52 protein-coding genes and 1 pseudogene (2 of these 53 cut by a window edge) are annotated in these 57,277 nt (G+C 72.8%); 35 read left to right on the forward strand and 18 right to left on the reverse strand.

Annotated elements, in window-relative coordinates; all coding sequences use genetic code 11:
• From BT341_RS20280 to BT341_RS20290, 3 genes are all read left to right on the forward strand, one after another.
• On the forward strand, nt 1-923 hold the 3' portion of the coding sequence (locus BT341_RS20280; RefSeq protein WP_072477793.1) for a serine/threonine-protein kinase. The gene continues 550 nt to the left of window position 1, outside the view; 923 of the gene's 1,473 nt are visible here — the last part of the coding sequence; its start codon lies off the left edge, out of view; the stop codon is at nt 921-923.
• Between the two features lie 101 nt (nt 924-1,024).
• Nucleotides 1,025-2,038, forward strand: a complete 1,014-nt coding sequence (gene dapA, locus BT341_RS20285; RefSeq protein ID WP_072477794.1) for a 4-hydroxy-tetrahydrodipicolinate synthase — start codon at nt 1,025-1,027, stop codon at nt 2,036-2,038.
• On the forward strand, nt 2,035-3,732 hold the full coding sequence (locus BT341_RS20290; protein ID WP_072477795.1) for a ribonuclease J: 1,698 nt from the start codon (nt 2,035-2,037) through the stop codon (nt 3,730-3,732). The genes dapA and BT341_RS20290 overlap by 4 nt, the downstream gene beginning before the upstream one ends.
• Here the strand turns inward: BT341_RS20290 and BT341_RS20295 are convergent.
• Nucleotides 3,729-3,899: a hypothetical protein gene (locus BT341_RS20295; protein ID WP_177328863.1), complete on the reverse strand. Its 171-nt coding sequence runs from the start codon at nt 3,897-3,899 to the stop codon at nt 3,729-3,731. The two genes, BT341_RS20290 and BT341_RS20295, sit on opposite strands and share 4 nt — an antisense overlap.
• A 174-nt stretch (nt 3,900-4,073) precedes the next feature.
• Here BT341_RS20295 and BT341_RS20300 point away from each other — a divergent pair, with 174 nt between their 5' ends.
• Nucleotides 4,074-5,717, forward strand: coding sequence for a substrate-binding domain-containing protein (locus tag BT341_RS20300; protein ID WP_177328864.1), 1,644 nt, complete (start codon nt 4,074-4,076; stop codon nt 5,715-5,717).
• Here the strand turns inward: BT341_RS20300 and BT341_RS20305 are convergent.
• The 3 genes and pseudogenes from BT341_RS20305 to wrbA form a co-directional block, all read right to left on the reverse strand.
• A pseudogene (locus BT341_RS20305) lies at nt 5,671-6,785 on the reverse strand (amino acid permease). The gene BT341_RS20300 and the pseudogene BT341_RS20305 sit on opposite strands and share 47 nt — an antisense overlap.
• The gene (locus BT341_RS20310; protein WP_072477798.1) at nt 6,782-7,729 is read right to left on the reverse strand and encodes an EamA family transporter; all 948 of its coding nucleotides are present in this window, start codon (nt 7,727-7,729) and stop codon (nt 6,782-6,784) included. Before BT341_RS20310 ends, BT341_RS20305 begins: the two are co-directional and overlap by 4 nt.
• 50 nt (nt 7,730-7,779) lie before the next feature.
• Entirely contained in the window at nt 7,780-8,394 is a 615-nt protein-coding gene (wrbA, locus tag BT341_RS20315) for an NAD(P)H:quinone oxidoreductase (RefSeq protein ID WP_072477799.1), read from the reverse strand.
• Nucleotides 8,395-8,479: 85 nt separating this feature from the next.
• On the opposite strand from wrbA, the gene BT341_RS20320 reads away from it, so the two are divergent.
• Nucleotides 8,480-9,757, forward strand: coding sequence for a phospholipase D-like domain-containing protein (locus BT341_RS20320; protein ID WP_072477800.1), 1,278 nt, complete (start codon nt 8,480-8,482; stop codon nt 9,755-9,757).
• Here BT341_RS20320 and BT341_RS20325 read toward each other — a convergent pair.
• Nucleotides 9,729-10,541, reverse strand: a complete 813-nt coding sequence (locus BT341_RS20325; RefSeq protein WP_072482069.1) for a lysophospholipid acyltransferase family protein — start codon at nt 10,539-10,541, stop codon at nt 9,729-9,731. The genes BT341_RS20320 and BT341_RS20325 overlap by 29 nt on opposite strands.
• Before the next feature lie 255 nt (nt 10,542-10,796).
• Between BT341_RS20325 and BT341_RS20330 the strand changes: the two genes are divergently transcribed.
• Complete coding sequence (locus tag BT341_RS20330) at nt 10,797-13,274, forward strand: DNA translocase FtsK (protein WP_072477801.1); 2,478 nt, start codon at nt 10,797-10,799, stop codon at nt 13,272-13,274.
• Nucleotides 13,275-13,315: 41 nt separating this feature from the next.
• Complete coding sequence (locus BT341_RS20335) at nt 13,316-13,744, forward strand: hypothetical protein (protein ID WP_245805040.1); 429 nt, start codon at nt 13,316-13,318, stop codon at nt 13,742-13,744.
• Here BT341_RS20335 and BT341_RS20340 read toward each other — a convergent pair.
• From BT341_RS20340 to BT341_RS20350, 3 genes are all read right to left on the reverse strand, one after another.
• Entirely contained in the window at nt 13,737-14,348 is a 612-nt protein-coding gene (locus BT341_RS20340; RefSeq protein WP_072477802.1) for a nitroreductase family protein, read from the reverse strand. The genes BT341_RS20335 and BT341_RS20340 overlap by 8 nt on opposite strands.
• A gap of 51 nt (nt 14,349-14,399) precedes the next feature.
• Nucleotides 14,400-14,834: a phospholipase gene (locus BT341_RS20345; RefSeq protein WP_072477803.1), complete on the reverse strand. Its 435-nt coding sequence runs from the start codon at nt 14,832-14,834 to the stop codon at nt 14,400-14,402.
• A 122-nt stretch (nt 14,835-14,956) separates the two neighbouring features.
• Complete coding sequence (locus BT341_RS20350; protein WP_072482071.1) at nt 14,957-15,460, reverse strand: amino-acid N-acetyltransferase; 504 nt, start codon at nt 15,458-15,460, stop codon at nt 14,957-14,959.
• 96 nt (nt 15,461-15,556) lie between these two features.
• Here BT341_RS20350 and rimO point away from each other — a divergent pair, with 96 nt between their 5' ends.
• The 7 genes from rimO to BT341_RS20385 all read left to right on the forward strand — a co-directional run bounded on the left by rimO (nt 15,557) and on the right by BT341_RS20385 (nt 23,584).
• The gene (rimO, locus tag BT341_RS20355) at nt 15,557-16,984 is read left to right on the forward strand and encodes a 30S ribosomal protein S12 methylthiotransferase RimO (RefSeq protein ID WP_072477804.1); all 1,428 of its coding nucleotides are present in this window, start codon (nt 15,557-15,559) and stop codon (nt 16,982-16,984) included.
• On the forward strand, nt 16,981-17,610 hold the full coding sequence (gene pgsA / locus BT341_RS20360; protein WP_072477805.1) for a CDP-diacylglycerol--glycerol-3-phosphate 3-phosphatidyltransferase: 630 nt from the start codon (nt 16,981-16,983) through the stop codon (nt 17,608-17,610). Before rimO ends, pgsA begins: the two co-directional genes overlap by 4 nt.
• Nucleotides 17,611-17,647: 37 nt before the next feature.
• Nucleotides 17,648-18,142 carry a CinA family protein gene (locus tag BT341_RS20365; protein WP_072482072.1) on the forward strand — a complete coding sequence of 165 codons (495 nt, stop codon included), beginning with the start codon at nt 17,648-17,650 and terminating at the stop codon, nt 18,140-18,142.
• Between the two features lie 99 nt (nt 18,143-18,241).
• Complete coding sequence (locus tag BT341_RS20370; protein WP_072477806.1) at nt 18,242-18,709, forward strand: helix-turn-helix domain-containing protein; 468 nt, start codon at nt 18,242-18,244, stop codon at nt 18,707-18,709.
• 876 nt (nt 18,710-19,585) lie between these two features.
• On the forward strand, nt 19,586-20,425 hold the full coding sequence (locus tag BT341_RS20375; RefSeq protein ID WP_072477807.1) for a PspA/IM30 family protein: 840 nt from the start codon (nt 19,586-19,588) through the stop codon (nt 20,423-20,425).
• 31 nt (nt 20,426-20,456) lie between these two features.
• Nucleotides 20,457-21,449, forward strand: coding sequence for a phage shock envelope stress response protein PspM (pspM, locus tag BT341_RS20380; protein WP_072477808.1), 993 nt, complete (start codon nt 20,457-20,459; stop codon nt 21,447-21,449).
• Between the two features lie 692 nt (nt 21,450-22,141).
• Nucleotides 22,142-23,584, forward strand: a complete 1,443-nt coding sequence (locus BT341_RS20385) for an allophanate hydrolase-related protein (RefSeq protein ID WP_072477809.1) — start codon at nt 22,142-22,144, stop codon at nt 23,582-23,584.
• Here the strand turns inward: BT341_RS20385 and BT341_RS20390 are convergent.
• The 4 genes from BT341_RS20390 to BT341_RS20405 all read right to left on the reverse strand — a co-directional run bounded on the left by BT341_RS20390 (nt 23,556) and on the right by BT341_RS20405 (nt 27,400).
• Nucleotides 23,556-24,593: a quinone-dependent dihydroorotate dehydrogenase gene (locus BT341_RS20390; RefSeq protein WP_072477810.1), complete on the reverse strand. Its 1,038-nt coding sequence runs from the start codon at nt 24,591-24,593 to the stop codon at nt 23,556-23,558. The two genes, BT341_RS20385 and BT341_RS20390, sit on opposite strands and share 29 nt — an antisense overlap.
• 65 nt (nt 24,594-24,658) lie before the next feature.
• Nucleotides 24,659-25,219, reverse strand: coding sequence for a GNAT family N-acetyltransferase (locus BT341_RS20395; RefSeq protein WP_072477811.1), 561 nt, complete (start codon nt 25,217-25,219; stop codon nt 24,659-24,661).
• Between the two features lie 474 nt (nt 25,220-25,693).
• A complete protein-coding gene (locus tag BT341_RS20400; protein WP_072477812.1) occupies nt 25,694-26,503 on the reverse strand; it encodes a DNA-formamidopyrimidine glycosylase family protein in 810 nt (269 codons plus the stop codon).
• 3 nt (nt 26,504-26,506) lie between these two features.
• Nucleotides 26,507-27,400, reverse strand: a complete 894-nt coding sequence (locus BT341_RS20405) for a ParA family protein (RefSeq protein WP_072477813.1) — start codon at nt 27,398-27,400, stop codon at nt 26,507-26,509.
• 106 nt (nt 27,401-27,506) lie between these two features.
• Here BT341_RS20405 and BT341_RS20410 point away from each other — a divergent pair, with 106 nt between their 5' ends.
• The 3 genes from BT341_RS20410 (at nt 27,507) to BT341_RS20420 (ending at nt 30,598) form a co-directional block, all read left to right on the forward strand.
• A complete protein-coding gene (locus BT341_RS20410) occupies nt 27,507-28,229 on the forward strand; it encodes a methyltransferase domain-containing protein (protein WP_072477814.1) in 723 nt (240 codons plus the stop codon).
• Between the two features lie 210 nt (nt 28,230-28,439).
• Nucleotides 28,440-29,654 (forward strand): DNA polymerase IV, encoded by a 1,215-nt coding sequence (dinB, locus tag BT341_RS20415; protein ID WP_072477815.1) that lies wholly within the window; start codon nt 28,440-28,442, stop codon nt 29,652-29,654.
• A 539-nt stretch (nt 29,655-30,193) separates the two neighbouring features.
• Nucleotides 30,194-30,598: a DUF3040 domain-containing protein gene (locus BT341_RS20420; protein WP_072477816.1), complete on the forward strand. Its 405-nt coding sequence runs from the start codon at nt 30,194-30,196 to the stop codon at nt 30,596-30,598.
• A 155-nt stretch (nt 30,599-30,753) separates the two neighbouring features.
• Here BT341_RS20420 and BT341_RS20425 read toward each other — a convergent pair whose 3' ends face one another.
• From BT341_RS20425 to BT341_RS20435, 3 genes are all read right to left on the reverse strand, one after another.
• Nucleotides 30,754-33,252, reverse strand: a complete 2,499-nt coding sequence (locus BT341_RS20425) for a transglutaminase TgpA family protein (protein ID WP_072477817.1) — start codon at nt 33,250-33,252, stop codon at nt 30,754-30,756.
• Between the two features lie 163 nt (nt 33,253-33,415).
• Nucleotides 33,416-34,690: a DUF58 domain-containing protein gene (locus BT341_RS20430; RefSeq protein WP_072477818.1), complete on the reverse strand. Its 1,275-nt coding sequence runs from the start codon at nt 34,688-34,690 to the stop codon at nt 33,416-33,418.
• 29 nt (nt 34,691-34,719) lie between these two features.
• Nucleotides 34,720-35,787: an AAA family ATPase gene (locus tag BT341_RS20435; protein WP_177328865.1), complete on the reverse strand. Its 1,068-nt coding sequence runs from the start codon at nt 35,785-35,787 to the stop codon at nt 34,720-34,722.
• Between the two features lie 296 nt (nt 35,788-36,083).
• Here BT341_RS20435 and BT341_RS20440 point away from each other — a divergent pair, with 296 nt between their 5' ends.
• From BT341_RS20440 to BT341_RS20520, 17 genes are all read left to right on the forward strand, one after another.
• Nucleotides 36,084-36,410: a hypothetical protein gene (locus BT341_RS20440; RefSeq protein WP_072477820.1), complete on the forward strand. Its 327-nt coding sequence runs from the start codon at nt 36,084-36,086 to the stop codon at nt 36,408-36,410.
• Nucleotides 36,403-36,951, forward strand: a complete 549-nt coding sequence (locus BT341_RS20445) for a DUF3558 domain-containing protein (protein WP_245805041.1) — start codon at nt 36,403-36,405, stop codon at nt 36,949-36,951. Before BT341_RS20440 ends, BT341_RS20445 begins: the two co-directional genes overlap by 8 nt.
• Before the next feature lie 15 nt (nt 36,952-36,966).
• Nucleotides 36,967-37,524, forward strand: coding sequence for a PPE domain-containing protein (locus BT341_RS20450; RefSeq protein ID WP_072477821.1), 558 nt, complete (start codon nt 36,967-36,969; stop codon nt 37,522-37,524).
• A complete protein-coding gene (locus BT341_RS20455; RefSeq protein WP_072477822.1) occupies nt 37,521-38,246 on the forward strand; it encodes an ESX secretion-associated protein EspG in 726 nt (241 codons plus the stop codon). Before BT341_RS20450 ends, BT341_RS20455 begins: the two co-directional genes overlap by 4 nt.
• A 356-nt stretch (nt 38,247-38,602) precedes the next feature.
• Nucleotides 38,603-39,034, forward strand: a complete 432-nt coding sequence (gene mraZ / locus BT341_RS20460) for a division/cell wall cluster transcriptional repressor MraZ (RefSeq protein WP_072482074.1) — start codon at nt 38,603-38,605, stop codon at nt 39,032-39,034.
• Between the two features lie 215 nt (nt 39,035-39,249).
• Nucleotides 39,250-40,203: a 16S rRNA (cytosine(1402)-N(4))-methyltransferase RsmH gene (rsmH, locus tag BT341_RS20465; RefSeq protein WP_072477823.1), complete on the forward strand. Its 954-nt coding sequence runs from the start codon at nt 39,250-39,252 to the stop codon at nt 40,201-40,203.
• Nucleotides 40,200-40,931, forward strand: coding sequence for a cell division protein FtsL (gene ftsL / locus BT341_RS20470; protein ID WP_072477824.1), 732 nt, complete (start codon nt 40,200-40,202; stop codon nt 40,929-40,931). The genes rsmH and ftsL overlap by 4 nt, the downstream gene beginning before the upstream one ends.
• Complete coding sequence (locus tag BT341_RS20475; RefSeq protein ID WP_072477825.1) at nt 40,931-42,853, forward strand: peptidoglycan D,D-transpeptidase FtsI family protein; 1,923 nt, start codon at nt 40,931-40,933, stop codon at nt 42,851-42,853. The genes ftsL and BT341_RS20475 overlap by 1 nt, the downstream gene beginning before the upstream one ends.
• A 235-nt stretch (nt 42,854-43,088) precedes the next feature.
• Complete coding sequence (locus BT341_RS20480; protein WP_143168604.1) at nt 43,089-44,633, forward strand: UDP-N-acetylmuramoyl-L-alanyl-D-glutamate--2,6-diaminopimelate ligase; 1,545 nt, start codon at nt 43,089-43,091, stop codon at nt 44,631-44,633.
• Nucleotides 44,630-46,138: a UDP-N-acetylmuramoyl-tripeptide--D-alanyl-D-alanine ligase gene (locus BT341_RS20485; protein WP_072477826.1), complete on the forward strand. Its 1,509-nt coding sequence runs from the start codon at nt 44,630-44,632 to the stop codon at nt 46,136-46,138. The genes BT341_RS20480 and BT341_RS20485 overlap by 4 nt, the downstream gene beginning before the upstream one ends.
• Complete coding sequence (gene mraY, locus BT341_RS20490; RefSeq protein WP_072477827.1) at nt 46,135-47,217, forward strand: phospho-N-acetylmuramoyl-pentapeptide-transferase; 1,083 nt, start codon at nt 46,135-46,137, stop codon at nt 47,215-47,217. The genes BT341_RS20485 and mraY overlap by 4 nt, the downstream gene beginning before the upstream one ends.
• 2 nt (nt 47,218-47,219) lie before the next feature.
• Complete coding sequence (gene murD, locus BT341_RS20495) at nt 47,220-48,629, forward strand: UDP-N-acetylmuramoyl-L-alanine--D-glutamate ligase (protein ID WP_072477828.1); 1,410 nt, start codon at nt 47,220-47,222, stop codon at nt 48,627-48,629.
• Nucleotides 48,580-50,115, forward strand: a complete 1,536-nt coding sequence (gene ftsW, locus BT341_RS20500) for a putative lipid II flippase FtsW (protein WP_084742945.1) — start codon at nt 48,580-48,582, stop codon at nt 50,113-50,115. Before murD ends, ftsW begins: the two co-directional genes overlap by 50 nt.
• On the forward strand, nt 50,112-51,236 hold the full coding sequence (murG, locus tag BT341_RS20505; RefSeq protein ID WP_072477830.1) for an undecaprenyldiphospho-muramoylpentapeptide beta-N-acetylglucosaminyltransferase: 1,125 nt from the start codon (nt 50,112-50,114) through the stop codon (nt 51,234-51,236). The genes ftsW and murG overlap by 4 nt, the downstream gene beginning before the upstream one ends.
• On the forward strand, nt 51,229-52,641 hold the full coding sequence (gene murC / locus BT341_RS20510) for a UDP-N-acetylmuramate--L-alanine ligase (protein ID WP_072477831.1): 1,413 nt from the start codon (nt 51,229-51,231) through the stop codon (nt 52,639-52,641). Before murG ends, murC begins: the two co-directional genes overlap by 8 nt.
• Before the next feature lie 4 nt (nt 52,642-52,645).
• Nucleotides 52,646-53,479 (forward strand): cell division protein FtsQ/DivIB, encoded by an 834-nt coding sequence (locus tag BT341_RS20515; protein WP_072477832.1) that lies wholly within the window; start codon nt 52,646-52,648, stop codon nt 53,477-53,479.
• A gap of 223 nt (nt 53,480-53,702) precedes the next feature.
• Nucleotides 53,703-54,533, forward strand: coding sequence for an NAD(P)H-binding protein (locus BT341_RS20520; protein ID WP_072477833.1), 831 nt, complete (start codon nt 53,703-53,705; stop codon nt 54,531-54,533).
• Here the strand turns inward: BT341_RS20520 and BT341_RS20525 are convergent.
• Nucleotides 54,530-55,699 carry an MFS transporter gene (locus BT341_RS20525; protein WP_072477834.1) on the reverse strand — a complete coding sequence of 390 codons (1,170 nt, stop codon included), beginning with the start codon at nt 55,697-55,699 and terminating at the stop codon, nt 54,530-54,532. The genes BT341_RS20520 and BT341_RS20525 overlap by 4 nt on opposite strands.
• Before the next feature lie 79 nt (nt 55,700-55,778).
• On the opposite strand from BT341_RS20525, the gene BT341_RS20530 reads away from it, so the two are divergent.
• Nucleotides 55,779-56,318 carry a CGNR zinc finger domain-containing protein gene (locus BT341_RS20530; protein ID WP_072477835.1) on the forward strand — a complete coding sequence of 180 codons (540 nt, stop codon included), beginning with the start codon at nt 55,779-55,781 and terminating at the stop codon, nt 56,316-56,318.
• A gap of 119 nt (nt 56,319-56,437) precedes the next feature.
• Here BT341_RS20530 and BT341_RS20535 read toward each other — a convergent pair whose 3' ends face one another.
• A complete protein-coding gene (locus tag BT341_RS20535) occupies nt 56,438-56,872 on the reverse strand; it encodes an OsmC family peroxiredoxin (RefSeq protein ID WP_072477836.1) in 435 nt (144 codons plus the stop codon).
• On the reverse strand, nt 56,859-57,277 hold the 3' portion of the coding sequence (locus BT341_RS20540) for a MarR family winged helix-turn-helix transcriptional regulator (RefSeq protein ID WP_072477837.1). Its footprint extends 49 nt past the window's final position; 419 of the gene's 468 nt are visible here — the last part of the coding sequence; the start codon falls outside the window, past its right edge; the stop codon is at nt 56,859-56,861. The genes BT341_RS20535 and BT341_RS20540 overlap by 14 nt, the downstream gene beginning before the upstream one ends.

Here is a 57,277-nt window from a genome sequence, read left to right on the forward strand (position 1 = left end):
GCATGATCGTCGGCTCGCCCGCGTTCATGGCGCCCGAACGCGTCGAAGGCCGCGAAGCGCTGCCGGCGTCCGACCTGTGGTCGCTCGGGGCGACGCTGTTCTTCGCCGTCGAAGGCACGATCCCGTTCGAGCGCGCGACCACGCCCGCGACCCTGCACGCGATCATGACCGAGATCCCGTACCCGACCCGCGCCCAGGGCCCGATCGCCGCGGCGATCCTCGGCCTGCTCGTCGCCAACCCGGACGCCCGGCTCACCGCCGCGCAGGCGCAGAACCTCCTGGCCACCGCGCAGGGCATGCGGCCCACCCCGCCGCAGGGGACAGCGATGCTGAGCGCCCCGGCGCCCGAGCGGAAGAATCACCGCGCGTGGTGGCTTTCGGCCGCCGCGGTGCTCGTGATCGGCGCGCTCGTCGGCGGGTTCTTCGCCGGGAAGGCCTACGAGACGCCCGCGGCCGACAAGCAGAAGCAGCCGACCATGACCTACGGCGTGGGCGGGCAGCTGCGCACGGACATCGGCGGCTACTACCGGTGCTTCAACGCCCCGGTCCAGGACGGCTCGATCATCAGCGAAGACGACAACAAGATCGAGTGCGGCAAGAGCCACACGCTCGAGGTCTACGAGATCGGGAACCTCATCTCGGTCGAGAACTGGAACTCCGACGACGCCAAGGTGGCCGCCTACCCGGGGCTGCCGGCCGTGACGGCGAGCGCCGAGGCGGCGTGCGCGACCGCGTTCCGGTCCTCGATCGTCCCGGAGGCCAACCGCGCGGACCTCACCTACCGCGCGCTGGTGCCCACCCAGGCGGAGTGGGACCGCGTGCCGTCGAAGAGCAGTGAGGAGCCCACCCGCGAGTTCTACTGCGTCCTGGCCCGCGCCGACGGCGGCCCGCTCACCGCCCCGATCGTGACCAAGGTCAAGTAGAAGTTCCGCGACGAGCGGCGCGCGTGCGGAAATCCTCCGTACTTCCCCGGCGTGACCAGGTCGGCGCGGTTTTCGTCGGTCCGACGGGGTACCGTCTGGGCATGTCCAACCCACCTACCGCAGCGCCCGGGCGGCCCTTCGGGCGCGTGCTCACCGCGATGGCCACGCCCTTCGACGCCGACGGCGCGCTGGACCTGAAGCGGGCGCAGGAGCTCGCCGAGCACCTCGTGGAGCTGGGGAACGACGGTCTCGTCATCAACGGCACCACCGGCGAGAGCCCGACCACGAGCGACACGGAGAAGCAGGAGCTGATCCGCGCGGTGGTCGAGGCCGTCGGCGACCGCGCGACCGTCGTGGCCGGCGCGGGCACCAACAACACCGCGCACAGCATCGAGCAGGCGAAGCAGGCCGAAGCGGCCGGCGCGCACGGCCTCCTGGTCGTCACCCCGTACTACTCGCGGCCCAGCCAGGCCGGGCTGTACGCGCACTTCACGGCCGTCGCCGACAGCACCGGCCTGCCGGTGCTGCTCTACGACATCCCGCCGCGCTCGGTCGTGCCGATCGAGGTCGACACGCTGCTGCGGCTGGCCGAGCACCCGCGGATCGTCGCGGTCAAGGACGCCAAGGGCGACCTGATCGCCGGTTCCGAGGTCATCGCCAACACCCACCTGGCCTACTACTCGGGCGACGACGGCCTCAACCTGCCGTGGATCTCCGTCGGCGGCGTCGGCGTGGTCAGTGTGATCGGTCACGTCGTCGCGGGCCGGATCCGCGCGATGATCGACGCCTACGAAAACGGCGACACGTCGACCGCGCGCACCAACCACCGCGGCATGCTGCCGGTGCTGCGCGCGATGTCGCGGGTCGGCGGGGTCGCGTTCAGCAAGGCGGCGCTGCGGCTGCGCGGCTTCGACATCGGCGACCCGCGGCTGCCGATCGTGGCGCCGAGCGCCGAGCAGACGGCCGCGATCGCCGCCGATCTCGCCCAGGGCGGCGTGCCGCTGGGCGACACGGCGGCCCAGGACTGGCATGGTGAGCGGGTGGCACAAGCAGACTCGCGAGCGGCCTACGTCGCGCCGACCTCGCACACCAGCGTTGGGACCCTGCCTCGGTGAGCTCACTTCCCCCAGGTCCAGGCCCCACCAACGCCCCGCCCGAACTGCCCGAGGGAGCCCTGCGCGTCGTCGCGCTGGGCGGCATCGGCGAAGTCGGGCGCAACATGACCGTCTTCGAATTCGGCGGCCGGCTGCTCATCGTCGACTGCGGGGTGCTCTTCCCCGAGGACGACCAGCCGGGCGTCGATCTGATCCTGCCCGATTTCCGCGCCATCGAGGACCGCCTCGACGACATCGACGGCCTCGTGCTCACCCACGGGCACGAGGACCACATCGGCGCCGTCCCGTTCCTCCTGCGCCTGCGGCCCGACCTGCCGATCTACGGCTCGAAGTTCACCAACGCCCTGCTCGCGGCCAAGGCCAAGGAGCACCGGCAGCGGCCGAACCTCATCCAGGTCCGCGAAGGCGAGCGCCGCGACGTCGGCGCGTTCAACCTGGAGTTCTTCGCGGTCAACCACTCCATCCCGGACGCGCTCGCGGTCGCGATCCGCACCCCGGCGGGCGTGGTCCTGCACACCGGCGACATCAAGCTCGACCAGCTGCCGCTCGACGGGCGCCTCACCGACCTGGCCGGGTTCTCCCGGCTCGGCGACGAGGGTGTCGACCTGTTCTGCGTCGACTCGACCAACGCCGAGGTGCCCGGGTTCGTGATGCCCGAGCGCGACATCGGCCCGGTGCTCGACGACGTCATCCGCAAGGTCGACCAGCGCGTGATCGTGGCCTGCTTCGCCAGCCACGTGCACCGCGTCCAGCAGGTGCTCGACGCCGCGCAGCGGCACGGCCGCCGGATCGCGTTCGTGGGCCGGTCGATGGTCCGGAACATGGGCATCGCGGCCGAGCTGGGCCTGCTGAACGTGCCGGACGGCCTGCTCGTCGACCTCGACCAGGCGAGCACGCTGCCGGAGAGCAAGGTCCTGTTCGTCTCGACCGGTTCGCAGGGCGAGCCGCTGTCGGCGCTGTCGCGGATGGCGCGCGGCGAGCACCGGCAGATCTCGATCCGCGCGGGCGACACCGTCGTGCTGGCCAGCTCGATGATCCCGGGCAACGAGACCGCGGTGTTCGGCGTCGTCAACGGCCTGACCCGGCTGGGCGCGAACGTCGTCCACCAGGGCAACGCGAAGGTCCACGTGTCCGGCCACGCGTCGGCGGGCGAGCTGCTGTACCTGTACAACGCGGTGCGCCCGAGCAACGTGATGCCGGTCCACGGCGAGTGGAAGCACCTGCGCGCCAACGGCGAGCTGGCGATCCGCACGGGCGTCGCGCCGGAGAACGTGGTCATCGCCGAGGACGGCGTGGTCGTCGACCTGGTCGACGGCAAGGCGTCCCGCACCGGCCGCGTCGAGGTGGGGCACGTGTACGTCGACGGCCTGTCGGTCGGCGACGTCGGCGAGTCGACGTTGTCGGACAGGCTGGTCCTCGGCGAGGGCGGGTTCATCGCGATCAACGTCGCGGTGGACTCGAACACGGGCCGCGCGGTCAGCAGCCCGACGGTGGCCGGCCGCGGCTTCTCCGACGACCCGAAGGCACTCGACGCCGTCGTGCCGCTGGTCGAGATGGAGCTGGCGCGCACCGAAGCCGAGGGCATCACGGACACGCACCGCATCGCGCAGGCGGTCCGCCGGGTGGTCGGCCGCTGGGTGGCCGACACCTATCGCCGCCGCCCGATGATCGTCCCGACGGTCATCCCGGTCTAGCCGGTTCGCAACGCCGTGAAGGCCACCTCGACGGACGCAAGGTCCCTCGAGGTGGCCTTCACGGCTTTCCGGCGCCCCAGCGGCAGGAGCAGCGCGAAGGCCACGGTGGCGGTCTGGCGGAGCAGGGCCCGGCGGGCCCGGCGCTGTTCGGCTCGTGTCGGCTTCACGCGGTCCAGTCTTCCGCCGGGCGCGGCCGCGGACATCCCGCTCCGGGCCGGTCCGGGTCCTTCCCGGGGATGAGCCGGCCCCTTGCGGGCTGTTAGGCCATCCGGACCAAGACCGTCCGGTTTGCGGAGCGCTAACCTGGGTCCCACCCCGCCTCGGCAAGAGAGGCCGCGCCGATGGGACGTCACTCGGACGGCAGACGACGCCGGCTGCTCGTGCCCGCCCTGGCGACCGGTCTCGTCGTCGTCCTGGGGGCCGCGGCCTGGGTGACCGTCTCGGTCGTGACCGCGAAGCCCGCCTGCGAGCAGCCCGCTCACGTTCTCGTCACCGCGTCCCCGGACATCGCACCGGCGTTGTCGCTCGTCGCGCGCGGGCTCGGCATCGCGTGCGGCAGCGTCGAGGTTCAGACCAGGGAGGCGACGCAGGCCGCGGAGCGGCTCGCGCTCTCCGACGGCAGCCCGCGGCCGCAGGTGTGGGTGCCGGACTCGACGCTCGCGCTGCGTCGCGCCCACCAGCTCGGGGCCGCCGACGTCCCCGGAACCGGGTCGTCGGTGGCCAGTTCGCCGGTGGTGCTGGCGGTGGCCCAGGACGTCGCCAAGGGACTCGGCTGGCCCGGGCACACGCCGACGTGGGCCGACGTCCTGAACGCGCCCGGCGCCGTCCCGGGGATGCCCGACCCGGCCCGCGACCCCGTGGGTGCGCTGGCGTTGCTGGGCTTGAAGGACAGCGTCAAGGCGGCCGCCGAGCCGGCGGGTGCGTACGTCGCGCTGCTGCGGCGGTTCTCGGCCAACACGCTGGGCGCGGAGACGGACCTGATCGCGCGGCTGCCGGGATCGAGCGACGGCGGCGGCGCGGCCGCGGTGACGGCCTTCCCCGCGTCGGAGAACTCCTTGCTGCGCCACAACATCGAGGACACGACGTCGCCGCTGGTCGCCGTCTACTCGACCGCGGTGCCCACCTTGGACTATCCGTTCGCGGAGCTGGGCGGGATCACGCCGCGGCAGCGCCCGATCGTGGAGGCGCTGCGGGAAGCCGTCCTCGGCGACGCGGGTGCCGACGCGATCGAGAAAACCGGGCTGCGCGCCGCGGGCGGGCAGGCGCTGCGCGAGCACACGGACGACCCGAGGGTCTCACCGCCGAGCATCCGCGCGGCGAACGTGCCACCCGCGGCGGCGGTCGACGAACTGCTCAACCAGTGGGCGGGCATCAACCTGAGCGCGCGGGTGCAGGTGCTCGTCGACGTGTCGGGGTCGATGAACGCGCAGGTGCCGGGCACCGGGCTGAACCGCATGCAGGTGACGATGCAGGCGGCGGCGAAGGCGATGCACCTGTTCAAGCCGGCGACGCGGCTGCGGATGCTGGAGTTCTCGACGCGCCTCGACGGCGACAAGGATTATCGCGAGCTGCTGCCGATGGCCCCGGTGTCCCAGCACCTGGCGAGCGGCGCGCTGGACAAGCTGGCCCAGGTGAAGGCCACCCCGGACGGCGGAACGGCGCTGTACGACAGCGTGCTGGACACGTACCGGACCGCACGCCGCGAGTGGGAGCCGGGCCGGCTCAACCTGGTGATCGTGATGACCGACGGCCGCAACGAGGACCCGCACGGAATTTCCCGGGCGGACCTGCTGACGGAGCTGGCGAAGCTGCGGGACTCACGCCGCCCGATCCCGCTGATCGGAGTGGGCATCGGCCCGGACGCGGACAAGGCGGAGCTGGACGCACTGACCGCGGCGACGGGCGGCCAGGCGTTCCTGGCCCCGGACCCGGCGAAGATCACGGACGTGTTCTTCGGGGCGCTGAGCCGGATCGCCGGCGGATGACCGCGTACACGGCCAAGATCACCGCCAAGCTGAGCAGGCTCAAGGACAACTGCGCCCGCGCGTCGGCGTCCACGAACAGCATCGAGGCCACCACCGCCAGGGTCACCCAGCTCAGCCACGGATACCCCCACATCCGCAGCTGGGACGAACAGTGCCACCGCGCCCGCCGAATTGATGATGAAGGAGAAGATCTTGCCCGGGGACACGTAGCTCATCACCACCGCCACGTAACCGACCGAAGCGGACGCCAGGATCGCCTTCCACGGCGCGCCGCGCGAATTCGTGTCCGCTATCCAGCCCGGTGCCCATCGGTGGCGCCGCAGCGCGAACAGCATCCGGATGCCGTGTCCAGCCCGGAATTCAGCACCGACAACGCCGCTGTCAGCACCACCACGCTCACCAGCGTCGAGGCCGCCGGGATGCCGAACCGGGCGAACGCCGCCGCGAACGGGCTCGTCTCGCTCGGGATCTCGCGCCACGGCGTGATCATCACCAGCAGTGCCACCGAGCCGACGTAGAACACGATCACGCGCCAGACGATCGTCGACGTCGCCTTGCGGACCGCCGTCTCCGGCCGGTCCGACTCCGCCGCCGCGATCGTGACGATCTCCGCGCCGAAGTACGAGAAGGTGACGATCACCACGCCGTGCACCACCGAAACGGGCCGTTCGCGACGAACCCGTCCAGGCCGATGTTGCCCACCGAGAAGTGCGCGCCCGGCCAAAGCCCCGGCACGAACAGCACGCCCAGCACCAGGAACACCACGATCGTCGCGACCTTGACCGACGCCAGCCAGAACTCCGTCTCGCCGAACGAGCGCGCCGACGCCGGGTTCGTCGCCGTCAGCAGCAGCATCAGCGCCAGCGAGAACACCCATTGCGGCACGCCGGGGAGCCGGCCTGGGAAGATCTTCGCGCCCGCCGCCGCTTCGAACGCGACCACGCCGACCCAGAAGTACCAGTACAGCCAGCCGATCGTGAACAGGCTCGCGCCGATGATGCCGCCGAGGGCGATCATCCGGACGTGCCGCTGCAGCAGGTCGGGTCGCAGGCCGGACTCAGAACTCAGCTCGCCAGGATCTCCGACTTCCGCTGCACGAGGGAGGCGCCGGCCAGCAGGATCGCCGAGCCGAGCAGCTGGACCCAGGTCAGCTCCTCGCCGATCAGCGCCCACGCCGCCACGGTGGTGATCACCGGCTCGACCAGCCCGAGCACGCTCGCCACCGACGCCGGCAGGTGCCGCAGCGACGAGATCCCGCAGACGTAGGCCAGCACCGTCGCCACCAGCACGAGCAGGACCAGCAGCAGCCAGACCGGCGGGTGCCAGGCGCCGAACGCGACGACGGCACCCAGCTGCCGGACCGGCCACGTCCACGGCGGCGCGACGAAGCTGATCAGCACCGCGCCGATCACCATGCCCCAGGTGACCAGGCCCAGCGGGTCGATGCCGGCCACCGCGCGCTCGCCGAGCAGGAAGTACCCGGCCGAGCACAGGGCCGCGCCGAAGCCGGCGAGCAGCCCGGCGCCGTTCAGCGTGACGCCCTGCCAGACCTGGGCGACCAGCGCCAGCCCGGCCATCGCCAGCGCGATGCCGCCCCACACCGACCGCGGCAGCCGGTGCCGCCGCACGAACCGCACCCACAGGGCGATGAGCACCGGCGAGACGAACTCGAGCAGGATCGCGATGCCGACCGGGATCCGGCCGGCCGCGACGAAGTAGAGCAGTTGCACGCCGGCCACCCCGAGCAGGCCGTAGCCGCCGAGCACCGGCAGCTCGGCCCGGCGCACCCGCAGCTTCCGGGGCGCGGTGAGCGCCACCCCGGCGAGCAGCACGAACCCGGCGAGCCCGATCCGCATCGCGGCGACCTGCTCCGGGCTGAACCCGGCGGACATCGCGGACTTGCCGAGCGTGCCCGAGGTGCTGAAGAACAGCGCGGCGAGCAGCACGAGCGTGGTCCCGCGGGCGCGGTGGGCGGCCCGGGGCGGGGGCAGGACGGGCAGCTCGGTGGTCACGGGCGCGACTGTAGGGGCCCGGCGCGTCACTGCCAAAGCTCTTTTTCCGGTTACTCGGTCCGCTTCGACCCGGTCGCGACGTGCGTCGTGATCGTGGCCAGCCGCCGCCCCTGGACGCGCAGCGCGCCGAGGGCCAGCTCGTCCGGCTCCGCCGACTTGCGGGACACGAACGAGCCACCGTACGGGTTGCCCGATTCCATCAGGTGCGGGTCGGTGTAGCCGAGCGGGACGACGATCGCGCCCCAGTGGTAGAAGACGTTGTTGATCGCCAGCAGCGTCGACTCCAGGCCGCCGTGGCTGGTCGAGGCCGTCGTGAACGACGTCGCGACCTTGTCCGCCAGCTTCCCCTGCGCCCACAGCCCGCCGGTACTGTCCAAAAAGGACTTCAGCTGGGCGGCCGGGCCGCCGAAGCGGGTCGGGCTGCCGACGGCGAGCCCGTCGGCCCACTCGAGGTCGTCCAGGGTGGCGAGCTCGTGGTGCGGTCCCGAGTCCACCCACGCCTGCCAGCGCGGGTTCTTCGCGACGGCCTCGGCGGGCACGGTTTCCGGCACGGTCCGCACCCGCACGCCGGCGCCGGACTCCCGGGCGCCCGCGGCGAGCGACTCGGCCAGGGCGGCGGTGTTCCCGGTGGCGCTGTAGTAGACGACGAGGATCCGTGTGCTCACGTCCGCCGACTCTAGGGGTGCCCGGCGGCGTGTCCCATGATCCGGGATGTACGGCTCTTGTACGCCGGTCCGCTGTCCTGGGCCGATGAAGCTGCTGCCCCTCCTGGCCGCACTGGCCCTGCCGCTGGCCGGCCCGGTGCCGGCGGCCGCCGCCGCGGCCACGCCGGACCCGGTGATCGGCCACGCCGTGTTCAACGACCCGACCGGGACACCCGCCCGGCAGAACGCGATCGCCATCCAGCTGGCCGGCCTGATCGACCGGGTCCCGGCCGGGGAGGAGATCCGGCTGACCGTGTTCGGGTTCGACACCCCGGACACCGCCGACAGCCCGGACGCGCCCGACCTCGTCGACCACTTCGTCGCCGCCCACGACCGCGGCGTGCGCGTCAAGATCATCCTCGACCAGGGGCAGGCCGGCAACGGACCGCACACGCGGCTGAAGGCGGCCCTCGGCACCGACGACACCCAGCCGAGCTGGGTGGTGACCTGCGGCGACCAGTTCCCGTCGGGTCCGAAGCGCGGCTGCATCGGCACCCGCGTCAAGCAGTGGTCCGACAGCACCGCCTACGCCGACAACCACAACAAGTTCGCGTTGTTCTCCAAGGTCCGCCTCGACGACGGCAGCGTCCGGTCCGGCGTCGTGTACGTCGCCTCGGCCAACATCGGGGTCTGGGATGCGAACGAGTCGTACAACAACGCGTTCACCTACAGCGACCCCGGCACGTTCGGCGCCTACCGGGCGTACTTCGAGGACCTGCGCCGCTACCGCTACAGCAAGGACGGCAACAACGACTACTACCGCGACTCCGGTTCGGGCACGGACTACCGCGCGTTCTTCTTCCCGCGGCACGAAGGCGCCGGAAAGCCGTTCGAAGACCCGGGCACCGACACGATCGTCAGCACGCTGAACTCCGTGCACTGCAGCTACACCGAGACCGACGGCTCCCGGCACCAGACCGACGTCCGGATCGCGATGTGGGCCTTCACCCGGCCCGCCATCGCGCAGAAGCTGGCCGCGCTCAAGCAGGCCGGCTGCTGGGTCGACGTCGTCTACAGCAACGCGAGCCAGGCGGTCCTGGACGCGCTGAACGGCATCCAGGTGACCAAGTGCGACTACGCCGCCGGGCCGGGCATCGACGTCCGCGTGCACTCGAAGTACCTGCTCGTCGACGGGGGATTCGACGACGACATCGTGCCGCGCGTCTACACCGGCAGCCACAACTACGCGTGGTCGTCGCTGCGGCAGGAGGACGAGAACCTGCTGCGGATCATGGGCCGCGGCCCGCACACCGAGTACCTGGCGAACTTCCACCAGGTCCGGGACACCTGCCGGGCTAAGGCGTCGGCGGCCGCCACGGGCTGACGGTGTCGGTGGGCCGCGTCGGGTCGTGGAAGCGGGGCCGGTCGAGCTCGTCGCGGCGCAGCGGGACGAGCCCGTCGGTGATCGCCTGCATGATCTTCGCGTGCGCGCGGACGCCCGCGCCGGGCCGCTCCGGCTCGACGTCCGACAGGTCGACGGGGTCGCCGAAGTGCACCTTGAACCGCGGACGCCGCAGCGGGGCGCTCAGCCCGGAGCGGGCGAGCGGGACGAGGTCGGCCGGGCCGTTGACGGTCTCGGTGCCCCAGTAGACGGCCTCGTGCGCGCCCCACTGGCTGATCGGGATGACGGGCACGCCCGCCGCGAGCGCCAGCCGCGCGGCGCCGGTCTTGCCGCGCTCGGGCCACAGGCCCGGGTCGTGGCTGATCCGGCCCTCCGGGTAGACGATGATCGGCTCCCGCGTGGTCTTGAGCGCCTCGACGGCCTCGGCGAACTGCCCGACGGCGGTGGTCGCGTGCTTCCGGTCGACGCGCAGGTGGCCGCTCAGCTTGAGGGCGGGCCCGATGACCGGGGCGTCGAGGATGCCGCCCGCCAGCATGAACCGCGGGTTGATGCCGATCCGCTTGCACGCCGCCATGAGCACGAAGGCGTCGAACACACCGATGTGGTTCGCGGCCATCAGCAGCGGCCTCCCGCGCAGCCGGGCCGGGATCCGGCCGGTGACGGTCAGCCGTCCGACCAGGTTGACCAGCCCCCGGTCGATGGTGAGCATGGTCCGCCAGATGGCGGGCGCCCGGCGGGCGGTGTTGTCGGAGTGCAGCGCGACCATGGGGCAGAGCATGGCAGACGCCGATGTCACCCGAATGCGCACTCCGCCCCGAGCACCCCGATGTGGCCTCCGCTGAGGACGGCGGTGGGGACATGGGTGGCGCACCCAAGGCGGCCTTCGGTGCGTCTGACGCAACCAAGGCCGCCTTGGGGCGTTCACCCGGATGGCCGCTCGAGCGCCACTGTGAGACAGAAGTTCACCCTGGGCCGAGAGTGGCACATGGGACGAACGGCCACGGCCGGTTACCGTTGAACCATGGCTGGGTCGGCGACGAGGAAGCGAAGCACGGGAAGCGGCGCGAAGGGAGCAGCGGCGCGTAAGCCGCGTACACCCGCGAAGTCACGTCCGCCGGCTCGCAAGCCCACGCCCCGCCGCAAGACACCGGGGATCTTCGGCAAGGGCGTCCGGGGCACGTGGAACCTCCTGGCGAAAGGCATCGGGACGCTGGCGCGCACCGTCGGCCGCACCCGGGAGCTGGAGCCGGAGCACCGCCGCGACGGCCTCGCGCTCGGCCTCATCGCACTGGCCATCGTCGCGGCCGTCGGGGTCTGGTGGCGGGCCGCCGGGCCGATCGGGGCCGGGGTCGAGATCGCCACCCGGACCGTGCTCGGCGCCGGGGCCGTCACGCTGCCGCTGGTCCTCGTCGTCGTCGCCGTCGCGCTGATGCGGTCCGAGCCGCATCCCGAGACGCGGCCGCGGATGGTGATCGGCACGATCATGGTCGTCCTGTCCGTGCTCGGTATGCTGCACATCTTCACCGCGCTCCCGGCCACCAACGACGGCCGCATGTACGCCGGCGGCATCATCGGCGCCTTCTCCGGCGGCCTGCTGACCATGGGCGTCACCACCTGGGTCGCCGTGCCGCTGCTCATCCTCGCGCTGGTCTTCGGCGTGCTCGTGTTCACCGGCACCCCGGTCCGCGAGATCCCGCACCGGCTGCGCAACTGGGGCCTCGACGAGGACGAGATCGCCGAGGCGGAGCAGCGATCGGGCTTCGCCACCGACGAGGAGAAGGTCACCGAGGCCGACCCGAAGTCCGCTCGGCTGCGCAAGCCGTCCCGCCGCCGTCAGGCCGGCGAGACCCCGGAGCAGCTGGACCTCGACGCCGCGCTGGCCGAGGTGCCGACGCCGATCAAGCCGCCCAAGGCGCTGCCCAAGCCACCGGCCGAGGTGCCCGAGAAGAAGCCGAAGAAGCCCGCCGAACCGCCGCTCGCCGTCACCCGGACCGTCGAGGGCGACTACCAGCTCCCGCCGCCCGACCTGCTCAAGCTCGGCGACGCCCCGAAGTCCCGCAGCAAGGCCAACGACGCCATGATCGAGGCGATCACCGGCGTGCTGGAGCAGTTCAACGTCGACGCGCAGGTCACCGGCTTCACCCGCGGCCCGACGGTCACCCGCTACGAGGTCGAGCTCGGCCCGGGCGTGAAGGTCGAGAAGATCACCGCGCTGACCAAGAACATCGCCTACGCGGTGGCCACGGACAACGTCCGCCTGCTGGCGCCGATCCCGGGCAAGTCCGCGGTCGGCATCGAGGTGCCGAACTCCGACCGCGAGATGGTCCGCCTCGGCGACGTCCTGCGCGCGCCCGCGACCGTCAAGGACAACCACCCGATGGTGATCGGCCTCGGGAAGGACATCGAGGGCCACTTCGTCACCGCGAACCTGACGAAGATGCCGCACCTGCTGGTCGCGGGCTCCACCGGTTCCGGTAAGTCGAGCTTCGTCAACTCGATGCTCGTGTCGCTGCTCGCGCGCTCGACGCCGGACGAGTGCCGGATGATCCTGATCGACCCGAAGATGGTCGAGCTGACGCCGTACGAGGGCATCCCGCACCTGATCACGCCCATCATCACCCAGCCGAAGAAGGCCGCCGCCGCGCTGGCCTGGCTGGTGGAGGAGATGGAGCAGCGCTACCAGGACATGCAGGTCAACAAGGTCCGGCACATCGACGACTACAACAAGAAGGTCCGCTCCGGCGAGATCACCGCGCCGCCGGGGTCCGAGCGCGAGTACCGGCCCTACCCCTACATCATGGCGATCGTCGACGAGCTGGCCGACCTGATGATGACCGCGCCGCGCGACGTCGAGGACGCCATCGTCCGGATCACCCAGAAGGCCCGCGCGGCCGGCATCCACCTGGTCCTGGCCACGCAGCGGCCGTCGGTCGACGTCGTCACCGGCCTGATCAAGACCAACGTGCCTTCGCGGCTGGCCTTCGCGACGTCGTCGCTGACCGACTCGCGGGTCATCCTCGACCAGCCGGGCGCGGAGAAGCTGATCGGCATGGGCGACGCGCTCTACCTGCCGATGGGCGCCGGGAAGCCGGTCCGCATCCAGGGTGCCTTCGTCGGCGACGAAGAGATCGCCGCGGTCGTCAACTACGCCAAGGAGCAGGCGCAGCCGGACTACCAGGACGGCGTCACCGCGGCGAAGGCGGGCGAGAAGAAGGAGATCGACCCGGACATCGGCGATGACCTCGACGTGCTGCTCCAGGCGGCCGAGCTGATCGTGACGTCCCAGTTCGGCTCGACGTCGATGCTGCAGCGCAAGCTCCGGGTCGGCTTCGCCAAGGCCGGCCGGCTGATGGACCTGCTGGAAAGCCGCGGCGTGGTCGGCCCGTCGGAGGGCTCGAAGGCCCGTGACGTGCTGATCAAGCCGGAGGAGCTGGAGTCGGTGCTGTTCATGATCCGCGGCGGCGATCCGGGCCCGGCCCCCCAGGACGAAGACGAGTAGCCCGGTGCAACCCGCGGCCGCGGTCGCTCCGTCCTGAGCGCGTGGACTTCCAACGCATCGCAGCCGGAGTGTGCGCCTCGGCCGTCGTCGCGCTGGGCGCCGGGAGCTCGGTCGCCGCCGGGCAGCCGGTCCCGGCCCGGCCGGTGGCGCCCTCGACCGTCAGCGCCGCGCCGCGGGGCGACGTCGTCCTGCGCCTCGGCCAGGAAGCCGCGATCCAGGGCAAGGACCTCACGGTCCGCTACCTGCGGCTCGTCGAAGACTCGCGGTGCCGCCCGGGCATGACGTGCGTCTGGCAGGGCGAGGCGACGCTGGCCTTCCTGCTGAGCGAGCCCGGCCGCGGGGAAAGCACCACGGCCGAGCTGCACAGTGGTCCCCGGACCGGCCCGCAGGCGACCTCGTTCGCCGCCGGCCGCGTCGAGCTGGTGTCGGTGAGCGAAGACGGCCGGGAGGCCACGGTCCGGATCAGCTGAGCGGCGTGCCCCAGTGGTCCAGGAAGGCCACTTCGGACAGCGGCGTCCGCGCGGCGGGCTTGAAGTCCGGCACCGTCGTGTACGCCACCGGCAGCAGCCCGGCCTGCGTGTGCCCTTCGGGAATGCCGAGGATCGCCGCCGCTTCGGCCTCACGGGCCAGGTGGTACGTCGTCAGCGTCGAGCCCAGCCCGCGCGAGCGCAGCGCCAGCTGGAAGTTCCACACCGCCGGGAAGATGCCGCCGTAGAAGGCCGCGTCGGCCGCGTTGCCGCCGGTCGGACGCCCCGCCAGGACGGGGATGACCAACACCGGGACCCGCTCGATCACGTCGATCAGGTGCAGTCCGGACGCCAGCGCCCGCGAGCCGGCGTCTTTCGCCCGTTCCGCGAGGTAGGCCTCACCGACTTCGCGGAAGAGCACGCCGAGCCGGTCCTTGACGCCTTGGTCGCGCACGACCAGCCAGCGCCACGCCTGGACGTTGCCCGGTGTCGGGGCCTGCAGCGCCAGGTTCAGGCACTCTTCGAGGACTTCGGGCTCGACCGGGCGGTCGAGGTCCAGCTTGCGGCGCACCGCGCGGGTCGTGCTGAGCAGGTGGTCGATCTCCATTCCGCCATCCTGGCCCGGACCGGTGCCCGCCCGGGCCAGGGGGAGCCGGGCTCAGCCGCCGAACTTGCGGACGGCCTGGTAGTACGTCCAGGCCGCACCCTTGCAGGCCACGTTGGACCCGCAGACGCTCTTGAGGTCCGAGTACAGGTTGTCGTCGATCTTCAGGCGGTTCGCCTCGGTGAACCGGCCCTGCTTCTTGTAGTTGCGGTACCCGAAGTCGTGCCGGTGGCAGCCGGGGAGGAACTTCCAGCCGAACGGGTTGTCCGGCGCCCACGAGCAGCCGTCGGACGACCAGTCGAGCTGGCCGTTGTAGGGCGCCTGGTTCCGGATCGTCTCGAAGTTCGAGAGCGAGGTGTGGAAGAGGTACTGGTCGGTGACCGTCGGGATGTCGACGGCCGCCGCGGTGCCGGCGCCCAGGAGGGCGCCTCCGCCGACAGTCGCGGCCACCGCGACGGTGGCCCCCAGGTTCCGCAGTGTCGTGCGCATCTTGTGCGTTCCTTGCTGCTCAGGTGGAGAAATGACCTGATCATCCTGAGGCATCGGGGTGGCGCCGGTCACCGCCCGGACGCCAGGTCAGGGGTAAACCTCAGAATCCGGGCGGCAGGGGCTCACAGTTCGAGCAGCATCCGGGAGTTGCCGAGCGTGTTCGGCTTCACGTAGGGCAGGTCGAGGAACTCCGCGACGCCGGTGTCGTGGGAGCGCCGCATCTCCTCGTAGACCTCGTGCGACACCGGCGTGCCCTGGATCTCCACGAAACCGTGGCCGGCGAAGAAGCTGGTCTCGAAGGTCAGCACGAACAGCCGGCGCAGGCCGAGCTCGCGGGCCTCGTCGATCAGCCGCGCGACCAGCACCCGGCCGACGCCCTGGCCGCGGACGGCCTTGTCGACGACCACGGTCCGCAGCTCGGCGATGTCCTCCCAGAGCACGTGCAGCGCCGCCGCGCCGACGACCTCGTCACCCACCTCGGCGACCCAGAACTCCTGGACGGCTTCGTACAGCGTGACCAGGTCCTTTTCCAGCAGGACGCGGCCGGCGTCCGAGTCGACGAGGGCCTTGATCTTGCGGACGTCGGCGATCCGCGCGCGGCGGACGACGGGCGAGGCGGACGGCACGATCGTCAACACTGCCACATCGCCCGGCGCCGTCGCCGACACGACCGGGCTACGCCGTCGTCGGGCCGCCCGGGCCCGGCGGCTACCCTGAACGTCGTGCCTTCCCCTGCCACGGACTCCGCCGCCCCCCGCCGCGTCTCCCTGCTGACCCTCGGCTGCGCCCGCAACGAGGTCGACTCGGAGGAGCTGGCGGGCCGCCTGGCGGCCGGCGGCTGGGAGCTGGCGGCCGACCCCGAGGACTCCGACGTCGTGGTGGTGAACACCTGCGGCTTCGTCGAGTCGGCCAAAAAGGACTCCGTCGACACGCTGCTGGCGGCGTCCGACACGGGCAAGAAGGTCGTCGCCGTCGGCTGCATGGCCGAGCGCTACGGCCACGAGCTCGCCGACAGCCTCCCCGAGGCCGACGCCGTGCTGGGCTTCGACCACTACGCCGACCTCTCCGCGCGGCTCGACGACGTCGTCGCCGGCCGCAAGATCGCCTCGCACACGCCCGGCGACCGGCGCAAGCTGCTGCCGATCAGCCCGGTCGAGCGGCCCGCGGCCGCGGAGACGGTCGAGGTCCCCGGGCACGGCTGGGGGCCGCGGGTGCTGCGCACCCGCCTGGACGACTCGCCGGTGGCCGCGCTGAAGATCGCCTCCGGCTGCGACCGGCGCTGCTCGTTCTGCGCGATCCCGTCGTTCCGCGGCTCGTTCGTCTCGCGGCAGCCCGACGAGATCGTCGCCGAGGCGATGTGGCTGGCCGAGCACGGCGTCAAGGAGCTGTTCCTGGTCAGCGAGAACTCGACGTCCTACGGCAAGGACTTCGGCCGCGACGGCGCCACCGCGCTGGAGCGGCTGCTGCCGCGGCTGGCGGGGATCGACGGCATCGAGCGCGTCCGCGTCTCCTACCTGCAGCCGGCCGAGACGCGCCCGCAGCTGGTCAAGGCCATCGCGACCACGCCGGGGGTCGCCGAGTACTTCGACCTGTCGTTCCAGCACTCCAGCGAGCAGGTGCTGCGCCGGATGCGCCGGTTCGGCTCGACCGACTCGTTCCTGGCGCTGTGCGAGCAGATCCGCGAGTACGCGCCCGAGGCGGGCATCCGGACCAACGTCATCGTCGGCTTCCCGGGCGAGACCGAGCACGACCTGGCGGAGCTGGAGCGGTTCCTGACCGGCGCGCGCCTCGACGCGGTCGGCGTCTTCGGCTACTCGGACGAGGACGGCACCGAGGCCGAAACCTTCGACGGCAAGCTCGACCCCGAGGTGGTCGCCGAGCGCGTCACGCGGATCTCGGCGCTGGTCGAGGAGCTGACCGCGCAGCGCGCCGAGGACCGGATCGGCACGTTCGTCGACGTGCTGGTCGAGCAGGACGACGACGGCGAGCTGACCGGCCGCGCCGCGCACCAGGCCCCGGAGGTCGACGGCGAGTGCGTCATCCTCGACGCGCCGGAAAAGGTGCAGGTCGGCGACTTCCTGCGGTGCGAGGTCGTGGACTCGGCGGGCGTGGACCTGATCGTCCGCGCAGTCCCGGACGCCGACCGGTGAGTGCGCTCCCCGGCGAGGGCACGAGCCACGAAGGCCCCGCTCAGGTCCCGGTCGCCACGCCGGTGCCGACGCTCAACGTCGCGAACCTCCTGACGCTGTCGCGGCTGGTCCTGGTGCCGCTGTTCGTCGTCGCGCTGTTCGTCGACGGCGGCCACGACACGACGTGGCGGGCGCTGGCGACGGGCCTGTTCGCCGTCGCGTCGGCCACCGACCAGCTGGACGGCTGGGTGGCCCGCAAGTACGGCCTGATCACCGACTTCGGCAAGATCGCCGACCCGATCGCGGACAAGGCGCTCACCGGCGCGGCGCTGGTCGGGCTGAGCGTCCTCGGCGAGCTGGGCTGGTGGGTCACGATCGTCATCGCGGTCCGCGAGGTCGGCGTCACGCTGCTGCGGTTCTGGGTGATCCGGCACGGCGTGATCCCGGCCAGCCGCGGCGGCAAGGCCAAGACGATGGCGCAGATCGCCGCGATCGTGGCGTACCTGCTGCCGCTGCCGTCCGGCGCGGGCCCGGTCCGCTGGGCGCTGATGGGCCTGGCCCTGGTGCTGACGGTGGTGACGGGCGTCGACTACCTGGTCCGCGCGATCCGGCTGCGCGCGGCCGGGCGACGCGTGACGGGGAGCTGAAGTGGCCGATTCGCCCGCGGGCCGCGCCGACACCGACCTGGCCGGGAACGGGCCGGGTGCGACCGGCGACGAGCAGGCCGCCGCGCTCGTCGCGGCCCTCACCGGGCGCGGAGAGACCGTCGCCGCGGCCGAGTCGCTGACCGCCGGTCTGGTCTGCGCGACGCTGGCCCGCGTGCCCGGCGCGAGCGCGGCCCTGCGTGGCGGCCTCGTGGTGTACGCCACCGAGCTGAAGGCGGTCCTGGCCGGCGTCGACCCGCAGCTGCTGGCCGAGCACGGCGCCGTCCACCCCGAAGTCGCGGTTCAGCTGGCCGCGGGCGCGCGCGAAAAGTGCGGCGCTACCTGGGGGCTCGGGCTCACCGGCGTGGCCGGGCCGTCGCCGCAGGACGGGGTCGCCCCGGGCACGGTGCACGTCGGGCTGGCCGGCCCGGGAACACGCACAGTCCGGACCCTGACCTTGAGCGGCGATCGCGACTTGATCAGGACGTCCTCGGTCCGGGCGGCGTTTGCCCTGCTCGGGGAACATCTGGCGTGAAACACGCGTTCGCCCTTGGCGTACGGACACCCCAACTCATGCGCCCGGGGCGCCGCTCTGGGTAACGTAGGGGGTACTTGTACGGAAGGGAGGCGCGTGATGACCGTGCTGTTGCGTGAGGCGATCGGTGATCGGCTCCGTCATGCCCGCACCAACCAGCGTCGTACGCTGCGCGACATCTCCCGCGCCGCCAGGGTCAGCCTCGGCTACCTTTCGGAGGTGGAGCGGGGCCAGAAGGAGGCGTCGAGCGAGCTGCTCGCGTCCATCTGCCAGGCCCTGGACCTTCCGCTCGGCGAGCTGCTGCACAACGTGGCCGCGGACGTGTCGGCCCTCGACAACGTCGAGGTCCCCCCGGTCGACGAGCGGATCGGCGACGGCGCACCCCGGGAGAAGGTGCCGGAGCGCACCGCAGAGGCCTCGGCGGCCGGCATCGAAGGCGGCCGCCTGATGTCCGAGCTGATCGGCAACGACCTCGCGGACCTGCGGGTGTCCCCGGCACCGCGGATGAACACCACACTGCGGACGACCATCGGCCAGCCCAAGCTGGCCTCGACCATCGCGGCGTAGTTCCGGAGTTCGGGAGCTGGGTGTGCTCGCTCGCGCAGAGCGCTCGCCCGGCTCCCGAGCTGCGTTTCCGGGGTGCCGGGCCGCCTCCGGGAGGGTGAGCCGCCGGGAGGGTTGGGGCGCCGGGCCGCCGCCGGGGTGAGGCTGCCGGGAGGGTGGGCCGCCCGGAGGGTTGGGGCGCCGGGCCGCCGCCGGGGTGAGGCTGCCGGGAGGGTGAGCTGCCCGGAGGGTTGGGGCGCCGGGCCGCCGCCGAGGAGGTGTGCCGCAGCGCCGCCGCCGGGAAGGCGAGCCGCCTGGGTGCGGCTGCCCGAGGGGTGACCCTGAACCCCGGGCGGTGCAGGTTCCGGCATGTCCCCGCCGGAAGCGCGCCCGGGGCGAGCTCACGGACCGCCCGAGGCGGATTTCCGGACATTCCGCTGGAACCGAGCCTCCTGACCCCGCCGCCCGAAGCGGCCCGGACCTGCCCAGCGCAGCTTTCGGCACATCCCCGCCGGAAGCGACCCCCGGTGGCCGAGCCCCGGACCTCGCCCGAAACGACTCCCGGACCTGTCCAGTGCCGAGCCCAGGACCTGCCCGAGGCGGTTTCCGCACATTCCGGCCGAACCGAGCCCGGCCCGGCACCGAGGTCGCCAACCTGCTCCCGTTCCACCTCACATTTCCGCCCGCCGCGCGGGGCAACGCGCCCGGGGCCGTTCGCGTTACCTCCAGGGGTGATCAGGGGCGAACCCTGAAATCCCCCGGGGTCGCCTGGAACCGATGTGGCCGACCTGACACGATGGAACCCGACGCCGGGGTCGGAGCGTTGCATGAGCAGGGGAGCGACGCCCCACCCCGAGGATCACTCAAGGCCCGTGGGACGCAAGAAGGCAGGCGGAGGAGATGGCCAACCCGTTCGTGAAGTTCTGGAAGTACATGATGGCGGCGTTCTCGTCGAAGATCGACGAGCACGCCGACCCGAAGGTACAGATCCAGCAGGCCATCGAGGAGGCGCAGCGCAACCACCAGGCGCTGACGCAGCAGGCCGCCTCCGTGATCGGCAACCAGCGGCAGCTGGAAATGAAGCTCAACCGGCAGCTCGGCGAGGTCGAGAAGCTGCAGGCGTCCACCCGCCAGGCACTCGTCCTCGCGGACGAGGCGCGCGCGAAGGGTGACGAGCAGAAGGCCACCGAGTTCGAAAACGCCGCCGAGAGCTTCGCGACGCAGCTCGTCACGGCCGAGCAGAGCATCGAGGACCTCAAGACCCTGCACGACCAGTCGCTGCAGGCCGCGGCCCAGGCCAAGCAGGCCGTCGAGCGCAACTCGCAGATGCTGCAGCAGAAGCTCGCCGAGCGCACCAAGCTGCTCTCGCAGCTGGAGCAGGCGAAGATGCAGGAGCAGGTCTCCGCCTCGCTGAACCAGATGAGCCAGCTGGCCGCTCCGGGCAACACGCCGTCGCTGGAAGAGGTCCGCGACAAGATCGAGAAGCGCTACACCACGGCGCTGGGCCAGGCCGAGCTCGCCCAGAACTCCGTCCAGGGGCGCATGATGGAGGTCCAGGCCTCCACCACGCAGCTGGCCGGGCAGTCGCGGCTCCAGCAGATCCGCGCCTCCATGCGCGGCGACTCCGTCGCGCAGGTGACCGACGGCGGCGCCAAGGCGGCGCAGCCGGCGAGCCAGTCCGACATCCAGCGCGAGATCCAGGCGCGCGTGCAGGCCGAGCAGGGCAAGAACCCGGCCTGACCCGGGCCGACGGAGTTCGAAGGGGGCCGGCATGGGGCAGCAGGACAGGCGACGCGACTTCAGCGAGTTCAGCGCGAAGCTGGAGAAGCACATCGAGAAGCTGCCCGACTACGCCGTGCGCGCCCAGGAGAAACTCCAGAAGGTGCAGAAGTACTTCCCGCCGGCCGACCAGGCCGGCGGGAAGGCCGCACCCCCGCGTCCCCGGCCCAACCCGCTGCAGCGGCCGCCCGTCCGGCGGCCCGACATGGCCATGACGTTCTCGTCGATGGCCAGCCAGGTCCCCGCGTTCGCCGAGGCCCGCGCCAAGTGGGACCGCTGGAACCACCCCGCCGCGAAGCTGGAACGCCGCAAGCGCCGGACATCGCGCGCGCTGACGATGTGGATCCTGCTGACGATCCTGTGCGGCGTCCTCACCGTGGCGGCCGGCATGGGCTGGATCAGCGCGACCGGCGCGCCGATGATGCCGCAGGCGATCATGGCGTTCGCCGGAGCCGTCGTGTTCGGCACGTTCGGCGTCCGGTCCGGGCTCAAGCTGCGGGAACTGAAGCGGACCCCGATCCCGGCCGCCCCCGCCGGCCCGCCGCCGCTGCCGCCCGCGGGCTCCGCCGCCCGTGAACCGATGGAACGGCTCGCGGAATGCGAAGCCTCCCTGAGCGAGCTGCTGCGCCAGTTGTCGGTGCCGTCCTCGCTGGGCACGACGCCGGTGTCCGAAGTGTCCGTCGCCGACGCCCGGCAGACGGCCACCGACGCCGCGGCCGCGTTGCGTGGCCTGGCCGCCCGGATCCAGGCGATCGAGCGCGGCCGCAACTCCGCCCCGGCCCGCGAGCAAGCCGCCCTCGACGCGGCGGTCGCCAAGCTCCGCGAACAGCTCGAAGACGGTCTCGAGGGCTACCGCGGCCTGGTCGCCGCGGCGGGCCACACGGTCGCCGCCTCGAGCGACGGCCTGGTGACCTCCAAGCAGGCCCTCACCGACGCCACCGACCGCCTGGCCGGCCTCGCCATGGCCCTCCGCGAACTCTCCTGACCCGCTCCCAGGCGCCCCGAGGGGCAGCACGCGTGATTCACGGGGCAGGAGGGGCCGCACGGTGATCCGGCCCCGGCGCCGCGCGCCGCCGCTCGGGTCAGGTGGGGCGGCCCGGCACCGCGTGTCGACCGCGGTGCAGGTGTGACGGCCTGGGCGTCGCGTGTCGGCTCTCGGGGTAGGTGTGGCGGCCTGGGCGTCGCGTGTCGGCTCTCGGTGTAGGTGTGGCGGCCTGGGCGTCGCGTGTCGGCTCCCGGCCCAGGCGTGTCGGCCCGGCACTGCAGGGCGGCCCGCGGTCCAGGCGTGGCGTCCCCGGCACCGCGCGTCGGCCTCGATCCGCGCCTGTCGACCCGCCCCCTCACGCGTATCGCCCCGTCGATCACCGCAACCGGGGCCCGCATACCGCCATCCGGGCCTCGGGCTCCGCCGTTCGAGTGCTGCAGTCCGGCGGGGGCGCCCGGTGGTCACGGCGCGTGCGTGATCGTGCGTTGCACCCCGGCGTCGCGCCCTGTTCACCTCCCGGGGCCGAAACCCGCGCGTAATCGGAAACTGATCGCTACGGAAACGTCCGTCACCTAACGTTTCTGTCATGCATTCAGCGGTGTCACTCGCCGGAAGGCCCGCCGTGGACTGAGGTTCGCCGGCGCCGTTCCGTACACAGTGGACTTTCTCGACCGCCGAGGAAAGGACGCCCCGTGAACACGCTCCCGCCGGACCCGGAACCCGTCCCACCCATCCGTCCCACCGCTTCGCAGCGGGTCATCGCGGCCTTCGAGCGCATCACCGAAGCCGCCCGCCCCGAGCTCTGGTCGACCCTCCGCGCGGTCGAAGACGTCCTCGTCGACGCCAAGGCCGTCGACGAACGTGTCAAAGCCGGCGACAACCTGCCACTGGCCGGCACCGTCCTCGCCGTGCAGGACTCGGTCGACGTCGCAGGCCAGCCGTCCGGCCGCCAGGTCCCGGAAACCTCGGCCACCGTCGTCACCCGGCTCACCGCGGCCGGCGCCGTCGTGCTCGGCAAGACCGGGTCCGGCACCGTCGCGGCCGCCTGGGACCGCACCAAGACCGGCGGCTCCGGGGCCGCGGTCGCCGTCGCGCTCGGCATCGTCGACCTCGCGCTGAGCACCGCGGGCGCGGTCCCGGCCGCGCTGAACGCCGTCGTCGCCGTGCAACCCACCCGCGGCCTCCTGCCCACGACCGGTGTCCGTGCCGCCGAAGGCATCTCCGTCTACGCGACCGGCCTGGTCGCCGGCCGCCGTGCGCTCGCCCTGATGACCGGCCCGGACGACGCCGACCCCGCCACGCGCGTCTGGCCCGCCGAATTCCGCCTCGGCGCGGGCGAGCACCCCCGCGTCGCCTACCCGCACGACCTGCCCCTCGGCGCCGCCGCGGCCCTCGCCTTCGAGAGCGCCGTGAAACGGCTGACGGCGGCCGGCGCGGTGCTGGAACCGGTCTCCCTGGCCGATCCGGACTTCGGCGACGCGCTGCTCCTGCCCACCGTGCCGGACCACCCCGAGCTGACGGAGGCACTCGCCGACCCGTCCGGGGTGGCCCACCGCCTGGCCTCCGGCACGGCGTTCGCGAACCTCCTCGACGTCGCCGCGGTCACCGTCCCGATGCTGCCCGGTGACAAGCGCCCCTTCGGCGTGACGTTCCTGACCCGGGCGTTCGAGGACCAGATCGGCCTGGACCTCGCGGCCGTCTGCACGGACGAGCCGATGACCCCGTACCCGGAGCCGGGCGAGGAAGTCGTCGTGTTCGGCGCGCACCTGCGCGGCCAGCCCCTCAACACCCGGCTCACCGAGCTCGGCGCCCGGTTCACCCGGCCGGTCCGGACCACCGAGGCCTACCGGATGGTGCTGCTGAACACGGAACCGCCGCAACCCGGAGTCCTGGACGACGCCGCGGGCACCAGTCTCGACGGCGAGTGCTGGCGGCTGTCGCCTGCGGCGTTCGAGCGGTTCGCCGGCACGCTCGAGCCACCGTTCGTCCTCGACCGCGTCGAGCTGGAGGACGGCTCACGGCCACTGGCGGTGCGATGCGCGCCCACCGCGGACGGTCCTGACCTGGACCGCTACGAGTCCTGGCGCGGGTACGTCCGGTTCGCCTCTACCGCCGGGCCGCGAGACCCCGGCTGACGCGGCGCACCAGGCCCGGCCCGTGCAGCGCGAACCCCGTGTAGAGCTGCACGAGCGACGCCCCGGCGTCCACCAGCCGGATCGCGTCGTCCGGGCCCATGATCCCGCCGACGCCGATGATCGGCAGGCTCCCGCCGGTGTGGTCGTGCACGAACCGCACGACCTGCGCCGCGCGGGCGGTCAGCGGCCGGCCGGACAGTCCTCCCCCCTGTCCGGCCAGGCCGCTTTCCTCGGCGGCGATGCCCTCGCGGGAGAGCGTGGTGTTCGTGGCGATGATCCCGGCGACGCCGTGTCCGAGCGCGACCTCCAGCAGCTCGGCCAGCGCGTCGTCGGTCAGATCCGGAGCCACCTTCACCAGCAACGGCGTCGGGGTGCCGCCACCGGCCAGCTCGAGTGACGTCGCACGCAGCTCACCGAGCAGCTCGGCGAGCGCGGCGCGGTCCTGCAGCTGCCGCAGTCCCGGCGTGTTGGGGGAGCTGACGTTGACGGCGAAGTAGTCGGCGTACGGGTACAGCGCCCGCAGGGAGAACCGGTAGTCCTCGACGGCGTCTTCGAGCGGGGTGACCTTCGACTTGCCGATGCTGACCCCGAGCGGGATCCCCGGCTTGCCGTCCCGCGCGAGCTTCGCCGCGAGCGCGTCCGCGCCGTCGTTGTTGAAGCCCATGCGGTTGATCACCGCGTCGCTGACCGGCAGGGTGAACAGCCGTGGCTTCGGGTTGCCCGGCTGCGGGTGCCGGGTCACCGTGCCGACCTCGACGAACCCGAAGCCCAGCGCGGCCCACGCGGGCAGCGCGCGCCCGTTCTTGTCCATGCCGGCGGCCAGGCCGACGCGGTGGGGGAACCGCAGGCCCAGCACGGTCACCGGGTCGTCGACGCGGGTGAAGCGGCCCAGCGGCGCGGCGGCGCGGCCGAGCCGGGCCAGGACGCCGATCGTGCGCTCGTGCACCAGCTCGGGGTCGTGGTAGGAGAGCCGGTACAGCGCCGGGCGGACGATCTTGTCGAAGAACACGCCCCCATGCTGCCAAACCGGCCGGAACCCGCGACCGGAGCGTCACTCCCGCGTGAACGGGACCACTAGTCGCGGTCCTTCCATTCGTCTTCGAGCATCGCGTAGATGAGCTCGTCGGTCCACTCGCCCTTGACGATCTCGTTTTCCCGCAGGTGCGCTTCCCGGCGCATGCCGAGGCGTTCCATCAGCGCGGCGGACGCGGTGTTCCGGCCGTCGCAGCGGCCGATGATGCGGTGCAGCCCCAGATCCTCGAAGCCCAGCCGCAGCAGCTCCGTCGTCGCCTCCGCGGCCAGGCCCTTGCCGTGGTGGTCCGGGTGGAAGACGAACCCGATCTCGCCCTGCCGGTGCTCGCTGCTCAGCCACTCCAGGTTCAGGTCGCCGATCAGCTGCCCGGTCGCGGCCAGTTCGACCGCCACGGCGAGAAACTGCCCTTCCTTCGTCAGGGTCGAGCTGTGCACGCGCTTCGCGAGCGCGGCGGCCGATTCGGCGCGGCTGCGCGGACCCCAGTAGAGGTAGCGGGCGACGTCGGCACGGGACTGGAAGGAGTTCAGCGCGTCGAGGTCGTCGGGCCTGAACGGGCGCAGGAGCAGCCGGGCCGTGGTGATCGGGTAGTCGGGCCTGAGCATGCTCCCAGGCTAGCGACCTTCAGCCGTCCGGGGGACAGAACAGTGCCGGCCGATCGCCGAACCCCGGCGTCGGATCGCCGGACGGTCGTCCGGCGCCGCCGGACGGCGTGACCTGCGCGAACGAGCGGAAATAAGGAACCCCCGGGGCGGCTCTCGGGCGCCGTCAAACGCCTGAGCCCGAGCCGGACTGGTGCTCGGGAGCCCCGGGGGCACGGTGACTGCCTGGTATTCGCTATCAGGCACCACGTGAAGCAGGCGATGAGCCGAAGGTGGCTCAGTTGTATCGCTGCTCAAAGTCCTCCACGTGCCATCCGCTAGCGGACAGCCACCTCACGAGTCCTGTTGGAATACAACTTAGGACCACCTCCTTTCTCGTGTACTGCCACGCTAGGCGAAGTTCCGGGTGTCCGGCAACGTCATTTCCGGGATCTCACACCGCGGCCCCGCCCGGCGTTCGCGCAGCGCGAACACGCCCTACTGCGGCGGGTACGGGCCCTGCTGGTCCTTCGGGCAGAACCACGTCGGCCGCTGCTGCACGTCGTGGCCCTGGGTGCGGACCAGGACCTTGCCGCCGCAGCGGAAGCAACCCTGGCGGGTGCGCTCGTACACCCAGTTCTTGCGGTTCCGGTCGAGGTGGCCGGTGGTGCTCTGCTCGAAGCGCCCGGCCGTCGCGTTGCCCAGCAACAGCTTCCGGGCCAGTGCGACGGCGCGCCCGGCGTCCACTTCGGACACCGGGGTCCACGGCGTCACGCCGAGCAGGAACGCGATCTCGCACTTGTAGAGGTTCCCGACCCCGGCCAGCACGCGCTGGTCGAGCAGCGCGAGGCCCAGCTCGCGCCCGGGGTCGGCCGCGAGCGCCGCCGCCGCGCGGGCCGCGTGCTCGTCCGTCCAGTGTGGATCGAGCAGGTCCGGGCCGAGGTGGGCGACCAGGTCGTGTTCCTTCGGCGTGGCCACGAGCTTGAGGTCGTGGACGCGGAAGCCGATCACCTGGACGTCGTCCGCGGCCAGGACGACACGGGCGTGGTGGCCGGGCCGCCGCCACTTCGCGCCGGCCGGGTAGACGTCCCACATGCCGTCCATCATCAGGTGCGAATGCAGTGTCAGGTCGCCGGAGAAGCGGGTGAACAAGTGCTTGCCGACCGTCCCGACGCCGCGCACCGTCCGGCCGGAAAGGTCCACAGTGGCCAGTTGTGGCACGCGGAACTCCCCGCGCAGCAGCGTCTTCCCGGCCATCGCCCGGTCGAAGCGCTTTGCGACGAGGTACACGGTGTCACCTTCGGGCACGGCTCACCCCGCGGATTCGGACACCTCGGCCGGTGCCTCCGGGGTTTCCGGCGCCGGGCCCTCCGGCCAGTCCGGGCCCTCGGCCTCCTCGCCGGCGATGCGGTGCCGGCCCGCCCGGTTGGAGCGCAGGATCTTCGCCAGCACCATGTTGAACGTCAGCGCGATCTCCTGCGCGCCGGGGGAGTGCCACTCGTGGATCGGGCTGCACGCGCCCTGGGCCTGCTGCACCGCCAGCCGGTCGGTGATCGCCGTCGGCATCACGAGCGAGCCGAAGTTCTCGCGCAGCTCGGCGATCCGGAACTGGTGCTCGTAGGAGCGCACGCGCAGCTTGTTCACCAGGACGCCGATCGGGCGCAGCTGCGGGTTGAGCTCCTTGCGGATCTTCTCGATCGCCTCCAGCGCCCGGTGCGCGCCGGCGACGGCGTACATCGTCGGCTCGGTGACGATGAGCGCGCTGTCCGCGCCGACCAGCGCCGACTTCGTCAGCCGGCCCAGTGACGGCGGGCAGTCCAGGATCACCAGCTCGTACGGCGTCTCGCGCAGCGGTTCGCGGTGCAGCTCGTCCAGCGCGCGCGAGAAGTTCGCGAGCCGTTCCGGATCGGCGTCGGGGTCGTTGAGCAGCTCCAGCTCTTCCGCGCCGACGAGGACGTCGACGTCCTCGCTCCAGACGCTCGGGGCGATCGCGCGTTCCAGCATCGCCCGGGTCGGGGTTTCGAGCACGTCGGCGAGAGTGGCGTCGGTGTAGGGCGGGTCGAGCGAGGTCGTGGCGTTGCCCTGCGGGTCGAGGTCCACCACGAGCGTCCGCGTGCCCCTACGCAGGGCGGCGGAGGCGATACCGAGAGCGACCGTCGTCTTGCCGACGCCTCCCTTGAGGCTGAGTACGGCGACCGTGTGCACGAAGACCAGCCTACGGGTGCGCGGGAGGGGCGCCGCCGGGCAAGGGCTGTTCACTCGAAGGGAGGAGCCGGGGAGGCGGGCCGGGGCGGGCACTACCCTGTGCGGCATGAAGACGGAGACCGTGGCCGCCCGTGGTTCGGGCGCCGTCCGCCGGGTGCTCGAGGCCGAGCTGAAGGCCGCCCGCGCCCGGGGCGCCGAGCAGCCCCGCGTCGTGGACGTGGGCGGCGGCAGCGGCGGCTGGGCGGTGCCGTTCGCGGCGGCGGGCTGCCGGGTGACGGTCATCGAGCCGAGCCCGAACGCGCTGGCCACGCTGCAGCGGCGCGCCGAGGAGGAGGGCGTCTCCGAGCTGATCACGGTGGTCGCGGACGACGCCGACGCGCTGGGCAGGCACGTCCCGGCCGCCTCGGCCGACCTGGTGCTGGCGCACGGTCTCCTGGAGATCGTCGACGACCCGGCCGCGGTGCTCAGCGCGCTGGCCACGGCGGTCGCCCCGGGCGGCGCGGTGTCGGTGCTGGCGGCCAACCGCCACGCGGCGGTCCTGCACCGCGCGCTGGCGGGCCGCGTCGCCGAGGCCCAGCGGCTGCTCGAGAGCGCCGACGGCGTCGCCCCCGGCGACACGGTGCTGCGCCGGTTCTCCGCGTCCGGCCTGCACGCCCAGCTGGAGGCGGCGGGCCTGGAAGTGACGCTGCTGCAGGGCGACCGGGTGATCGCGGACCTGGTGACCGGCGACGTCCGCGAGGAGGAGCTGGCGGAGTTCGAGCTGGCGGCGGCGGGATCGGCACTACGCGACATCGCCGGACGGCTGCACGCGGTGGCGCGGCCGGCCTGAGGGGTCGGTTTCGGCGGGTGGGCGCGGCGGTGGCGTCGCCGGTCGGACCGCTTCCGGCGGCTTCGCGCGGGCCCGGTGCCCTGAAACCGCCGTGGGACAGCCGGACCTTTTCGGCGGGTTTCCGCCGTCGCGGCCGCCGGGGCGCCGAAACTGTCGGTGGTGGCCGGTAGCGTCCCGGGTGTGGGGCGAAATGCTGAGCTGCCGGGCGGGATGGGCCGGTTCCGCGTCCGGCCGGGGGAGCCGCTGCCGGACGACACCGGGTGCGGGCTGCTGCACGTCGACATGGATGCGTTCTTCGTGTCGGTCGAGCTGCGAACCCGGCCCGAGCTGGCGGACAAGCCGGTCGTCGTGTCCGGGGGCGGGCCGCGGGCCGTCGTCGCGGCCGCGAACTACCCGGCGCGGAAGTTCGGCGTGCGCTCGGCGATGCCGTTCTCGACCGCGAAACGGCTGTGCCCGCACCTGATCAACATCCCGCCGACGGCCGGCCTCTACAGCGAGGTCTCCCGCGGCGTGATGGGCATCTTCCGCGAGCTGACCCCACTGGTCGAACCCCTGAGCCTCGACGAAGCCTTCCTGGACGTCAGCGGCGCGCTGCGGCGCCTGGGCGCGACACCGGCGGAGCTGGGCGCGCGGATCCGCTCGCGGGTCGCGGCCGAGCACGGGATCACCTGCTCGGTCGGCGTGGCGAAGGTCAAGTTCGTCGCGAAACTCGCTTCGGGCATGGCGAAGCCGGACGGCATGGTCGTCGTGCCGGCGGCGGAGACCCTGCGGTTCCTGCACCCGCTGCCGGTGTCGGCGTTGTGGGGCGTCGGCGCGCGGACGGAGGAGCACCTGCGCCGCCTGGGCCTGGACACGATCGCCGACGTCGCGGCGTTCCCGCCGGAGCGGCTGAAGAAGTCGCTGGGCGTCGCGCTGGGCGAGCACCTGTACCGGCTGGCGCACGGCGTCGACGAGCGCGCGGTGGTGGTGGACTCGCCGGAGAAGTCGATCGGCGCGGAGCACACGTTCGACGTCGACCGGCACGACCGCGAGTCGCTGGGCCTGGAGCTGCTGCGGCTGTCGGAACGGGTCGGCGCGACACTGCGGGCGCGTGGTGTGCGCGGCCGGACCGTGTCGATCAAGGTCCGGTTCGCCGACTTCCGGACGATCACCCGAGCCCGCACGCTGCTCGCGCCGACGGACGTGGCCCGCGAGATCCACGCGGTCGCGGTGGCGCTGCTGGCCGAGCACGCGCCGGCGGGAGCGGTCCGGCTGATCGGCGTCCGCGTGGAGGGCCTCGACACGGGGGAAGCGGGGGAGCAGCTGCTGTTCGAATCCCCGGCGCCGCGCTGGCGCGACGCGGAAGTGGCGGCGGATGTGGCGAGATCCAAGTTCGGCTCGGCGGCGGTGCGGCCGGCCTCGCTGCTGGGTCCGCGGGAGGGGTGATCGCTCCCGGGGTTGCGGGGGCATCGGCGCGCGGCTGCCACAGCGGCGGAGGACGCGGCACCTGCCGGGCGAGTGCCGGTGTGGCGGCAGAGCCTGGCGAGGATTCCGTCTGCTGGTGCGGCCGCCGCGCCCGGCGGGAGCACCGACAGGCGGGTACTGCTGCGGCCGCCGAGCCCGGCGGGAGCACCGACAGGCGGGTACTGCTGCGGCCGCCGAGCCCGGCGGGAGCACCGACAGGCGGGTACTGCTGCGGCCGCCGAGCCCGGCGAAGCCGCCGGCAGGCGGCTACCGGTGCCTCCGATGCCCTGAACCCATCGCTCACAACACCCGCGAGTTCGGTCACCCTCGGCGACGGTGACCGTGCGCAACCCCGCCCGGACCGGATTTAGCCCAATTCGATCCCTTCTGGATGCGGGATCGGGTAGTCGAGCGGGCGCGGGCCTCGTATCCTGGACAGTGCCACCCCGCCTGGGGTTGGCTGTTGGGTCCAGGACGTTGCGCGGCCCGGCGCCCGCGACAGCTGTGCCGGAGGAGGAAAGATGCCACTCTCCGAGCATGAGCAGCGGCTGCTCGATCAAATCGAGCGCGAGCTCTATGCCGAGGACCCCAAGTTCGCATCCACGGTGCGCGGCACCCGGTTGCGTCGCCCCGCTCGCCGACGGCGTATCCAGGGCATCGCCCTGTTCGTAGTGGGCGTGGCCCTGCTGGTGCTGGGCGTGGTGGTGCCGCAGTTCCGGGTGGCCGACATCCCGCTGATCAGCGTGCTCGGGTTCCTCGTGATGTTCTTCGGGGTCATGATGGCTGTCACATCGATTCGGCACGGCGCCGACGGGGACGGCAAGGGCGGTGGACCGGGATCTCGCGGAGGCAGGCAGTCAGGCCGCCGGAGTTCGTTCACCCAGCGGATGGAAGAGCGCTTCCGCCAGCGCTTCGAGGAGCAATAGCGCCGCAAGACCACGAGATCCGCGTCCCGCAGCCCGCTGGGACGCGGATCTTCTTGTGTGCTCACCCCCCGCCCGGCGGCCCCGGCTCGAGGTCGGTGACAGTGGGTGACCCCCACTCGGGGGAACCCGCAAAGAGCGCCCCGCGTGCCGGCCGGTCAGTCGCGGGTACGGAACAGCGACTTCGGGAACAACCGGCCCTTCCACGACAGCGGTGCGTTCCGGTGCAGGCTCCGCCGGAGGTGCTCGAACGCCGAGGGCAGCGTCGGGTCCGGTTCGCCGTCCTGGCCGTACCAGGACCGCTCCACCACGCCGATCACCGTGCGGAGGCCGTCGCGGCCTTCATCGTCCAAGTGGTGCTTCGCCGCCAGCTTCTGGGCCGCCACCCGGATCGTGTCGCTCGGCGGGATCGGCAGCCCCCGGTCGGCGCACTCGGCCCGCAGTTCGGACCACGCCGCGTCCGCCGCGCCCGGCCGCTGCGCCACGATCTCCTGCAGCCGGCGTCGCCTGCCGACGTCCCGTGCCGCCGCCGGGCCGAGCAATGCCGCCAGCAGCAGCACCACGATCAGGCTGAACCACCAGGCCACCAGCCAGGTCAGCACGCCGAGCACCGCCACCCACAACGCGACGGCGATCAACGGCAGCCAGTTCTTGAGCAGCGCCGGCAACCCGGCCGACGCCGGTTCGCGGTCCGGCCGCCGGCGGCGGCCGCCCACGACCACCAGCACCGTCGCCAGCGCCGCGAGCGCGACCAGCAGCACCACCAGCACCCACACCCAGCCCGGCGTGCCGTCGTCGGCCGCCTGCGGGCTCTGCGGCTGCGGGGTCTGCCCGGTGTCGCGGGGCACGCCCGTCGGCGCGGCACTCGACTGGACCGTGCTCGGCGCCACCTGCGTGTCGTCGGGCTGGTCGCCGTTCTGCGGGCCGGTCTGCAGGTACGACGGGGTGATGCCGCGGCCGTCCGACAGCGGCGTCGGGTCGAACGTCACCCACCCCTTGGCGCCGAAGTACGCCTCGACCCACGCGTGCGCGTCCTGGGTGGTGATCGACAGGTGGTCGTTGACCGGCACACCCGGCGTGAACCCGATGGCCACCCGCGACGGGATGCCCGCCACCCGCAGCATCACGGCCATCGCCGAGGCGAACTGCTCGCAGAAGCCGCGCTTGCCGTTGAGGATGAAGTCGGCGAGCGCGTCCGCGTCGTTCGCCGGCGCGGTCTTCGTGTCGTAGACGAACCCGTTCTGCGCCGTGAAGTACCGCCAGATCGCCGACGCGCGGTCGAAGTCGTTGGACTCGCCGGCGATCAGCTGCTGCGTCTTCGCGCGGACGCGGTCGTCGACGCGGTCGAGCTGCGTGTAGCGCGGCGGCAGGTCGTCCACCCGCGGCGTCACGCGCAGCTCCTGCGCGGTCGGCTCCTTCAGTGACGCGTATTCCGTGTACGCCGGCGGAGCCTCGCTGCGGGTGGTGAACACCGTGCCGCTGATCTGGTCGTAGAGGTAGCCGTTGGCCGCGCCGTCGATCACCCGCGGCGCGCCGTACACCGGCAGCCAGTTGTCGCGCCAGCTCGTCGGCTCGACGTCGATCCGCCGGGCGGCGCCGGTGCCGTCGTCGCCCGGCGCGGGCGGCAGCTGCGGCCCGACCGGGATCCCCTGCTGCGAACGGCCTTCGTCGTGCAGGCCCCAGCCCTTGTTCGGGTAGTAGGTGTCCAGTGTCATCGCGCGCAGCAGCCGCCGGTCGGTGCCGAGGCCGCGGACCTTGAACAGCTCGCGGTTGGCGCCCTGGTCCAGCATGCCGCGCAGCTCGGTGAACGGCTGGATGCCGAATCCGCCGGCGCCGGTGCCGGGGCCGTCACCGCCGTTGCCGAACGGGATCCGCCCGACGGTGCCGACCCACGTGATCGCCCCGCCGAACAGGCCGAGCACGATCGCCGCGGCGACGACCGCGACCGGCGCGGACAGCACGCCCGGCTTGCCGCTGCGTCCCGGCGCCTCCCGTGTCTGCCAGCGGCGGTGCCGGTGGTTGCCGTCGACGGCGAGCAGGCCCGCGAAGGCGGCCCCGCCGAGCAGGAACGTCCACCAGGGCAGCATTTCCTCGCTCAGCGCCGCCGGCACGGCGTAGACGCAGAGCAGCACGAGCCCGGTCGCGGCCGGCGCCGCGGCGGCGACGGTCAGCGTGTCGATCAGGATGGCGACGAGGCCGATCAGGATCGTCACCAGGCAGAGGATCGGCTGGGTGCCTTCGACCGGCGGCAGGCCGACCCGGATCTGCTCGGCGGCGGCCGAAAGCGTGGTCCCGATCTCGCCGAACGCCTCCGGACCGGGGATGACCTGCAGGATCCCGTGCGTGGTGAACGCGCCGGTGACCAGGAAGAGCAGCACGAGCAGCTGGCCGAGCCCGACGAGCACGGTCGGCACCTGCAGCGAGCGCAGCGCGAGCCCGGTGGCGGCGATCAGCAGCACGGCGACCAAGAGGTAGCCGAACCAGGCGAGCCCGGACACGACGCTCGTGACGGAGGTCGCGGCGCAGAGAGTGGCGATCCCGGCGGCGGCGGGGGCGAGCAGGCTGCCGCGCCAGGCGGAGAGCGGATGCTGGCCGGCGGGCTGCCGGGGCCGGTGCGCGGAGGCCCCGGACGGCCGGGGCGGAGCGGCGGTGCTCATCGTGGATCACCGATCGTCGAGGTGCCGGCCGGGCGCATGGCGGACTGCGATGCGGAGTGGCGGCGAAGGTGGGAGTCGGTCGCGGTGACGGCGGAGCGCAGGTGCCGGGCGGAGGCAGTTGTCACGGGCCGGCGGCCGGTGGGCGAGGTGCGGTGCGGGGTGTTCATCGCGGACCGCCGATCAACGTGCCGCGGCGGGCGCCGCTGCGGCACAGCTCTGCCCACACCTGGGGCATCGGGGAACCCGGGCCCGCGACCACCACTCCCCACCCCGCCGCGCGCAGCAGTGCCGCCGAGTCCTCCGTCGCCGCCGCTCGTTGTTCCGCGGCGCTCACGCCCGCCGACCAGGTCGGCGTGTCCAGCAGGACCGCCAGGCTGCGGATGCCGCGCGGGCGGAACTGGGCCAGCTCGTGGACCGCCTCGGTGCTGACCGTGCCCAGCACCGCGATCAGCTCCTGGCCCTCCGCGGGGTCGCCGGCCAGCGTGATGTCGCGCTGGTGGGCCGGCTGCAACGCCGCCAGCGCGTCCAGCAGCACGTTGTCGTAGTGGTCGCCGCCCTCGCCCGGGGCGTCGGCGAGCGTCGCGCCGTGTTCGGTCACCAGCCGGACGCGGTGGCCGGACCGGCGCAGGTGCAGTGCGGCCGACGCCGCGAACGACACCGCCCACTCCAGGCTGGCCGCCGGCCCGCTGCCGTGGTGGGCGGCCGCGCGGTGGTCGAGCAGCACCGTCGTGCCGCCGCGCCACGGCCGTTCCTCCACGCGCACCATGATCTCGTCGCGGCGGGCGGTCGAGCGCCAGTGCACCTTCCGCAGGTCGTCGCCCTGGCGGTACTGGCGGACGATGACGTCCGGCTCGCCCTGCCCGGCGTGCAGCCGGACCGTGCCGTCGTCGCCGACGCCGATGCCCGCGCCGCTCGGCAGGCCCCACAGCGGCACCACCCGCGGCACGACGACCAGCCGCGAGTGCCCGATCAGCTCGCGCTCGAACTCGCACAGCCCGAACGGGTCGGTGATGGTCGCGCGCAGCGGCCCGACCTGCTGGATCCCGCGCAGCACCGGCTGCAGCGGGTAGCGCAGGGCGACGCGCCGGTCGTGCGGAAGCCGTTCGACGACGAACCTGGGCCGCGAGCCCAGCGCGTAGGGCACGCCGTCCTCGAGCAGGATCTCGCCGGCCGGCAGCCGGCCGCTGCGCCACAGCTCCAGCTGCACCTCGCCGGCGCCGCCGACCGCGACGCGCTGCGGGTGCAGCTCGCGGGCCGCGCCGATGCGCAGCCGGGTCGCCGAGATGAACACCGCCACCAGCAGCGGCAGCGCCACCACGAAGACGGCGACCCGCAGCAGATCGCGTTCGTTGAGCACGAACGAGCACACCGCGGCCGCGAGCCCCGCGGCCAGCAGGCAGCGGCCGCGGGTGGTCAGGCCGGACAGGGCACGCAGCATGCCGTTCTTCTCCCCTTCGCCGGTGAGGACTAGGGCCGGGAGCCCTGCGGCACCGGCACCCGGTGCAGCACCGCGCGCACGACGTCGGTCGCCGACCGGCGCGCCGCGTGGGCCTCGGTGGTCAGCACCAGGCGGTGCGCCAGCACCGGGACCGCGACCGTGTGCAGGTCGTCCGGCACGACGTAGTCGCGGCCCGACAACGCCGCCTGGGCCCGCGCCGCGCGGACGAGGTGCAGCGTCGCGCGCGGGGACGCGCCGAGCCGGATCTCCGGGACACCGCGGGTGGCCGCGACGAGGTCGACGGCGTACCGGCGGACCTCGGGCGCGATGTGCACGTGGCGGACCGTCTCGATCAGCCGGTGCACGGCCGGGCCGTCGGACACCGGCTGCAGCTCTTCGAGCGGGTTGTGCCCGGCGTGCTCGTCGACCATGGCCAGCTCGGCCTGCTGGTCCGGGTAGCCGATGGACACGCGCGCGGTGAACCGGTCGCGCTGGGCCTCCGGCAGTGCGTAGGTGCCTTCCATCTCGATCGGGTTCTGCGTGGCGATCACCATGAACGGCGCGTCGAGGCGGTAGGTCGAGGTGTCGACGGTGACCTGGTGCTCTTCCATGCACTCCAGCAGCGCCGACTGCGTCTTCGGCGAGGCGCGGTTGATCTCGTCGCCCACCACGATGTTCGCGAACACCGGGCCGGGGCGGAAGTCGAACTCGCCGGACTGGCGGTTGTAGATCGAGACGCCGGTGACGTCGCTGGGCAGCAGGTCGGGGGTGAACTGGATGCGGCTGACCGTGCAGTCGATCGACCGGGCCAGCGCCTTGGCCAGCGACGTCTTCCCGACGCCGGGCACGTCCTCGACCAGCAGGTGGCCTTCGGCGAGCAGCGTGACCAGCGCGATCCGGATGACGTCGGGCTTGCCGACCAGCACCCGCTCCACGTTCGCGGCGATCCGCCGCGCGGTCTCGTGCAGTTCGTCCAGCGACACTCTGCCGGGGCGGCCGTGGACCCGGCCGTTGCCCGAGGGCTCCGCCGGATAAGGCGGCCGCCCGGATGCCTGCTCGCCCGATCCGGGCGCGGCAGACTGGATTCTCGACGTCACTCGACCTCCTGGTGGCGCATGGCCGCGCGCACTGTGCGCACCGCCGGGCCGGATCGGCCCCCATCGCTGCTGTCCGCGCGCAGCGACCAGCCTTCCATCCAGTGTGTCAAACCCGGGCGAACCTGGGGGCGGAACCCCGCGACCACGCCCCGCACGACGGACGATGACACTGCGCAAACAGGGACGATACCCCGAACGGGTGGGTTGTCACCCGGTTCTGGGTGCTCCCGCTGACGCCCTGCGCTGTCGTATGCTGCGGTTCGAGGTCGCCCGGCTACGGAGAGGCGTTACCGCTTATGACCGAAGTGCGCGGATTCGCGGTCGCGCCCGAGCTGGCCACGGAGGCGTACGCGAAGCTCGGCGCGCTGCAGGATGTCGTCGGCGAGATGGTCCGCGAAGCCAAGGTGCTGGGCCGCACCGTGCCGCTGGGCGGCGGGTACGCGGGCGAGCTGGGCAAGTTCATGGCCGAGTACGGCATCGGCGGCCCGGGCTCGGCGGTCCAGCAGCTGACCGCGTTCGGCAAGGAGCTCGAGACGCTCAAGCACCGGATCGGCGAGGCGCTGGCCAAGTACCAGCACGCCGACGAGCAGGCGGCCGACGGCGTGGACTGCGCGGGTGGCTGACGGCGTGCGGGCGAAGTACCTCGGAACGCTCGCCGTCCTGCTCCTGGCGGCCGGGTGCGGGCGGCAACCGGCGGCCCCGGCGGGGCACGCCTCGGCGCACGCCACCGCCACGGCCGCGACCCCGCCCGTCGCCGCCTGGACCGGCCTCGCCGCGCTCGACCCCTGCACGCTGCTGTCCCCGCAGGACCGCTCGGCCGCCGGGGTGAGCGTGCTCGGCAAGCCCAAGGACATCGCCGGCGTCCGCGCCTGCGACTGGACCGTGCCCGGCACCTTCGGCGTCACCGTGACCCTCGACGAGACGCGGGGCCTGGCCGACCTGCAGGTCGCCAAGAAGACGGCCACCAAAACCACGGTCGGCACCCACCCGGCCCTGCAGGTGGCGGACCGGAAGGCCGCCGACGGCACCTGCGCCGTGCTGCTCGGGGTGGGCGAGGCGGCCAGCGTCCAGATCGACGTCAGCAACACCGGCTTCTCGGACACCCCGCTCGCGTGCCGCCGCGCGGGCACGGTGGCCGGGCTGGTCGAGCCCAAGCTGCCCTGACCCGGAAGGTGCGCCGTGCCCGAACCCCCAGTGCCCACCGCGCGGTACGAGGCCTACAGCCACGAGGCGATGGCCGCGCAGGTCGAGCGGGACAACGACCCGGTCGCCGCGGGCGAGATGGGTGCGCGCTGGGACGGCCTGGCGAAACGGCTGCAGGAGTCGACCGCCGACGTGGCCGCGCTGGTGGCGTCTTCGGAGGAGCACTGGCGTGGCGGCGCGGGTGACGCCGCGCGGGCGGCGCTGGGCCGGGCCGCGCAGTGGCTTTCGCACTCCGCGGCCGTGTCGGCGTCGGTCGGCCGGGCGGTCGGCGCGCAGGCGGACGCGGCCGCGCGGGCCCGCGCCGACATGCCGCCGCCGGTGACCTACGACCCGGCGTCGATGATCCGGGACGCCGCGTCCTCCGGGAACGTGCTCGTCCTGGCCGGGCTCGCCGACGAGATGGCCGCTCGCCGCGCGGAAGCGGAAGCCGCGCGGCAGAAGGCGATCGACGTGCTGCGGACCCGGGACGCGGCCCTGCGCGGCCACGTGCCCGCCGAGTCGTTCCCGGCCCCGCCGTCGCTGGGGTCGGCTTGATCCGCGTCTCCGCTTCGGCGTTCGACATCCTGTGGACCGACCTCGGCCACGACCGCCCGCCGGAGCCGCTGACCGTGCGCAGTGTCGGCGGAACGGACGAAGAACGCGCCGAGGTGCGGAAAGCGGTGTACGAGAACCTCGCCGAGCGCGGCCTCTACGACGGGACGGCGGTGGAGCCGGCGCTGGTTTCGCGCCTGGACCTGCTGGCGAGCGGCGAAGTGTACGTCGCGTGCGAAGCGCTGGCCGACATGACGGCGTCGACGCCGTTCCGCGCGGTGACGGCGGTCCGCGGCCGCCGCGGCGTGCTGGCGACCCAGCCGGAGCAGACGATCGGCCTGGACACGATCGGCGAGAGCGAGCTGTGCATGGCGATCGTGGACGTCCTGCCGGAGCTGGCGGCCGGCCCCGGCTACGGCGTCAACCTGCCGGCCGCGGCGCTCACGGCCGATCCGGCTTCGCCGTCGGCGTCGGCCCAGCTGCAGGAGGTCCGCGCGATCCAGGCACGGCCGGTGTACGCGGCGGGCCAGTTCAGCGTCAGCCGCCGGACACCGTCGGGACGGCTCGCACGGACCGGCGGGCTGACGTGGTTCGACACCGACGTCGGCGCGTACTGCGCGACGAAGACCCCGGGCCGCGGCGGTCAGGACTGGGTGACCGTCACCCCGGTGGACAGCGCCCACCTCGCGTCCCGCATCGCCTCCCTCGTCGCCCCGGAGGACTGAGCCGGGGCATCACGCGGGCGTCCCCACCCGGCCCCACCCGTCTCCCCACCGGTCCCCACTCGGGCACCCCGGGGGGCCCGGTCAGGGGTTTCGCGGCCGTGATGCGGACGCATGGGGAACAGCTGAGGTTGCTCCGGCCCCCGGTGCGGGGGATCTTGGCCACGGTGCCCCACCGCACCCCCCACCGGCCCCCACCCTGCTGACCTGCGCAAACGAGCCACTCGACGGAGTGAGCCGCCGGTTTCCCGCGTTGACTGTGGTGAAAAGTGGGGTACGGTGGTGGCCAGTGGGGCGGAAGGGAGCCCCGTGGCCGTCCGAGGTGGTTCGCCGCCGGAGGCGGTAGGGAGGTGGAGGCCGTGTTCCTCGGCACCCACACCCCGAAACTGGACGACAAGGGGCGGCTCGCGCTGCCCGCGAAGTTCCGTGACGCCTTGGCGGGTGGGCTGATGGTCACCAAGGGGCAGGACCACTGCCTCTTCGTCTTCCCCCGCGCCGAGTTCGAGCAGATGGCGCGCAAGGTCGCCGAGGCCCCGTTCACCAACGAGGCGGTTCGGGCCTACCAGCGCTACCTGTTCGCGGGCACGGACGAGCAACGCCCGGACGGGCAGGGGCGCATCACGATCGCGCCCGAGCTCCGCCGCTACGCGGGGCTCAGCAAGGAGTGCGTGGTGATCGGGGCGATCACCAGGCTGGAGATCTGGGACGCCCAGGCGTGGCAGGGCTACCTGGAGGAACACGAAGACAGCTACGCGAAGGCTCGAGAGGAAGTACTGCCGGGCGTCTTCTAGGCGTGCGGTCGCGGTGCACCCACGTCGTCGGGGGACGGGGGTTCGCCACCGCTCGCACCCGGGGAACGCCCACCCGGATGCCGTGAGGCCTCTGTCCGCTCAACAGCCCTGGTGCACCTTCCCCGGTACCAGGTCCGCAGCGGGCGGACAGGGACCTGACGGCATCCGCCGTCTTTCCCCCGGGCCGCCCGGCGCGAGAAAGGGGGAGGGAACGCATGACGGCACCCGAGCACGTCCCGGTACTGCTGGACCGGATCGTCGAGCTGTTCACTCCCGTGTTCGCCGACCGCGACGGCGTCCTCGTCGACGCCACCGTCGGCCTCGGCGGGCATTCCGACGCCCTCCTCGAGGCGTTCCCGCGGCTGCGTCTGGTCGCGCTGGACCGCGACCCCGCCGCGCTCGAGAAGTCGGCCGAACGGCTCGCCCGCCACGGCGACCGCGTCGACTTCGTGCACACGGTCTACGACGGGCTGCCCGAGGCCCTCGCCGGGCTCGGCATCGCCAAGGCCGACGGCATCCTGTTCGACCTCGGCGTCTCGTCGATGCAGCTGGACCGCGCCGAGCGCGGGTTCGCCTACGCCAAGGACTCGCCGCTGGACATGCGGATGGACCCCACCACCGGGTTCACCGCCGCCGACGTGCTCAACACCTACCCGCCCGGCGAACTGGTCCGCATCCTGCGGGACTACGGCGAGGAACGGTTCGCGCAGCGGATCGTCAAGGCGATCGTGGCCGCGCGCGAGAAAGAGCCCTTCACCCGCAGCGGGCGCCTGGTCGAGCTGCTCTACGACGCGGTGCCGGCCGCCACCCGGCGCACCGGCGGCCACCCGGCCAAGCGCACGTTCCAGGCGCTGCGGATCGAGGTCAACGGCGAGCTGGAGGTGCTCCGCCGGGCGATGCCCGCCGCGCTGGGCGCGCTCGCGATGCACGGCCGGATCGTCGTCGAGTCCTACCAGTCACTGGAAGACCGCCTGGTCAAGCAGGCGCTGGCCGAGCTCGCCAAGTCCCGCACCCCGGAGGGGCTTCCGGTCGAGCTGCCCGGCCACGGGCCGGAGCTGAAGCTGCTGACCCGGGGCGCCGAAAAGGCCGGCGAAGAGGAGATCGAACGGAACCCGCGCGCCGCTTCGGTGCGGCTGCGGGCCGCAGAGAGGATCGGAGAGCCGCGATGACCGCTCCCACGAAGTCCCGCCGCCGGACGGCGCCGGCCACGCGGGGCCGCAGCGAGGCCGCCCGCACCGCGACCCCCGCCGAGCCGGACCCGCAGACCCTCCAGCCGGGCAAGGCCGCGCCGCGCCGGTCTTCGCGTGGCCGCACGACCGCGGCCGAGCGGGCCTACGCGCGCCGCGCCCAGCGCGCCGACCTGCTGAAGGAGCGTGAACCGCGCCCGCAGCCCAAGGCGGAGCCGGGAGAGCCGAAGCCGAAGCTCAAGCTGCGGCTGCCGAAGTCGCGGGCGTCCTTCGTGCTGATGATGATGGCGCTGCTGGCCGCCGGCGTGGCGACCACGCTGTGGCTGACCACGCAGGCCATCGCCGACTCCTACCGGCTGGAGCAGCTGCGCACGACCAACGCGAGCCTGGCCGAGCAGAAGGAACAGCTGCAGCGTGACGTCGCGAAGGCCGAGTCGCCCGCGTCGCTGGCCCCCGCGGCCCAGCAGCTGGGCATGGTGCCGGGCGGCGACCCGGCGCGCATCGTCGTCGGCCCGGACGGCAAGACCTCGCTCGTCGGCGAGCCCAAGAAGGCCAAGGCCGACACCCCGCCGGCGGCGGCCGCCGCGCCGCCGGTCGCCCCGGCCGAGGGCACCCAGTCGCAGCAGGGCGCCCCGGTCGAGGGCGACCAGCCCGCCGTGCCCGCCGACGAGCAGCAGCCGCCCGCCCAGCAGCCGGGGACGGGCCAGTGATGGCTTCGAACCGCGGACAGGTCCGCTCGCGCGGCGCCGGGAGCGCGCGGCGGACCTACGCGGCCGGGACCCGCAGCGCGGCCGCGCGCCGCGGCAACGGCGGCAACCGCACCCGGTTCTCCGCCGTGCGCCTGCTGCTGGTCGCCGTGCTGCTCGTCGCGGGCGCGAAACTGGTGCAGGTGCAGTGGTTCGAGGCCGGGGCGCTGTCGGCCGCGGCCGAGCGGCAGCGCACCCAGACCATCGACATCCCCGCCCAGCGCGGGTCCATTGTGGACCGCAACGGCGCGAAGCTGGCGTTCAGCGTCGAGGTCCGCACGCTCTCGGTGAACCTCAAGGCGCTGCACCGGAGCATGGACGACTTCGCCGCGAAGAACCCGGGCACCGCGAAGACGTTCGACAGCGAGACGGCCGCCGCCGCGAAGTACATCGCCGGCAAGCTGCCGGACGTGATCAGCGAGCAGCAGCTGCTGGACCTGTTCCACAAGCAGGCGTCCTTCACCTACCTGGTGAACAACGTCGAACCGTCGGTCGCCGCCGACATCGTCAAGCACTTCGCGTGGATCGGCGTCGAGAAGCGCGCGCTGCGCGAGTACCCGGGCGGCAGCCTGGCCGCGAACATCGTCGGCGCCGCGAACTGGCGCTCCGACGACCCGGACGTCTCCAAGCACAACCTGCACGGCCTGGTCGGGCTGGAGCTGCTGCGCGACAACGACCTGGCGGGCACGCCGGGCCGGATGCTGGTCAACACGAAGAACGGCAGCGACAACGTCGTCATCCCGGGCACCGAGCGCGACCTGCAGGCCGCCGTGCCCGGCTCGGACCTCGAGCTGACCATCGACTCCGACCTGCAGTACGAGGTCCAGCGCCAGCTGTCGGACTACGTACAGCAGTCCCACGCCAAGGGCGGCCAGGCGGTGGTCCTGGACGCCAAGACCGGCGAGGTCTACGCGCTGGCCAACGACAAGACGTTCGACCCCAACGACCAGAGCACCTGGACCACCGAGGACCTCAACAACCCGGCGGTCACCACGCCGTTCGAACCCGGCTCGGTGAACAAGGTCGTCACCGCGACCGGGGCGATCGACTTCGGCATCGCGACGCCGGAGTCGACGCTGCAGGTGCCCGGCTCGCTGCAGGTCGCCGACAAGACCGTGCACGACGCCTGGACCCACGGCACCCAGACGTTCACCACGACCGGCGTCTTCGCCAAGTCGTCCAACATCGGCACGCTGCTGCTGGCGCAGAAGATCGGCGAGGAGCGCTACGCCGACCTGCTCAAGAAGTTCGGTCTCGGCCAGCGCACCGGCGTCGGGCTGCCCGGCGAGAGCGCCGGGGTCGTGCCCGCGCGCAGCCAGTGGTCGGCGACGACGTTCGGCAACCTGCCGATCGGCCAGGGCCTGTCGATGACCGTGCTGCAGATGGCCGGGATGTACCAGGCGATCGCGAACGACGGCCTGCGCGTCGAACCCCGGATCGTCAAGGCGAAGGTGAACCCGGACGGCACCACGGTCCCCGAGCCGGCGCCGAAGAGCGTCCAGGTGGTCAGCCCGCAGACGGCGAAGACGGTGCGCGACATGATGCGCGCGGTCGCCCAGAAGGGGAAGGGCCAGCAGAGCGGCACGGCGCCCACCGCGGCCGTCGAGGGCTACCAGATCTCCGGCAAGACCGGCACCGGCCAGCAGGTCGACCCGCGGACGAAGGCCTACAGCGACCACCTGTACAACATCACCTTCGCCGGCATCCTGCCCGCCGACCACCCGCGGTTCGTGGTGGGGATCCGGCTCGACGCGCCCGACACGACGCTGCCGGTGGGCCACTCCGCGGGCCCGCTGTTCCACAGCATCGCTTCGTACCTGACGCAGCGGTACCAGATTCCGCTGTCGGACGGCCCCTCGCCGCAGGTTCCGCTCGTCATCCAATAGGCACGATGCGTCAAGGCCCCCTCACTCCGGTGAGGGGCCTTCGACATGCGCAGCGTCCACATCGGCCCGACGCACCCCGAAAGGCTTGCGGCGCAAGGAGGTGTGCGGCGGCGCCTAGCACATGTGGCCCAGCGGCGCGCGATCGCCGTACCGCGTGCGGGCCCCCGGACCGGCCGCCGGTAGCCTCTTGGCCGTGTCCGTGTCATCGTCCAGTTCGCAGGTGCCGGAAAGCCCGGTGAAAGCGGTCCCCGCGCCGCCACGCCCGGCGCGCATCGACCCGGTCCCGCTGGCGACGCTGCTCGCCAGGGCGGACGCGCGGCTGATCGCCGGCTCGCCCGACGCCGCCGGCCTCACCGTCACCGGCACCACGCTGCGTGCCCAGCACGTGCTGCCCGGCGACCTCTTCGCCGCCCTGCCCGGCGCCCGCGCGCACGGCGCGGACTTCAGCGACCAGGCCGTCGCGGCCGGCGCCGTCGCGGTCCTCACCGACGCCGAGGGCGCCGAGCGGCCCGCGCTGCGCGACGCCGGTGTCCCGATCCTCGTGCACGCCGACCCGCGTGCCGCCCTCGGCGAGATCGCCGCCTGGATCTACGGCGAGCCGTCGCTGCGGCTGTCGGTCCTCGGCGTCACCGGCACCTCCGGCAAGACCACGACGTCGTACCTGGTCGACGCCGGGCTGCAGGCGGCCGGGCTGACCACCGGGCTGATCGGCACGGTCGAGACCCGGATCGCCGGCGAACGCCTGGTCAGCGGGTTCACCACGCCCGAGGCGCCGGACCTGCAGGCGCTGCTGGCGGTCATGCTCGAACGCGGCGTCACGCACGTGCCGATGGAGGTCTCCAGCCACGCGCTGGCGCTGGGCCGGGTCAACGGCACCCGGTTCGCGGTCGGCGCGTTCACCAACCTCTCCCAGGACCACCTGGACTTCCACAAGGACATGCAGGAGTACTTCGCCGCGAAGTCGCTGCTGTTCGACGGCCGCGCGACCACCGAGGTCGTCGTGGTCGACAGCGCGTGGGGCCAGGCCCTGCTCACGCCGCAGACGGTCACGGTGTCCACGGACCCAGGCACCGAGGCCGCGTGGAAGGCCACCGACCTCGAAGCCACCGCGAACGGCGAGCAGACGTTCACGCTGCACGGCCCGGACGGCGTCAGCGCCCGCGCCCGGATCCCCCTGCCGGGCGAGTTCAACGTCGCCAACGCCGTGCTCGCGGCCGCGATCCTCAGCACCGCGGGCGTGAGCCTCGAGCACATCGTCACCGGCCTCGCCGAGGTGCAGGTGCCGGGCCGGATGGAGCGCGTCTACGTCGGGCAGGCGTTCACCGCCGTCGTCGACTACGCCCACAAGCCCGCCGCGGTCGCCCAGGGCCTGGACGCGCTGCGGGCCCGCGCCGAGGGCCGGATCATCACCGTCCTGGGCTGCGGCGGCGACCGCGACACGGCGAAGCGCCCGATGATGGGCGAGGCGGCGGCCCGCCGCAGCGACGTCCTGATCGTCACCGACGACAACCCGCGCTCCGAAGACCCCGCGGCGATCCGCGCCGCGATGCTCGCCGGCGCCCGCGCGGTCGGGCCCGCCGAGGGCGGCGAGGTCATCGAGATCGGCGACCGCCGGGAAGCCATCGAGCACGCCGTCGCGCTCGCCGAGCCGGGCGACATCGTCTTCGTCGCCGGCAAGGGACACGAGTCCGGCCAGGAGGCCGGCGGCGTCGTGCACCCGTTCTCCGACCGCGACGAGCTGGCCGCGGCCATCCGCAACAAACTCGAGGTGAGTGTGTGATCGTGCTCAGCCTGGCCGAGATCGCCGACGTCGTCGGCGGACGGCTGCACCGCGCCGAACCGGGCGCGCAGGTGACCGGCACCGTGGAGTTCGACACCCGGAAGCTCACGCCCGGCGGCCTGTTCGCCGCGCTGCCCGGCGAGAAGGTCGACGGCCACGACTTCGCCGCGCAGGCCGTCGAAGCCGGCGCGGTGGCCGTGCTGGCCGCCCGCGACGTCGACGCGCCCGCGATCGTCGTCCCGCCGCTCGCCCCGGGCGAGGCCCACGCGCGGTCGGTCGCGCTGACCGGCGACAAGGACGGCTCCGGCGCGGCGGTGCTCGCGGCGCTGGCCAAGCTCGCCCGGTTCGTCGTGCAGCGCCTGGCCGAGGGCAACCTGACGGTCGTGGGCGTCACCGGCTCGTCCGGCAAGACGTCGACGAAGGACCTGATCGCGCAGCTGCTGGAGCCGCTGGGCCCGACGGTCGCGCCGCCCGGGTCGTTCAACAACGAGCTGGGCCACCCGTGGACGGCGTTGCGGGCCGACGCCGAGACCCGGCACCTGGTGCTGGAGCTGTCCGCGCGCGGGCCAGGGCACATCGCCCACCTCGCCGAGATCGCTCCGCCGAAGATCGGCGCGGTGCTCAACGTCGGCAGCGCGCACGTCGGCGAGTTCGGTTCGCGCGAGGGCATCGCGAAGACCAAGGGCGAACTGGTCGAGGCCCTGCCCGCGGACGGCGTCGCCATCCTCAACGCCGACGACCCGCTGGTCAGCGCCATGGCGAGCCGCACGAAGGCCCGCGTGGTCTACTTCGGCGAGAGCGCGTCCGCCCAGGTCCGGGCCAGCGGCATCACGCTCGACGACCAGGCCCGCGCGTCCTTCCGGCTGCACACCCCGGCCGGCGAGGCCGACGTGTCGCTGCCGCTGCACGGCGAGCACCACGTGAGCAACGCCCTCGCCGCCGCCGCGGTCGCCCTGGAGCTGGGCTCGACGCCGGAGGAGATCGCCGCGCGCCTGTCGGCGGCCGAGCGGCGCTCCGCGCGGCGCATGGAGGTCGTCACCCGGCCCGACGGCGTCACGATCCTCAACGACTCCTTCAACGCCAACCCCGAGTCGATGCGGGCCGGGTTGAAGGCCCTCGCGGCGATGACGCGGGAGTCCGGGCGCCGGTCCTGGGCCGTGCTCGGCGTGATGGGCGAGCTCGGCGCGGACGCGGTCAACGCCCACGACGAGATCGGCAGGCTCGTCGTCCGGCTCAACATCGCCAAGCTCGTGGTGATCGGCCCCGAGGCGGCGGCCATGCACCAGGGGGCGTTCCAGGAGGGCTCCTGGGGCGAGGAGTCGGTTCTGGTACCCGACGTCGAGGCCGCGATCGCCCTGCTGCATGATCAGCTCCGCCCCGGGGACGTGGTGCTGGTCAAGGCCTCCAAGTCCGCCGGGCTCTGGCGGGTCGCCGAGGCGCTGCTGGAACCCCGGGACACCTCCCCGGCCAACTCCGAAGAACGCTCGAACGGTGGTGACGCGTGATCAGCATCCTGATCGCGGCCGCGGCGGGCCTGCTGATCTCCATCCTGCTCACGCCGTACCTCATCCGGGTCTTCTCCCGGCAGGGCTTCGGCCAGGAGATCCGCGAAGAAGGCCCGCAGGGACACAAGTCCAAGCGCGGTACCCCGACGATGGGCGGCGTGGCGATCATCATCGCCATGGTCGTCGGGTACTTCGCCGCGCACCTGATCAACTGGATGTTCAACTCCCGCAGCGGCGCGCCGACGGCCTCCGGGCTGCTCGTGCTGATGCTCGCGGTGGGCCTGGGGATCGTCGGGTTCCTCGACGACTTCATCAAGATCCGCAAGCAGCGCAACCTGGGGCTGAACAAGACCGCGAAGCTGGTCGGGCAGCTGGTGGTCACGGTCGCGTTCGCCGTGCTGGCGCTCAACTTCGCGGACTCCCGCGGGATCACGCCGGCGTCGGAGAGCCTCTCCTACGTCCGCGACCTCGCGCTGATCACCTTCCCCGCGGTGTTCTTCGTGATCTTCTGCTACATCGTCATCTCCGGCTGGTCGAACGCGGTGAACTTCACCGACGGCCTCGACGGCCTGGCGGGCGGCTCGGCGGCGATGGTGCTGGCGACCTACGTCGTCATCGCGTTCTGGCAGGAGCGGCTCAACTGCGCCAACGGCCCGGCACCGGCCTGCTACGACGTCCGTGACCCGCTCGACCTGGCGGTGGTCGCCGCCGCCGCGACCGGCGCCTGCGTCGGGTTCCTCTGGTGGAACGCGGCCCCGGCGAAGATCTTCATGGGCGACACCGGCTCGCTGGCCCTCGGCGGCCTGGTCGCCGGCCTGTCCATGACCACCCGCACCGAGCTGCTCGCCATCGTCATCGGCGGCCTGTTCATGGTCGAGATGATCTCGGTGGTGGCGCAGATCGCGGTGTTCCGGACGACCCGGCGCCGGCTGTTCCGGATGGCGCCCTTCCACCACCACTTCGAACTCGCCGGGTGGGCGGAAACCACGGTGATCATCCGGTTCTGGCTGCTGTCGGCGATCTGCTGCATGTTCGGTCTCGGCCTGTTCTACAGCGAGCAGCTCGGTTTCGGGGGCTGACCTTGGAGATCTCCGGTCGTCACGTTCTCGTCGCCGGGGCCGGGGTCACCGGGAAGTCGGTGGTCCCGGTGCTGGTCGAGCTGGGTGCCCGCGTCACGGTCACCGACGGCAACGCCGAGCGGCTCGCCGAGCTGGACGGCCTGGGCGCCGAGCTGGTGCCGGGCCTGACCGAGCCGCCTTCGGACGTCGTCCTGGTCGTCACCAGCCCGGGCTGGCGGCCGACGTCGCCGCTGCTGGTGGCCGCCGCCGAAGCCGGGATCGAGGTGATCGGCGACGTCGAGCTGGCCTGGCGGGTCGGGCAGCTGCGCGAGCACCCCCCGGCGTGGCTCGTGGTCACCGGCACCAACGGCAAGACGACCACCGTCGGCATGCTCGAGTCGATCCTCAAGGCGGCCGGCTCGAACGCCGTGGCCTGCGGGAACATCGGGTACGCGGCCCTCGACGCGGTCCGCGCGGGTTACGACGTGCTGGCCGTGGAGCTGTCGAGCTTCCAGCTGCACTGGTCCTCGACGCTGGCCCCGGACGCCGCCGTCGTGCTCAACCTGGCCGAAGACCACATCGACTGGCACGGCTCGATGGAGGAGTACGCGGCCGCGAAGGGCCGCGTCTACACGCGGGCCAAGGTCGCCGTGCACAACGCCGACGACGAGTGGTCCACGCGGATCGCCGAGGAGCACGCACGGCCGGACGCCCGCCGCGTCGGCTTCCAGCTCGACACCCCGCGCGCCGGCGAGCTGGGCCTGGTCGAGGACCTGCTGGTCGACCGGGCCTTCGTCGCCGAGCCGGCGACCAGCGCCGAGGAGCTGGCCACGCTGGCCGACGTCCGCCCGGCGGGCCCGCACAACGTCGCCAACGCGCTCGCCGCGGCCGCGCTGGCCCGCGCCCACGGCGTCTCGCCGGAGGCGGTGCTGAAGGGCCTGCGGGAGTACCAGCCGGCGCCGCACCGGGCGGTCGAGGTGGCCGAGATCGGCGGGATCCGCTACATCGACGACTCGAAGGCGACCAACCCGCACGCGGCCGCCGGATCGCTGCGCGCCCACGAGTCCATCGTCTGGATCGCCGGCGGCCAGCTCAAGGGCGCCTCCGTCGACGAGCTGGTGCGCAGCATCGCCGGCCGCCTGCGTGGCGTCGTCCTCCTCGGCGTCGATTCACCCGTGATCGCCGCCGCTGTTGCGCGACACGCGCCGGATGTCCCGGTGAACAGCCTCCGTCCGGGTGACGATGAACCCATGACTGCGGCGGTGAGTGCGGCCAGCGCGATGGCCCGGCCCGGTGACGTGGTGCTCCTGGCACCCGCCGCGGCGTCGTTGGACATGTTCTCGAGCTACGGCGAACGCGGCGACGCGTTCGCCCGCGCCGTGCATGTCCTCCGCGACGACGCAGCGGGGGAGCCGAGTGACGACCACAGCTGAGCCCAAGCCCGGCGTACCCCCGAAGCGGCCGCGCCGCGAGCGCAAGGAGAGCGGCTTCGTCGCCTTCCGGACCGCGCTGACCGCGTGGCTCTCGCGGCCGCTGGCGTCCTTCCACCTCGTGCTCGCCCTCACCGGCGTGCTCACCGTCATCGGCATCGTCATGGTGCTCTCGGCCTCCTCGGTGGCGTCCTACAACCCGAAGACCGGCAGCGGCGTGTACTCGCTGTTCGTCAAGCACCTGGTGTTCGTCGCCATCGGCTCGGTCGTGTTCTGGCTGGGCCTGCGGGTGAAGCTCGAACGGATCCGGCGGATGTCGGCCACGGTCACGGTGCTCTGCCTCGGCCTGCTGGTGCTGGTGCTCACCCCGCTCGGCTCGACGGTCAACGGCTCGCAGGGCTGGTTCAAGATCGGCGAGTTCACCTTCCAGCCGGTCGAGGCCGCGAAGGTCGCGCTGGCCTTCTGGGGCGCCCACATCCTGGTGATCAAGTACAACGTGATCCACCAGTGGCGGCACCTGCTGGTGCCGGTGGTGCCGATCGCGCTGCTGATGTTCGCCCTGGTCATGCTGCAGCCCGACCTCGGCGGCACGGTCACCCTCGCCGTCGTCCTGCTGGCCCTGCTGTGGTTCGCCGGGGCCCCGAAACGCCTGTTCGGCGTGATCCTGGCCGGGGGCCTGGCCGGCGTGCTCGTGCTCGCCCTGATCGCGCCCTACCGGCTGGCCCGGGTCATGTCGTTCCTGTCCCCGGACGCCGACACCAGCGCCGAAGGCTTCCAGGCCAACCAGGCGAAACTGGCGCTGGCCGACGGCGGGTTCTTCGGCAAGGGCCTCGGCCAGGGCGCCTCCAACTGGGGCTACCTGCCGAACGTGCAGAACGACTTCATCTTCGCCCTCATCGGCGAGGAGCTCGGGCTGATCGGCTGCGTCGTCGTGCTCGCGCTGTTCGCCGGGGTCGCGATCGTGGGCCTGCGGATCGCCACGCGCAACATCGACCCGTGGATCCGGATCGTCTCCGGGACGCTCACGGTGTTCCTCGTGGCGCAGGCCGGCATCAACATCGGCTACGTCGTCGGGCTGCTGCCGGTCACCGGGGTCACGCTGCCGCTGATCTCCTACGGCGGGACGTCGCTGGTGATCACGATGCTCATCATGGGCGTCCTCGCTAACGCCGCCCGGCACGAACCGGAGGCGGTGGCCGCGCTGCGCACACAGGGGCCGGGTAAATTCGGACGCCTGCTGCGGCTGCCCCCGCCCGACCCGTACCGCCCGCCCGCCACCCGCAAGGCGGCGGGGCGCAGTGGGGCGAAGGCGGCCAGGCCGGCGCCCCGTGCGGCGCGGCCCGCCCCGGCGCAGGAACGACGCAGGTCGGTCCGCGAACCGGTGCGCCGCAGCGCGGCACGGACGAGCGCGGCCACGCCTCGCGGGGCCGCGCGGACAACAGCGAGCCGTGGTACCCGGAGTACCGCGAACCGGAGAGGTCATTGGTGAGTAACCCCGTCAAGGGAGCCGAGCGAGCCGCCGCGGGCAGAGGTCCGGTGGTCGTGGTCGCCGGAGGTGGCACCGCAGGACACATCGAACCCGCCCTCGCCCTGGCCGACGCCGTCAAGCGGCTGCGCCCGGACGCGACGGTCGTGGCGCTGGGCACCGAGCGCGGCCTGGAGAACAAGCTGGTCCCGGCCCGCGGGTACGAGCTGGAGCTGATCCCGCCGGTGCCGCTGCCGCGCAAGCCGACCCCGGAGCTGCTGCGGCTGCCCCTGAAGGTCCGGGACTCGGTGCGCCGGACCCGCGAGGTGCTGGAGCGGGTCGGCGCGGACGTCGTCGTCGGCTTCGGCGGTTATGTCGCCCTCCCGGCCTACCTCGCCGCGCGCGGGCGGGTCCCGATCGTCGTGCACGAGGCCAACCAGTCGCCGGGCCTGGCGAACAAGGTCGGGGCGCGGTTCGCGCGTCGCGTCGCGGTCGCCGTCCCGGGGACGCCGCTGCCGAAGGCCGAGGTCGTCGGCATCCCGCTGCGACAGTCGATCACGTCGCTGGACCGGGCCGCGCTGCGCGCCGAGGCCCGCGAGCACTTCGGGCTGGACCCGGAGGCGCCGACGCTGCTGGTGTTCGGCGGGTCGCAGGGCGCGCAGTCGATCAACGGGGCGGTGTCCGGCGCGGCGAAGGACCTCGCCGACGCCGGGGTCGGCGTGCTGCACGCGCACGGCCCGAAGAACACGCTGGTCGTGCAGGAGTTCCCGGGCAAGCCGGCGTACGTGCCGGTGCCGTACCTGGAGCGGATGGACCTGGCCTACGCGGCCGCCGACGTCGCGGTCTGCCGCTCGGGCGCGATGACGGTCGCCGAGGTGACCGCGGTCGGGCTGCCCGCGGTGTTCGTCCCGCTGCCGCACGGCAACGGCGAGCAGGCCACCAACGCCCGCCCGGCCGTCGACGCCGGGGCGGCGCTGATGGTCGCCGACGCCGACCTCACCCCGGCCAAGGTCGCCGACCTGGTCGTCCCGCTGGTCACCGACGCCGACCGGGTCGCCAAGATGAGCGCGGCGGCGGTCGGCATGGGCCACCGCGAGGCCGACGAGACCCTCGCCCGCATCGTCCTGGAGGCAGCCCGTGGTTGAGCAGGCACAGCTTGAGTTGCCCGCAGGGCTGCGCCGGGCGCACCTGATCGGGATCGGCGGCGCCGGGATGTCCGGCGTCGCGCGGATCCTGCTGGCCCGCGGAGCCTTCGTGTCGGGCTCGGACGCGAAGGAGTCGCGCGCGCTGCTGTCGCTGCGCGCCCAGGGCGCCGAGCTGTTCGTCGGCCAGGCCGCGTCGAACATTTCGGCGCTTCCGGAGCCGCCGTCGGCCGTGGTCGTCTCGACGGCGATCAAGGAGACCAACCCGGAGCTGGCCGCCGCGCGCGCCGCCGGGATCCCGGTCCTGCACCGGGCGGAGGCGCTGGCCGGGCTGATGGCGGGCCACCGCGTCGCCTGCATCGCGGGCACGCACGGCAAGACGTCGACGACGTCCATGCTCACGGTGGCGCTGCAGCACTGCCGGCTCGACCCGTCGTTCGCCATCGGCGGCGACCTCAACGAGTCCGGGGCCAACGCCCACCACGGCGAAGGCGGCATCTTCGTCGCCGAGGCCGACGAGAGCGACGGCTCGTTCCTGACCTACTCGCCGTCGGTGGCGGTCGTGACGAACGTCGAGCCGGACCACCTGGACCACCACGGGACCGCCGAGGCCTACACCAAGGTGTTCACCGACTTCGTCGACCGGCTCGACCCGGACGGCCTGCTGATCGTCTGCGCCGACGACGAGGGGGCCGACGCGCTGGGCGACGCCGCCGCGAAGCGCGGAATCCGGGTGCAGCGGTACGGCTACCGGGTCAGCGGACCCGACGACGCCAAGATCATGTCCTACGAGCCGCGGCCGGACGGCGGGGTCGTGCGGGTCTCGCTGAAGACCAAGCTGATCGACGTCACGGTCGCGGTGCCGGGCGACCACATGGCGCTGAACGCGGTCGCGGCACTGCTGGCCGGGCTCGAGCTCGGCGCGCCGGTCGACGGGATGGTCGCGGGCCTCGCGGCGTTCGGCGGGGTGCGGCGGCGGTTCGAGTTCAAGGGCCGGGCCGGCGACGTCCGCGTCTACGACGACTACGCCCACCACCCGACCGAGGTCTCCGCGCAGCTGCGCGCGGCGCGGACGGCGGCCGGGTCCGGCCGGGTCGTCGTCGTGTTCCAGCCGCACCTGTACTCGCGGACCAAGCTGTTCGCGACGGAGTTCGCCGAGGCGCTGTCGCAGGCCGACGAGGTCGTCGTCCTGGACGTGTACGGTGCCCGCGAAGAGCCGGAGCCGGGCGTGACCGGCGCGCTCATCGCCGACCGCGTCACCGTGCCGGTGCACTACGAGCCCGCGTTCGACGTCGCTGCCGGCCTGGCCGCCGGGCTGGTCCGCGGCGGCGACCTGGTCGTCACCATGGGCGCCGGGGACGTGACGCAGCTGGGCCCGGAGATCCTCGCCGAGCTGGACAAGCGCTGAGCCCATGAGTCCGACCAGGGAACGCCGCCGTCCGTCCGAAGAGGACGAACGGGATCGTGCCGCCTTGGCGCGGGAACGGCGCGGGCGGCGCTCCGAAGAGGAGCGCCGCCGGACCCGGGCCCGCACCTCGCGGCCGAGCCCGCGCACCCGGCCCACCCGGCAGGCGGAAATCCGGCGCCGCTGGGTCGCGCTGCTGACCGTGCTGACCGTCGTCGCGGGCGTCTACCTGCTGTTCTTCAGCTCGATGCTGGGGGTGAAGGACGTCGCGGTCAGCGGGGCGCGCACGGTGCCTGCCGACCGGATCCGCGCGGTGGCGGCGGTGCCGGCGGACAAGCCGATGCTGCGGCTGAGCACCGACGAGATCCGCGACCGGGTGGCCGGGATGCCGGGCATCGCGACGGTCGAGGTGTCGCGCTCGTGGCCGAACACGGTCGAGATCCAGGTGACGGAGCGAACGGCGATAGCGTTCTTCGACAGCGGCCCGGGCGGCGACGGAGTACACCTGGTCGACGGCGGCGGAGTGGTCTTCAAGACGGTCCCGGGCCGCCCCGCGGGGTTGCCGGAACTGCGCCTGCCGAAGGTCTCGGCGGACGACCCGGTGACGCGAGCGGTGACGGCGGTGCTGGGCGTGATCCCGGAACAGCTGCTGAAGCAGGTCACGACGGCGACGGCGAAGACCCCGGCGAGCGTGGAGTTCACTCTTTCGAGCGGAAAGATCGTCCGCTGGGGCACGGCGGAGCAGACGGACCGCAAGGCGAAGGTCCTGGCGGCGCTGCTCACGCAAGAGGGCAAGGTCTACGACGTCGCGGCGCCCGAGCTGCCGACCATCACTTCCTGAAGCCGGGTAACGGCCCGCTGCCGGTTCGCGACTCCTCCCGAGCAACGCGTGGCTGTGTGTCGCCGGCCGATGGGGACCGGCCGCGAGGTGGTGACGAAGTACCCGAACTGGCTTCTGCAGACGTAAGTGAAGTACGAAGAACGAGCGCGGAGCCGAGGGCTGGCGCCGTCATTCTCGTATGTCGTACGATCTCGTACGCCATACGAGAGCAAGGGGGCATGTCATGACGATCCTGGTGACGGGCGCGACCGGCAGCGTCGGCCGGTTGGTGGTCGACGAGCTGGTCGCGGCGGGGGTGCCGGTGCGGGCGCTGACCGTCGATCCCGCACGGGCGAAGCTGCCGCCCGAGGCCGAAGTGGTCGTCGGGTCGCTGGCGCGGCCCTCGACACTGCCCCTCGCCTTGAAGGGCGTCGACGCCGTGTACCTGGCTCCGATGGCCCGGACCGTCCGGCGGTTCTGCGAGCTGGCCCGTGCCGCGGGCATCGAGCGGGTCGTCGCGCTGTCCGGCAGCAGCGTCGGTGACGGCCACGAAGGCTCCAGCGGCAACGAATACGCCGCCGTCGAAGCGGCCGTCCGGGACGCCGGCTTCGCGTGGACCTTCCTGCGGCCCGGTGCCTTCATGAACAACACGCTCGACTGGGCGGACATGGTCCGCGCGGGCGAGGTCGCCGTGGCCTGCGGCGACGCGACACAGACGCCGATCGACCTCGGCGACATCGCCGCGGTCGCCGCCCGGGTGCTCACCACCGATGGCCACATCGGAGCGACTCATGTCCTCAGCGGACCCGAGTCGATCAGCCTGCGTGGCCAAGTTGCCACACTGGAATCGGTGCTCGGCAAGGAAATCCGCTTCCGGGAGCTGACCCGGACCCAGCAGCGCGAGCAGTGGCTGGGCTTCGGCATCCCGGAAGCCGCCGTCGACTGGCTGCTCGACGGCTTCGAGGAGACGCTGCGGCACCCGCAGGTGCCGACCGGCGTCGTCGAAGAGCTGCTCGGCCGTCCCGGAACCACCTACGCGGACTGGGCCGGGGCCAACCGGGCGGTGTTCGCCTAGACGCGGGTGCGGGTCATCCCGGCCAGGCCGAGCAGCGGGAGGACGCCGGCGAACACGACCACCGCGGTCCAGCCGCCCAGGTGGTAGGCGATCGAGCCCGCCTGGGAGCCGATCGCGCCGCCGATGAAGAATGTGCCCAGGTAGACGCTGTTGATCCGGGCGCGGGCCGACGGGTCCAGCTGGTAGATCGTGTGCTGGCCGACCACCAGCGTCGTCTGGACCGCCATGTCGACCGCGATTGCCGCGATCGCCAGCAGGATCACGTTGTGCGCGCCGAGCCCGGCCAGCGCGAACGCCGCCGCGCACAGCACGAACGCGCCCGCGGTGAGCCGGCGGCCGTGTCCGTGGTCCGACCACCGCCCGGCCAGCGGTGCCACCAGCGCCCCGGCCGCCCCGGCCAGCGCGAACAGGCCGACGCCGAGCTGGCTGTAGCCGAACGGCGGAGCCGTCAGCACGAAGGCGATCGTCGTCCAGAACGCGCTGAACGCGCCGAACATCGCCGACTGGTACAGCGCGCGGTGGCGCAATGCCGGGTGCTTGCGCGCCATGGCGAGCGTCGACCGCAGCAACTGTCCATAATGGACGTCCGTTGTGGGTGCCCGGCGCGGCAGGATGAAACGCAGCACCACGGCGAGCGCGGCCATCGCGGCGGCCGAGATCAGGAACACGACGCGCCAGCTCGTCACCTCGGCCAGCAGGCTCGCGACCACCCGCGAGAGCAGGATGCCGAAGAGCAGCCCGCTCACGACGCGCCCGACGATCCGGCCGCGGATCGCGTCGGGCGAGATGTCGGCGGCGAACGGGATGAGGATCTGCACGACGACCGACGTCGCGCCGACGATCAGCGAGGCGATCAGCAGCACGGCGAACGCGGGCGCGGCCCCGGTGACGACCAGCCCGGCGCACGCGAGCGCGAGCAGCGTCGCGACCAGGCTCCGGTTCTCGAGGCGGTCGCCGAGCGGGACGAGCAGCAGCATCCCGGCGGCGTAGCCGATCTGGGTGGCGGTGACGACCCCGCCGGCGGCCGCCTCGCCGACGCCGAACGTGTGCCGCAGCTCGGCCAGCAGCGGCTGAGCGTAGTAGAGGTTGGCCACGGTCAGTCCACAGGAGACCGCCAGGAGCAGCACGAGCCACCGGGGCGGTGCCTGCTGTTCGGTCTCGGTCATGCGCGCCCCCATCGGTGGAACCGGTTTGATCGGTTCCCGACGGTACCAGTCAAACCGGTTCCGGCGTACTGTGACCCATATGACGGACCGATTCCGCTCGGGCGCGGGCAGGCTCTGCCTGGACTTCATCCGGACGCTGCGCCACCGCGGCACGCCCGGGGAGCAGGAGGAGCTGCCGGACGCCGTGGCGTGGGGCGCGTGGATCGATCAGCTGGGGCCGTTCGCGGTCCCGGTCCGTCCCGCGGAGGTGCGCGACGCTTGGGTCGTCCGTGAGGCGATCCACGAACTGCTCACGGGCGAGGTGCGCAATGCGACACGGCAGCGGCTGAACCGCGTGGCGGCGTTGCCGGTGCCCGCGCCTTCGCTCACTGCTTTGGGTGAACTTCGCTGGCAGGCGGAGGATCCCGCGGAAGCGATGCTGGCACTGCTGGCCCGGGACGCGCTGGAGCTGGTGACGTCCCCGGAGTTCGCCCGGGTCCGCCGGTGCGCGGGCCCGAGGTGCGGGGCGCTGTTCCTGGACACGTCGAGGCCGGGGACGCGCCGGTGGTGTTCGATGGAGACCTGCGGCAACCAGGCGAAGAAGTCGGCCTACCGGGCGAAGGAAGCGACCCGCGGCTGACGCCCCAAGGCGGCCTTGGGTGCGTCGGACGCACCGAAGGCCGCCTTGGGTGCGCGGGACGCACCGAAGGCCGCCTTGGGGCGCTCGTGGCCGGCTTGGTCGCGGGCGCCCCAAGAAACTCAGGCGAGGGCCGCGTCGAGGGTGATGGTCGTGCCGGCCAGGGCCTTCGACACCGGGCACGTCTTCTCCGCCGTCTCCGCGTACGCCGCGAACTGCTCCGCCGTCACGCCCGGGACCGAGGCCCGCAGCGTGATCGCGATGCCGCTGATCTCGAAGCCGCCGCCGGACGCCGGGCCGAGGGTCACCTCCGCGCTCACGTCGATCGAGTCCGCGGTGATCTTCTGGGCTTCCAGCACGCCCGACAGGTTCATCGCCAGGCAGGACGAGTGCGCCGCCGCGATGAGCTCCTCCGGGCTCGTCTGGCCGTCCGGGTTGCCCGCGCGGGTCGGGAACGACACGCTGAACGTGCCCGCGTTGGACGAGTCCAGCGTGACCTCGCCCTTCCCGTTCTGCAGTCCGCCGACCCAGTGGGTGGTGGCGTCACGGCTGGGCATAAGAGCCTCCTCGATGATCGGATGCGTACGCGGCGGCCGACGCCGTCAGCCGCCGCAGGGTGGCGATGAGCTGCCGCCGCTCGGTGTCGTCGAGACCCAGTGCGCAGCCGATCGCCGACGGGACGCCCGCGGCGCGCGTGCGCACCGCCCGGCCCTGCTCGGTCAGGCTGACCACCACGGTGCGTTCGTCCGCGGGCAGCCGGGCCCGCGTCACCAGCCCGTTGGCCTCGAGGCGCTTGAGCAGCGGGGAAAGCGTGCCGTAGTCCAGGTGCAGCGCCTCGCCGATCTCCTTGACCGGCCGGTCGTCGGACTCCCACAGCACCAGCAGCACCAGGTACTGCGGGTAGGTGAGACCCAGCTCGCCCAGCAGGGGGCGGTAGGTGTCCGTCACCGCGCGCGACGCCG

Origin of the sequence: Amycolatopsis australiensis (genome assembly GCF_900119165.1) — a bacterium.
GTDB classification, from domain to species: domain Bacteria; phylum Actinomycetota; class Actinomycetes; order Mycobacteriales; family Pseudonocardiaceae; genus Amycolatopsis; species Amycolatopsis australiensis.

Coding starts and splice junctions, on each gene's coding strand:
- BT341_RS20475 (WP_072477825.1), top strand. CDS start 40,931: ATGGCTTCGAACCGCGGACAGGTCCGCTCGCGCGGCGCCGGGAGCGCG.
- BT341_RS20340 (WP_072477802.1), bottom strand. CDS start 14,348: ATGGAGATCGACCACCTGCTCAGCACGACCCGCGCGGTGCGCCGCAAG.
- BT341_RS20430 (WP_072477818.1), bottom strand. CDS start 34,690: ATGCTGCGTGCCCTGTCCGGCCTGACCACCCGCGGCCGCTGCCTGCTG.
- BT341_RS20300 (WP_177328864.1), top strand. CDS start 4,074: ATGGGACGTCACTCGGACGGCAGACGACGCCGGCTGCTCGTGCCCGCC.
- BT341_RS20330 (WP_072477801.1), top strand. CDS start 10,797: ATGGCTGGGTCGGCGACGAGGAAGCGAAGCACGGGAAGCGGCGCGAAG.
- BT341_RS20370 (WP_072477806.1), top strand. CDS start 18,242: ATGACCGTGCTGTTGCGTGAGGCGATCGGTGATCGGCTCCGTCATGCC.
- BT341_RS20320 (WP_072477800.1), top strand. CDS start 8,480: ATGAAGCTGCTGCCCCTCCTGGCCGCACTGGCCCTGCCGCTGGCCGGC.
- dinB (WP_072477815.1), top strand. CDS start 28,440: ATGGGCCGGTTCCGCGTCCGGCCGGGGGAGCCGCTGCCGGACGACACC.
- ftsL (WP_072477824.1), top strand. CDS start 40,200: ATGACCGCTCCCACGAAGTCCCGCCGCCGGACGGCGCCGGCCACGCGG.
- BT341_RS20395 (WP_072477811.1), bottom strand. CDS start 25,219: ATGCTCAGGCCCGACTACCCGATCACCACGGCCCGGCTGCTCCTGCGC.
- BT341_RS20375 (WP_072477807.1), top strand. CDS start 19,586: ATGGCCAACCCGTTCGTGAAGTTCTGGAAGTACATGATGGCGGCGTTC.
- BT341_RS20425 (WP_072477817.1), bottom strand. CDS start 33,252: ATGAGCACCGCCGCTCCGCCCCGGCCGTCCGGGGCCTCCGCGCACCGG.
- BT341_RS20535 (WP_072477836.1), bottom strand. CDS start 56,872: ATGCCCAGCCGTGACGCCACCACCCACTGGGTCGGCGGACTGCAGAAC.
- BT341_RS20345 (WP_072477803.1), bottom strand. CDS start 14,834: ATGCGCACGACACTGCGGAACCTGGGGGCCACCGTCGCGGTGGCCGCG.
- ftsW (WP_084742945.1), top strand. CDS start 48,580: ATGTCCTCCGCGACGACGCAGCGGGGGAGCCGAGTGACGACCACAGCT.
- BT341_RS20520 (WP_072477833.1), top strand. CDS start 53,703: ATGACGATCCTGGTGACGGGCGCGACCGGCAGCGTCGGCCGGTTGGTG.
- BT341_RS20515 (WP_072477832.1), top strand. CDS start 52,646: ATGAGTCCGACCAGGGAACGCCGCCGTCCGTCCGAAGAGGACGAACGG.
- BT341_RS20440 (WP_072477820.1), top strand. CDS start 36,084: ATGACCGAAGTGCGCGGATTCGCGGTCGCGCCCGAGCTGGCCACGGAG.
- BT341_RS20530 (WP_072477835.1), top strand. CDS start 55,779: ATGACGGACCGATTCCGCTCGGGCGCGGGCAGGCTCTGCCTGGACTTC.
- rsmH (WP_072477823.1), top strand. CDS start 39,250: ATGACGGCACCCGAGCACGTCCCGGTACTGCTGGACCGGATCGTCGAG.
- BT341_RS20325 (WP_072482069.1), bottom strand. CDS start 10,541: ATGGTCGCGCTGCACTCCGACAACACCGCCCGCCGGGCGCCCGCCATC.
- BT341_RS20410 (WP_072477814.1), top strand. CDS start 27,507: ATGAAGACGGAGACCGTGGCCGCCCGTGGTTCGGGCGCCGTCCGCCGG.
- BT341_RS20420 (WP_072477816.1), top strand. CDS start 30,194: ATGCCACTCTCCGAGCATGAGCAGCGGCTGCTCGATCAAATCGAGCGC.
- pspM (WP_072477808.1), top strand. CDS start 20,457: ATGGGGCAGCAGGACAGGCGACGCGACTTCAGCGAGTTCAGCGCGAAG.
- BT341_RS20525 (WP_072477834.1), bottom strand. CDS start 55,699: ATGACCGAGACCGAACAGCAGGCACCGCCCCGGTGGCTCGTGCTGCTC.
- dapA (WP_072477794.1), top strand. CDS start 1,025: ATGTCCAACCCACCTACCGCAGCGCCCGGGCGGCCCTTCGGGCGCGTG.